Below are 57,671 nucleotides of genomic sequence, written 5' to 3'. Positions count from 1 at the left end.
CGCCAGGGGGCTCGTCGGCGGGGTCTCCGCGAGCTGGTTGGGCCCGTGCCGCGCCAGCCGGGCGCCGGCCGTGGAGCGCTGGAGCCCGAGCGCTCCAGTCCCGAGCTGGGACTCGGCTTCCTCCAAGGGGAGGGCATGCCAGGGCTGTGCTTGCTTGGGCTCCATGTCCGCTCTCCATGGCGGTGTGGCCCGCCCGGCTGTCGCAAGGATGGGGCTGCTCGTGGCCCGGGGCTACGGACGCAGGCGCTTGCGCAAGCGATGGAGGGCCCATGCACCGAAGAGGATGCCGGACACTCCCAGGCCCAGCAGGACGAGGGGGCGTTGCTCGAGGACGCTGGAGCCCAGATAGACGGCGCCCACCGCGTACGGGAGCTCCGCGAGCGCGAGGACGAGCAGGTAGCGGCGCAACCCATAGCGCGCCAGGCCGAGCACGTAGCCGGGAATCTCGGAGGGGACCGCGAGCTGGAAGAGGAGCACCAAGCCGAAGGAGCTGTGCCGGGAGATGCGCTCCTCGTAGTGGGCGAGCACGCGGGCGGAGGTGAGCCGGCGGATGAAGGGTCTGCCCCAGGCGCGGGCGATGCCATAGGCGCAGGCGCCTCCCAGCATCCACCCCGTCCAGAGCAGGAGCGCGCAGACGGTCTTCCCCCAGGCATCGAGGGCCACGGGGAGCAGCAGCGCGCTGGAGAAGAACGCCAGCATGGCCGACAGCGCGGACAGGAGGACGAAGAGCACCGCGCCCCAGAAGGGGTGCTCGGCGATGACGGGCGCGGCCGCGTCGAGGAACCTTTGGAGGACGGACTGGAAGGCCTCCGAGGCGGCGAGGAGGGCGAGGCCGGCGAGGAGCAGCCCCAGCAGGAGCGCACGACCCCACGCCGCCGGAAGGCCGCGAGGCGGGTCCACTCCGAACAAGGCAGCCACGTCACGTTCCCGTCCTGAAGCCGCCAAGCTGGGCACGCCGCTCCGAAGGGCAAGCCGCGCCCTGGAGCGGGGGAGGTTTGGCTGCCCGACAGGCCCTCACCTCGACGTTTCAGGGCGTCTTGCGGATGCGACCATTCTGCGTGCCGCCAGCGGCCATGGCCATGGCCACGCGGGAGTAGGCAGACACGTAGGGCTGAAGCACGGCGCGGGACCAGCGCCCCGGAATCCACAGGTAGCTGTACAGCCCGTGCCTGCGCGCGCCCCGGCGCCGCTTCGTCTCGTACCCGCTGGCGCCCAGCCAGAGCTTCTTGACGCCGAGCTCGTAGGCCCGGCGCAGCGGTTCGTAGAAGGCGAGGTTGAAATACAGCGGCGTCTCGGAGGCGCCGGCCTCGGCGCGGCCGACCCGGTAGAACCACATCTCGTCGTGCTTGTGGAGCAGCAGGGAGAAGCCGATGGGCTCGCCGTTCTGGTAGGCGACCACGGCCTCGGCCTCGGGCGCGACGTGCTTGTCGAGCGCCGCCCAGAACGTGGAAGGGTGGCGGAGGTGCTCGTTGCCGTACTTGGAGTAGGTCACCTCGTAGAACCGCTCCAGTTGCTCCGCCAGCTCGCCCATCCGGGAGACACGCTCGAAGCGAACGCCCGCGTTCTGCGCGTGAGCGATCTCCTTCTTGAGCACCCTCCTGACGTCGCTCTTGAACTGGCCCAGGTAGGCGTCGAAAGTGTCCCCCGGGACATCCATGACGTTGTCGTCGTAGATGAAGATCTCCTGGAACGACGCGGACGTCAGCGCGTCTCTCAGCGTCGTGTCGTCCCGCTCCACGCCGTAGAAGTAGAGCGGCAGCCGCTCGCTGGTGGCGAGCTCCCGGAGCCCCTGGAGGATGAGCTCCCGTGCCTGCTTCGCGACCTCCGCGGACCGCGCGGCGCAGTGGATGCTGCTCCGCATGCTGAGCGGACTGGTGACGAAGACCCCGCCATCGAAGCCCGCGCCCGTGCGCCAGGCCACGTTGCGGTAGAGGTCCGCCGCCGCGACGGCCACCCGGCTCCAGGCGGGCCCGTTGGCGAAGCCCTTCTTCCAACTGGTGAAGAGGAAATGCTCCAGCGAGTAGGGCGTGTAGATGGTCTTGCTACGGGTGATGAAACACGGGCACAGCGCGATGGGAGTGCCCTGCTGATAGGCAATGGCATATCGCAGGGACAGCTCCCCCCGGGCCATGGCGGACAGGTCGACCGCGTCCAGCATGCGGAGCCAGCGTCGGCCGAAGAAGACGCTCGACTCAGAGGTGAGGGTATCCAGCTCCGCGTCGCTCAGGTGGCTGACGGAGTCGTGGAATTTCAAGGTAAGCGTCATGGCCGGGGGGCTTCGTGAGTCGCGGCTTCGCTCAGCCGTTGAGGAGCTGGACGGCGGGGGGCCGCTTGGGGCTGGCCAGGTGCCGCGCGAGGTTGGGGCGCTGCTTCATGCGCTCGAAGAACCCGAACAGCCCAGGGTAGGTGCTCTCCAGGAGGTCCTGGAGGCCGTTGTCCACCAGCAGCTCCAGGAAGCCGAAGACGCTGGTGTCCGCCACCGTCACGGAGGCCCCGACGAAGAAGCCGTCGCCGCTGCCGTTGCCCTTCAGCAGCCGCTCGAAGTGCGCGAGCCACTGCGGCAGCTCCTCGCCCAGGATGATGGGGAGCTGCTCGGAGAGCTGGTCCGGCGTGAGCGAGGTCAGGCTGCGCGCGCGGGCCGTCACTTCCTCGACGCCGTCGATGACCATGTCGCAGGCGGCGGTCTCCCGCGCATCCTTCCCATAGAGGCCGCGGGTGCGCGCGACGTGCCGCAGGATGGCCAGGCTCTGCACCACGCGGAAGCCGTCCGGCTCCTCCCACAGCGGGACCTTGTCGAAGGCCAGCTTGCCAGCGGCCTTGAGGGCCTCGAAGGCCGGCGTCTTCACCTTGGCCTGCACGTCATAGGGGCCCAGGTCGATGTCCTCGTACTCCGTTCCGGACTCGGCGAGCAGCAGGCGGATCTTCTCGGCGACGCCTCGACCCGTGAAATACGACAAGCGCGGCAATGATGATTGAGCGTTCATACAGGGTTCGTGGTTGAAAGGGAGAGGCTCTATACTAGCGTAAACGTATTATTCGGAAGGGGCAGACTTCCTTGATTGGTGTACCCGAGCCTCTGGATTTCGCGAAGCCCGAAGCACCCGCGCTCGTCTCCCTTGCTCCAGGAATGGCCCTGTGGCCATGGGCCGCGCTGCGTGGCGCCGGCTTTCCCGCCCAGGATGCGCTCCGGCTCGCGGCCCCGACAGCGGCCTCCGCCGCCGATACATGGCTCGCATCAGGGGTTGAGACACCCGGTGACGCCTTGCGCACCGCGTTTGACTCGGACCTGCTCTCCATCAGCGCGGCGTTGCGCTCACTGGCGGGAGCATCCCACCTGAGCGAGGCGCTGCTCTGGCAGAACCGCCATGCCTTCAAGACGGGCGTGGAGCCGCTGGCGGCCCTTCCCGCCACCGCGCGCAACAGCAAGGCCCGGCAGCGCGAGCGACTGGTGGCCTCCTATGTCCAGCGCTACAGCACCAAGAACGACACCATCGGCTTCTTTGGCCCCGTGGGTTGGGCTCGGCTCACCCCTTCGAATGACGGGCTGCGCTGGACGCCCGGGGAGCGGCTCGTCTCCCGGCGCGCGGTCTACTTCGAGACGTGGTGCCTGGACGCGCTCAGCGCCGCGCTGGCGCGTGACGCGTCCCTGCGTCACTGGGCACCGCCCCGGCTGTTGCCTTACTTCCGGCTGGAGGGCCCCGTGCTTCACGGCCCCATGCCCACGCCGGTGGAGCTGAGCCCGGAGCAGGCGCTGCTGCTGTCGCGGTGTGATGGCTCGGTCAGCGCGGTGAGCCTCGCGCGGGAGCTCACGGCCGGTGCTTCGCCTGCCTTCGCCACGCAGGATGAAGTCTTCACGGCGCTCGAACAGGCCGTGGGGTTCGGCGTCCTGGTCTGGGGCTGGGAGGTGCCGCTCGTCCTCCGGCCCGAGGGGGTGCTGCGCGGCGCGCTGATGGCCATCGAGGATGCGGACGCACGAGCCCGTGCGCTGGCGCCGCTGGAGCGTCTGGAGCGCGCGCGGGCCGCGGTCGAAGCCGCGGCTGGGGCGCCCGCGGCCTTGGATGCCGCGGTCGCGGAGCTGGAGGCCGTGTTCCAGGAAGTGACGGGAGCGCCGCCGACGCGCGCGGCGGGCCAGACGTATGCCTCGCGGACGCTCATCTACGAGGACTGTGAGCGCGACGGCGCGTTGGCGCTGGGCGCTCCGGTGGTTGACCGGCTCGGGGCCGTGCTGGAGCTGGTGCTGACCGGGGCGCGGTGGCTGGTGGGGGAGGTGACCCGGGGCACGCGCGCGGGGCTGGATGCGCTGTTCGACCGGTTGTCCGAAGGCGGCGCGCCCGTGTCGCTCACCGCGCTCCAACTCGCCTTCGTCCAGGGGCTCAAGGACCCGGCCACCGAAGCGGAGCTGATGCCCGTGGCCCAGGCCGTCGCCGAGCATCGCCGGCGCTGGCGTGAGCTCTTCGCGCTGGAGCCGGAGGTCAGACGACAGACGCGCACCGTTGCTTCGCTCCGGCCCCGGGTGCTCGAGGCCTTCGGCGAGGCGGGCCCGGCGTGGCGGAGCCGCTGGCATGCCTCGCCGGACGTGATGATTGACGCGGCCAGCGAGGAGGCAGTCCGCACCGGGGACTACCAGCTGGTGCTGGGGGAGCTGCACCTGTGCAACAGCATCTCCTCGCTCTTCGTGGAGCAGCACCCCGCGCCCGAGGAGCTCTTCGCGCTCGCGGAGCGGTGCGCCACCGGGGCGGACGTGGTGCCCGTGTTCCCCAAGTCCGAGTGGAGCCAGCGGACGCTGCCGTGTCTCTTCCCGCGTGACAGCCTCTACTACCTCTCCGGGCAGGAGCCGCCGCCCCAGCCGGGGGCTCGCGCGCTTCGCGTGGGGGACATGGTGGTGGAGCGGCGTGACGGCACGCTGGAGGTCCTCGACCGCGTGAGCGGGCGCCGCTTCGGCCTGATGGCGTTCATGGCCGTGTTCCTGGAGCAGCGCTGCGCCAGCATCTTCGACCTGGCGCTGGCGGATGACTACTCGCCTCGGGTGACGGTGGACGGCGTGGTCATCGCCCGGGAGCGCTGGAGCGCGCCCGCGTCCGAGCTGGGCTTCGCCGGAATCACGGACCCACTGGCGCAGTGGCTGGCTGCCCGGCGTTGGCAGCAGGGGCTGGGCATTCCGCGCTTCGCGTTCTTCAAGGTGGCGACGGAGCGCAAGCCCTGCTTCGTGGACTTCGACAGCCCCTTGCTGGTGGAGATGATGGCGAAGCTGGTGCGGAGCACGGCGGAGAAGTCGCCGGCTTCGCGGGTCCAGTTCTCGGAGATGCTGCCGGACCCGGAGCACCTCTGGCTCACGGACGCGGCGCAGCGCCGCTACACGAGCGAGCTGCGGCTGGTCTGCGAGCTGTCTTGAGCGGCCCGCCGCGTCCCAACGGTTTCAACCCTTGTGCATGAAGGAGCCGTACGCCCATGAGCGTGCCCGAGCCGATTCCCGGCGGACATTTCCCCCCAGAAGTCAAAGCGCAGCATGGCCAGCTCTCCCCCGCCGCCGCTGCGTTCCTGGAGTTCACCGAGCGCGTCCCCGAGGCCTTTTCGCGCCACACGTTCAAGCCGTACGAGGCGTCGCCGCTCATCCCGTATGAGCTGCACGCCTGGCCCACCTTCGTGGAAGGCCCGGTCGCGCGGCAGATGCGGGAGGTCGCCCCGGCGCTCTGCCGGCTCATCAAGCAGGCCCCTCGGCGTTTGCTGGGGGCCACGGACCGCGCGGCGGCGTTCTATGGGATTCCGCATGAGCGGGCGCACGCGGCGCTCGACGCCCTGGCGCGGACGGATGACGCCCGGGGGGCCATTGGCCGCGGTGACTTCATCCATGACGGCACGGCCCTCAAGTGCCTGGAGTTCAACATGACGGCGGGCGTGGGGGGCTGGGAGACGGCCCTCCACGTCCAGCAGGTGCTGGCGCAGCCCGCGATGCAGCGCTTCGCCGTGGAGCAGCGGCTGCGCGTCCGTCAGCCGCGGACGCTGCGCGACTTCTTCGCGAACCTCGTCGACACCGTGCGGCGCGACCTCGACTGGGAAGGGGAGTGCAACATCGGCATCCTCTTCTCCCCCAGCACCTTGCCGGACGCGGGCCCGGCGGAGCAGGTGAGCCGGTTCTTCACCGCCCAGCTCCAAGAACTCCTCCAGCCCGAAGGCGCGCGCGGCGAGGTCCTCATGGCCACCTATGGCTCGGTGGAGTCCGGGCCCGGCGCGCGCCTCACGCTCCGGGGCAAGCGACTGCACGCCGTCGTGGAGTACGACGCGCGAGACAGGGTGGCGCTGGCGGGAGCGGCCTACGTCGCGCGGGCGCAGGCCGCGTTCGATGCCCGGACGGTCAGTCTGCTCAACGGCCCAGCGCAGGATGTGCTCGACGACAAGCGCAACCTCACGCTGCTCTGGGAGCACGTGACGACGTCCGCGCTGTCCGAGCCGGAACGGGAGCTGGTGCGCCGGAACGTCCCCTGGACATGCCGGGTCGAACGGACGCACGTCGAGCGCGACGGGACGCGGTACTTCATCCCAGAGCTGCTGGCCTCGCAGCGCGAGTCCCTGGTCCTCAAGCCGGGCCGGGACTACGGCGGCGAGTCCGTGCGGGTGGGCTGGGCGACCTCCGCCGCCGACTGGGACACGGCCGTGCGCGAGGCGCTCGACGCGGGCGGCTGGGTGGTGCAGGAGCGCGTGCGTCCGACGCCCATCCACGCCCTGGGGCCAGAGGGCACGGTGGTGCCCTACAGCGTGGTCTGGGGGCTCTTCGTGCTGGGAGAGACCTACGGCGGGCATTTCTTCCGCATGTGCCCCATGCAGCGGGGCACCGGCGTGGTGAATGTCGCGCAGGGCGCCGTGGTGGGCGCCCTCATCGAACTGGAGTGAGACGGCGGGGCCGCGTTACTGCTCGCGGTACTCGCGGCCCAGCTTCTGTTGCTTGCGGATGCGGCCCGCCGCGCTCAAGGCGATGGAGGGGATGAGCTTCGGGCCCAGCTTGGCCAGCATCGACCAGGTCCACCACCAGTAGTTGGTGGCGATGGCGTCCTCCACCGTGTACACGCGGTGCCACCAGCCGTAGGGCAGGTAGAGGATCTCCCCGGCCTCCAGGACGAAGTCATAGTCCGGGGCGAGGCCACCGGGGAGCTGGTCCGCCTTGCCGCCGTGTGGCGTCAGGTCATGTGTGCTCACGACGGACCACGGGTGGCTGAGCTTCGCCGGGCGCAGCTCCGCGTCCCGCCTGGGCGAGTACAACTGCCACTGCTTGCGGCCCACCATGACGGCGTGCAGGTTGTGCGCGCGGTCCAGGTGGAGCTGGGTGAAGGTGCCGCGCGGACCCATGAAGAAGAGCTGCTCGGTGAGCTTGCGCTGGACGGCGTACTCGTCAAAGCGGACGTCCTTGTGCAGCTCCGGCAGGGTGCGGAACAAGTCGTTGCCGATGAGGTAGCCCGGCGTCTCGTCGCCCTTCGCCTTCAGCGTGTCGACGTACTCCTGCATGCTCATCTTCCGCACGCGGCCCACGCGCTCCACGCCGCCCGTGTCCTTGGCGTTGTACTGCAGCCACTCCACGGGGACGCTCACGTCGCGGTACTTCGTGGCGAAGTAGTCGAAGGTCCACCGCTCGGCCGCGGGCCAGCCCTTCATGGCGTCGGTGAGGATGACGGGTTTGTTGTTGGCTTCGATGCGCTCGTAGAAGGCCCGGCGGTTGTCGAGCGGCATGCGCTCGGGGACCAGGGGCTCTGCGCCCTTCTGGGCGGTGGCGGTGCTCATGGCAGCTCTCCCGGGTGGTGCGTCAGGCCGCGCTCTCGGTCTGGCCTGGGGCGCTTGCTTTCTGCAGGCGCTCGAAGTTGTTGTCGATGCCGTGACGCACGTCCGCCAGCATGTGGATTTCGAACTCCTGGAACGCGAAGGATGGCCAGGCGCGCAGCAGCGACAGCAGCGACTCGTGCGAGTCGGCGTTGAGGATGCAGAGGCCCATCTTCGGGAGGACGTAGTAGGCACAGTCGAAGGTGCCGTCCTGGAGGCGGGCGCCCACCCAGTCACGGACAGCGCGGTTGAGGGCGATGGGGTCCTGGGGCTGCGGGCCCGAGGTGCGGTCCTTGACGTAGACGAGGTACTTCATCGGGAAGGCTCCTTGGAAGAAGGGGGCATGGTGAGGCTCCGGCGGATGTTCTGCAGCAGGCCGCGCGGCGTCTGTCGCAGGAAGAAGTGGTCCCCCAGGAACGTCTGGGTGGCGAATGGACCGGCGGTGAGCTGGCGCCACGCCTCCGTTGCGTCATCGAGCACGTAGTCGTCGAAGCCGCGGAAGGCGGAGAGCGGGCACGACAGGACGGGGCCTGGCTTCCACGCGTAGCCCTCGCACACGGCGGTGTCCGCCAGCATGGTGGCGCGCATCAGCGTCAGCAGCTCTTCGGCCATCTCGCCGGATACGGCGCGTGACTCACCCAGGCGCCGGGCCTCGGACGCGTCGATGTCATGGGTGGCCGTGGCCGGCGTGTGGGCCTGGAGCGTGTGCGGCGCCCGGTAGCTGGCGACGAAGAGGTGCAGGGGCGCTGGCAGCCCGCGCTCGCGCAGGGCCCGCGTCAGCTCGTATGCGAGCAGCGCGCCCATGCTGTGTCCGAAGAGGGCGTAGGGCTTGTCCGTGTGCTTCGCCAGCACGTCCACCAGGGGCGCGATGACGTCCGGCAGCGCGCGCAAGGGCGGCTCGCGCAGGCGGCTCTCCCGGCCGGGGAGCTGCACCGGACACACCTCGATGTCCTGCCCCAGCTCCGCCTGCCAGGTGCGGAACAGCGAGGCGCTGCCGCCCGCGTGCGGCAGACAGAACAGCCGCACCCAGGACGCCGGTGAGGGGACGTGGAAGGCCAGCCACTCCGTCATGACCGCACCTCGCGTCCCTGTCCGCCGACGAGCTGCTGGTACACGGCGAGGTTGGCGGCCACCATGCGCGGCAGGCTGAACAGCTCCACCACGCGTTGCTGGCCGGCCAGCCCCATGCGCCGCGCCCGCTCACGGTCTTCCAGCAGGTTGAGCTGCGCGGCGGCGAGCGCCTCGACGTCCACCTCGCGCGGACCTCCCGGCGCCCCGGGGAGGACGGGGACCAGCAGGCCCGTCTTCTCGTGGTCGACGATCTCCGACGGGCCTCCAGAGCGCGTCGCCACCAGCGGCAGGCCGGAGGCCATGGCCTCGATGGCCGTGTAGCCAAAGGGCTCGTACAGCGAAGGCACCAGCGCCAGGTCCGCGATTCGATGGAGGAGGCCGAGCTGCTGGCGCGGCAGCTTGCCCAGCAGCTTGATGCGGTGGCGCAGGTGCGCGTAGCGCTGGGTCAGCGTCTGCACCATCTGCGTGGACTCGCGCGAGTCGGTGCCACCGGCCAGGAGGAAGCGCACGTTGGGGCGCCGCTCGAGCACGCGCTCGGCGGCGGCGAAGATGGCGCTGATGCCCTTCATGGGGTGCAGCCGGCCCGTGTAGAGGACGACCGGGTCATCCGGCGTGGCCACCGTGGCGCGCAGGCGCGCGTAGTCCTCCGGCGAGTGTGAGGGCTGGAGGTAGGGGCCCGCGTCCATGCCGCAGTGGATGGTGTGCAGCAGCGAGGCCGGCATCCCGTAGGTCTCCCGGATGAGCTGGCTCATGGAGTCACTCACCGAGATGACGTTCGTCGTCCCATCATAGAAGCTGCGCTCCTCCTCGAGAATCTCCGGGTCGGGCGTCTGTCCCCACCATCGCTCGGCGGGCTCGGAGATGTAGTGGCTGGTCCCCAGCACGGGCACACCGGCCTCGTTGGCCAGCGCTCGCGCGGCGCGGTGGGTGTGCCACTGGTGGAAGTGGATGAGGTCTGGCTGCTCCTCGCGGATGAGCTCGCGGCCTCGGTGAAGCAGGTCGTCGTTGAAGACACGGATGCCGCCCACCAGGGAGAGCTTTCCCGCCTGGGAGAGGCTGCCGCGGCTGGGCGGCATCATGTGCACGGTGAGGTTGGGCTCGCGGAGCACCGCGGGCTCGCCGGGCGTGTATGCCAGGACGGTGACCTTGCACCCGCCACGCGCCAGCCCGCGGGCCAGCTCGTAGACGTAGGTGCCCACACCGCCGGCCACGTTCGGGGTGTACTCCATGGCCAGGAGGAGGGCCTTCAGGGGTGGGGAGATGGGAGGTGCCATGGGCTGTCTCTCGAAAGGGGTGTGGACGCGCGGCTAACGGCTGGCCGCGCCCTCCTTGGCGGTGAGCTCCGTCAGCATCCGCAGCAGGGCCTCCACCTCCGGGTCGTCATGGCCGGGGCTCTTGCGCTGCTCGGCCACCAGGGCCGCCAGTCGCGCCACCGTCGGCGCCTCGAACAGCGATTGCAGCGGCACCGTGAAGCCAAAGGTGTCGCGCAGCCGTCCCACCACCGTGGTGGCCAGCAGGGAGTGCCCACCGAGCGCGAAGAAGTCGTCGTGGATGCCCACCGGCCGCACGCCCAGCACGTCCTCCCAGATGCGCGCCACCACCTGCTGGTCCTCGGTGTCGGGCGCCACGTAGGCCACGGCCAGCGCGGGGCGGGAGTAGCCCGCGGCCGGAGCCTCGTCGGGCTCCTGCGTCTCGGGGGCGCGCTCCGCGGACGGGGCGGCCGCCAGGGCGCGGTGCCCGTCGGGGGAGACCCAGTAGCGCTTGCGCTCGAAGGGGTAGGTGGGCAGCCCGACGCGTTGGCGCCGTGCCTCGCCATTGAAGGCCTCCCAGTCCACGTCCACGCCCGACAGCCAGAGCTGTCCCAGCGCGCCGAGCAGCACGGCCGTATCCGCCTGCCGCGTGTCCGGATGACGGAGCGACGTCACCGTGGTGGGCGCCTGCCGGAGCGCGCCGGGCTGGGACGCGAAGGTGGTCAGCGTGCGGCCGGGACCGACCTCCAGGAGCACCTGCGCGGATTGCAGCTGCGCGAGCCCCGCGGCGAAGCGGACCGGCTGACGCAGGTGGCGGGCCCAGTAGGCCGGGTCCTTCGCCTCGGCGGCCGTCACCCAGGTGCCGGTGACGTTGGAGAGGAAGGGGATTTGTGGCGCGGACAGCTTCATCCGCCGCAGGCGCTCGGTGAAGGGCGCGACGATGGGCTCCATCATCGCCGAGTGGAACGCGTGCGAGGTGTGCAGGCGGCGCGACTGGACGCCCCGCGCGTCGAGCCGGGCCTTCAGCGCGTCCACGGCGTCTTCGGGGCCGGCGACCACCGTCATCGACGGCGCGTTCACCGCGGCCACGGACAGCCGGGCGTCCAGCGAGGACACCAGCTCCGCCTCCGACAGCGCGACGGAGAGCATGGCGCCCGGCGGCAGGTCCTGCATGAGCTGGCCCCGCGCGGCCACCAAGGCCAACGCGTCCGGCAGGCTGAAGACGCCGGCGAGGCACGCGGCCACGTACTCACCGATGCTGTGGCCAATCAGGGCCTCGGGCTGCACGCCCCAGGACATCCACAGCCGCGCCAACGCGTATTCAATGGTGAAGAGGGCAGGCTGGGCCAGCCGCGTCTGCTGCAACTGTCGCTGCGCTTCCTCGGCGCGGTTCGCGGCGGGGAAGAGGACCTCGCGCAGGTCCAGCTTGAGGTGCGGAGTGAGCCGGGTGGCGCAGTCGTCCACGTCCGCGCGGAAGCCGCGCTCGCGCTCGTACAGGCCCTGCGCCATGCCCGCGTACTGCGAGCCCTGACCGGGGAACATGAACACGGTGGGGCGGCTGGTGCGCTCCTCGGTGGCGGAGAGCTGCCGGCTGATGTCGCCCAGCGCGGTGAGCGCGTCCTCACGCCCCTGACAGACGACGGCGCGGCGGTGCGGGTGGCGGCGCCTGCCCACCTGGAGCGTGTACGCCACGTCCGCGGGCTCCAGGCCCTTGTTCGCGCGGAGGTGCTCCTCCAGCCGGGACGCCTGCGCGGCGAGCGCCGTGGGCGTGCGCGCCGACAGGACCAGGAGCTGGTGCGGGCGCGTGGACGGAGCGGGGGCGCGGGCGGGCGGCTCCTCCAGGATGACGTGGGCGTTGGTGCCGCCCATGCCGAAGCTGCTCACGCCCGCGCGGCGGGGCTCCCTGGCGGGGGCCTTCCACTCGCGCAGCTTCGTGTTGACGTAGAAGGGGCTCGCATCCCAGGGGATGTTGGGGTTCGGCGTCTCGAAGTTGAGGCTGGGCGGCAGCTTGCGGTGCTTGAGCGCCAGCGCCGTCTTGATGAGGCCCGCCACGCCCGCCGCCGCGTCCAGGTGGCCCAGGTTGGGCTTGATGGAGCCCAGGGCGCAGGTGCGCGGCCCGGCCGCCTCGTCGCCAAAGGCGCGGATGAGGGCCTGCACTTCGATAGGGTCGCCCAGCGCGGTGCCGGTGCCGTGCGCCTCCACGTAGCCGATGCTACCGGCCGATACGCCCGCGCTGCCCAGGGCCTCGGAGATGACGGCCGCCTGGCCCTCGACGCCCGGCGCGGTGTAGCCCACGCGCGCGGCGCCGTCGTTGTTCACCGCGGAGCCCTTGATGACCGCGTAGATGGGGCTGCCATCCGCCAGCGCGTCCTCCAGGCGCCGCAGCGCCACCACGCCCGCGCCGCTGCCGAAGACGATGCCCTTGGCCTGCGCGTCAAAGGGGCGGCAGTGCCCGTCCGGCGACAGGATGCCGCCCTCCACGTAGCGGTAGCCGCCCTGAATCTGGAGATTGATGGACACGCCGCCCGCCAGCGCGACGTCACACTCCTGGTTGAGCAGGCTCTGACAGGCGACGTGGACCGCGACCAGCGACGTGGAGCACGCGCTCTCGATGTTGAAGCTGGGCCCGCGCAGGTCCAGCTTGTAGGCGGCCCGCGTGGTGAGGAAGCTGCCCGCGTTGCCCAGGTTGAGCTGGAGTGGGTCCACGGTGCGCATCAGCTCCGCGTTCCCCAGCAGGTTGAGCAGCAGGTACGTGCTCAGGGCCTGTCCGCCAAAGACGCCCACCAGCAGCTCGGGAGGCGGCGCGCCGTAGCCCGCGTCTTCCAGCGCCTCCAGCGCGCACTCCAGGAAGAGGCGCTGCTGCGGGTCCATCACCTCCGCCTCGCGCGGCGTGTAGCCGAAGAAGGCCGCGTCGAAGCCCGCCACGTCCTCCAGCCGTGAGGCCACCTTCACGAAATGCGGATCCTTCAGCACCTCAGGGGGCAGGCCCGCCTTGAGGACCGCCTCGTCCGAAAGCGGCTCGATGGCCTCCACGCCGTCGCAGAGGTTGCGCCACAGCTCTTCCAGGCTGCGCGCGCCCGGGAAGCGCCCGGCCATGCCGGTGATTGCGATCTCCATGCCCGTGTTGTTGTCCGACACGCTGTCCCCCTCTTTCACTCAGTTCCCCGACTGGCGCCGCTGCTGGATGAGCTCCCGGCGCCTGGCTCCGCGGCTCCGCCGGTCACTGGTGGTGGCCGAGGCCTGCTCCTGCCCTCGGGTCAGCAGCCGGGCCATGGCGCTGAGCGTGGGGTTCTCGAAGAGCGCCACCACGGGCAGTTCCTTGCCGAAGCGGCGCTTCACCTCGTTGATGACCTTCAGGCCAATCAGCGAGTTCCCACCGAGCTCGAAGAAGTTCTCGTGCAGCGCCACGCTCTCCACGCCCAGGAAGCGCTGCCAGATGTCCGCCAGCTCGCGCTCCGCCTCGTCCATGCTGGCGGGCGCCGTGCGCTCCGTCGTCGGCGCGGCGTCCGTCTCCATGGGGCCCATCAAGTCCTGGAGCAGCGAGGCGCTGCGCGCCATGGCCGCTCGCAAATCCTCGGTGGACACGACGATGTGCGTGGGGGCCTGCGCCAACACGCGCTCGAAGACATCCACGCCCTCGGCCGGTGTCAGGGCATGAGCCAGCATCGCCTCCCGCATCGGGTTGGCGCCGTCCGGCATCTGCGTCGTCACGGCCTGGCCCACCTCGCGCCAGGTGTCCCAGCCCAGGGAGATGATGGGCAGGGTCCCCGTCGCCGCGGCCTGGTGGGCGAAGGCATCCTGGAAGGCGCACGCGGCGCAGTGGTCAATCTGCCCGGGCTCCGCCGTGAAGGCGGTGCGAGACGAGCAGAGCACGAAGAAGTCCAGGGGCATGTCGCGCAGCAGCGCGTGCAGGACCCACGTGCCCGACACCTTGGGGCGCAGGACGTCCTCCACGGCCTTCTGGGTACGGAGCTGGGCAAGGCCACCCGCGGGCACGCCCGCCGCGTGGATGACGCCGTGGAGCTCGCCAAACGCCTGCCGTGTCTGGCGCAGCGCCTCGGCCATCTGCTCGGCGTCGCCCACGTCCGCCTGGAGGACCAGGACCTCGGAGCCCAGCGCCTCCAGCGCCCGCACCTGACGAAGCCGCTGGCTCACCCGGTCCTGCTCCCCGTGCTCGGCGAGCCAGGTGTCCCAGGTGTCTCGCTCCGGCAGGGCATTGCGGCCCACCAGCACCAACCGGGCCTGGACCTGTCGCGCGAGCGACTCCGCCAGCACCAGCCCGATGCCACCCAGTCCGCCGGTGATGAGGTACGTGCCGCGCTGACGCAGGCGGGACGGGGCATCCGCCGCGGGTGCGGTGATGCGCACCTGCTCCAGCGACTGTTCCCAGCGGTTCGGGCCTCGGAGCGCCACGGCGCCGGTGGAGGAACCCGTGGCCAGCTCACACGTCAGCCGCGCCGCCAGGGCCTGGAGCGTCTTGCTACAGCTCGGGGCTTCCACGTCGATGGACCGACATGACAGGCCCGGCACCTCGTGCGGCAGCACGCGGCAGGCGCCCAGGAGCGTGGCCTTCTCCGGGGCCAGCACCTCATGCCCGGTGACGGCCTGCACGCCGCTGGAGACCACCGTGAGCTGCACGGGTCCGGAGGCGCCCTGGCCCGCCAGCGCCTGTGCCAGGAAGAGCAGGCTGAAGAAGCCGGTGCGCTGGGCGTGCTCCACGCCCGCCAGCCCTTCTCCCGCCGAGTCCACGCCCCACAGGTGGACGATGCGCTCGGGCCGGAAGGAGTCCTCGGCGAGCGCGTTCAGCAGCGCCGCGTAGGTCTCCGGGCGGGTGGGGTCCACTTCGAAGGCGCCGTCATCCACGCGGCGGAAGTCGGAGCCCTGCGACACCCGGGTGATTCGGCCGCCGCTCTCCGCGAGCCGTTTCGCCACGGCGTCTCCCAGCCCGCTGGTGTCGGTGAAGACGAGCCAGTTCTGGGGCGCGGCGGTGGCCCCGCGCAGCGCGAGCGTGCGCTTCCAGGACGGCAGATAGAACCAGTCCGCCGCGTCCTTGCGCCGGGCAAGGGAGACCTCGCTGGCGATGGCGAGGCCCGCCGCGTTCGGCTCCAGCCAGTGTCGCTTGCGCTCGAAGGGGTAGGTGGGCAGGACGACGCGCCGGCGCTGCTCTCCGGCCTGGAGGCTCCGCCAGTCCATGGGCACACCCGCCGCCCAGAGCCGGCCCAGCGTGGTGAGCACGAAACGCATGTCGGAGCCGGGCTCGCGAGGCGCCCGCATCGACGTGAGCACCACGGTGGGCTGGCCGCGCTCCACCTGCAGGCGCGCGAGCGAGCCCAGCGTCCGCCCGGGACCGACCTCCAGCAGCACGCGCGACGGGTCCTCCAGCAGGCAGCGCACGCCCGGACCGAAGCGCACCGTCTGCCGCAGGTGGCGCACCCAGTACCTCGGGTCGGTGGCCTCCTCCTCGGTCACCCACGTCCCCGTCACGCCGGAGACGAAGGGCTGCGTCGGCGTCTGGAGCTTCAGCCGCCCGACGAACGCCGCGAACGCCGGCAGGATGGAGTCGATGAGGTGCGAGTGCGCGGCCACGTCGATGTGGACGCGCCGGTGCTCGATGTCTCGCGTGGCCAGGTCGGCGGACAGCGCATCCACCGAGGCGGTGTCGCCGGCCACCACGCACTGCGACGGTCCATTGACGGCGGCCAGGGACAGGCGCTCGCCCAGCAGCGGCTGCAGCTCCTGTTCGGACAGGGCCACGCTCACCATGGCGCCGGACGGGAGCTGCTCGAAGAGGCGGCCACGCTCGGCCACCAGCGCCAGCGCGTCCTCCAGCGAGAAGACGCCCGCGAGGCACGCGGCGACGTACTCGCCCATGCTGTGGCCAATCATCGCCTCGGGCCGGATGCCCCAGGACTCCCACAGCTTCGCCAGCGCGTACTCCACCGTGAAGAGCGCGGGCAGGCCCACGGAGGGGCGGGGCAGGGGCGCGCCCGCGTCCGCGTCGCCCGCTGGGTACAGCACCGCGCGGAGCGACGGACCGCCGCGGCGCTGGAGGAGGGCGGCGCACGCGTCGAAGGCTTCGCGGAAGGCGGGCTCCTTCTCGTACAACTCCTGCCCCATGCGCAGGTGCTGCGCGCCGCCGCCGGGGAAGAGGAACACGACGGAGCGGCCCCCGTCCTTGGCCACGTCCGTGAACACGCGCTCGGGGTTCACCTCGGACAGCACCGTGGCCGCGTCCTCGCCACTCTCGCAGACCACCACGCGCCGGTGCGCGAACGCCTTGCGGCCAATCTGGAGGGTGTGCGCGACGTCCGCCAGGGACTGCTCGGGGTGTGCCTCCAGGTGCGCGCCCAGGTTCTGGGTCATCGCGTCGAGCGCGGCCGGCTTCTTCGCGGAGAGGACCAGCAGCTGCCACGGCCGCGACGGGCCAGAGGGGGCCGGGGCCGGGGGCGCCTCCAGCAGCGCGTGGGCGTTGGTGCCGCCAATGCCGAAGGAGCTCACGCCCGCGCGGCGCCGGTGGTCATGCGTCTGCCACTCCTTCAACGCGGCATTCACGAAGAAGGGGCTGCGCGCCCAGTCGATGTTCGGGTTGGGCGTGCGGCAGTGCAGGGTGGGGGGAATGCGCCCGTGCTCCACCACCAGGGCCGTCTTGATGAGCCCCGCCACGCCGGCCGCCGCGTCCAGGTGGCCGATGTTCGACTTGACCGAGCCGAGCGCGCAGAAGCTGGTGGCCTCGGTGCCGGCGCGGAAGGCGCTCGTCAGCGCGGAGACCTCGACCGGGTCGCCCAGCAGGGTGCCGGTGCCGTGCGTCTCCACGTAGCCCACGGTGTCTGGCGTCACGCCCGCCAACGCGTGGGTGCGGGCGATGACCTCCGCCTGCCCCTCGGCGCTGGGCGCGGTGTAGCCGAGCTTCGAGGCGCCGTCGTTGTTGATGGCGGAGGCCCGGATGACGGCGTGGATGTGGCTGCCGTCCGCCAGCGCGTCATCCAGCCGCTTGAGCACCACCACGCCCACGCCGCTGCCGAAGAGCGTCCCCTGCGCCTGCGCGTCGAAGGGACGGCAGTGACCATCCGGGGAGGCGATTCCTCCGGGCTGGTGCACGTAGCCGGTGCGCTGGGGCACGTCCACGGACACGCCGCCCGCGATGGCCACGTCACACTGGAAGCCCATCAGCGACTGGCAGGCCAGGTGGGTGGCGACCAGCGACGTGGAGCAGCCCGTCTGGACATCCAGGCTGGGGCCCTTGAGGTCCAGGTGGTACGCCAGCCGCGTGGCGAGGAAGTCCTTGTCGTTGCCAATCATCACCTGGAAGCTGTCGCTCGACTCGAGCAGCTCCGGGTGCGTGCGCAGGTTGAAGAGCAGGTACGTGCTCAGGCTCGTGCCCGCGAAGACGCCCACCGAGCGTGACTCCGTATCCAGCCCGTGGCCCGCGCGCTCGATGGCCTCCCACGCGCACTCCAGGAAGATGCGGTGCTGCGGGTCCATCAGCACGGCCTCGCGCGGCGAATAGCCGAAGAAGCTCGCGTCGAACGCGTCCACCTGCTCCAGCACGGCCCCGGCGCGCACGAAGCCCGGCTGTCGCAGGCGCTCCTCGGGGACGCCGCGGGCCTTCAGCTCGTCGTCCGTGAAGAAGCGGATGCCCTCCACGCCCTCGCAGAGGTTCCGCCAGAAGGTCTCCACGTCGGGGGAGCCCGGGAAGCGGCCCGCCATTCCGACGATGGCAATGGCCAGGTCGTCGCCGTCACTCAGGTTGTCATCGCTCATGGCTGTCGACGAACTCACGTTCAAGAAGCGAGGTGGGGTGGCGGCCCGGCGGCATCACGCACACGCCCCACGCGGCCCTCACGCGGCAGGGCCCAGGGAACGTCCGTGACGCCGGGCAGGGCTCCGCGGGGCGCGGAGACGTGGCTCAGCTGGCTGCCTGGGCGGCGGGCGGCGGGCGCGTGAGGGAGAACGCGTCGGCCAGCAGCTCGTAGGAGCGCAGCCGGGAGCGATGGTCGTGGACGATGGTGGTGATGAGCAGCTCGTCCGCCTGGAACTCGGCGGCCATGCGCGTCAACTGCTCCTTCACCTGGTCCGGTGCGCCACACACGACGCGCTTGCGGTCGAACTCGAGCGTGGCCAGGTCCTCGGGCGTGTAGGCGTAGGCCTCCGCTTCCTCGATGGATGGGATGGGCGCTTCGGGCCGGCCCCTGCGCGTGTTGATGGTCAGCAGGTCGCTGCTCCGGGCTATTCGCCGGGCCTCCTGCTCAGACGGCGCACAGATGACGTAGACGCTGACGGCGGAGTTGGGCGCCGCCTGCACGTGCGAAGGCTTGAAGTGCTCGCGATACCCCCGCGTCACCGGGCCGCCGTGGATGGGGTTGAAGAAGTGCGCGAAGCAGAATGACAGCCCCAGCCGGGCCGCGAGCGCGGCGCTCTGCTCACCCGAGCCGAGCGCCCAGACCTGCGGCATGCCCTGCGCCATGGTCTTCAAGCTCAGCTTTTCGAACTCCGGCGTCGCGGGCGTGGTGCCCGACAGGAAGGCGACGAGGTCCTCCAGCTTCGTGGGGAAGCTCTCGTTGCTCATCGGCGGGCCGTAGGCCAGGGCGCGAGCCACCATGTCCGTGCTGCCCGACGTCCGTCCGATGCCCAGGTCGATGCGGTCGGGGTGGAGCGCCTCCAGCAGCCGGAAGACCTCGGCGACCTTGAAGGGGCTGTAGTTCGACAACAGGACGCCGCCCGTTCCCACCCGGATACGCGACGTCGCCGCCGCGACATGCGCGACGAGGATCTCCGGCGCCACGCCCGCGAAGTGTCCCGAGCCGTGGTGCTCCGCGAGCCAGAAGCGGTGATACCCGAGCTGCTCGGCGGCTCGGGCCAGCTCTACCGTGTTTTGGAAGGCCTCACGTGTCTGCGTGCCGCTGGCGACGATGGAATGATCGAGAACACTGAGCTTCACGGCGAGCGTTCCTTCCCGGACACACGACGTCTACGGAGCCGCTTCGAGACGGGCCGAGTCGTCACGTGTCCGCGTTTCAAGAGGGTGACAAAGCCTATAGTAGCGCGGTCAGCTGCGACAAATGCGATTTGATTGATTTTACTTGAAAGTTGAGAATAAGAGGCAGGCGGGAGCGCGCGTGATTGCCAGGGGTTCTTTTATTCCCCGCGTCTCGCCGTGAGACACGCCGTTACTCGACGACGACGAGCGCGCACATCAACGCGCCTTGGGTCGCGTTGACGACGTCCTTGCCCTGCCCGGTGGGGTTCAGTCGCACCATGGTTCCGCCGTAGCGCTCACCGAAGACAAAGGCGCCCCAGATGAGGATGTGGGGGCCCACGGCGCCGTCGTCCCGCAGGAAGTGGTAGGGGCGCGGCTCGATGCGCTCCTGGACAATCCAGCCGCCGTGCGCCAGGGCTTCCTGGATGGCGGCGTCCCAGTCCCCGGCGGTCATCGCGCGGCCAATCAGCACCGACTTGCCGCCATAGGCGCGGCCCGCCTTGAGCACCAGCCCTTCGCGCTTCGAGGCGGCGAGCTCATCGGGCAGCCATACGGACGCGCCACCGCGGGTCGTCTGCGTGGACCGCACGCGGCGCGTCCAGGGGATGTGCCGGCGGATGAGCTCCCGCTCCTCGGAGGAGAGCGCGGGCGACGCCTCGTTCTCCGACAGCAGCGCGATGTTGCGCTTGTCGTCGAGCAGCTCCTGCGCGGGACCGTTGTAGAGACACAAGGTGCGCGCGGCGAGCGCGGCGCGGACGCGGGCGTCGAACGCCGGGCTCACCACCTCGAGCCGCTCTCTCGCGTCATGCTCCTGCACGGCGTGCAGCCGCCGTCCGCGCATCGTGAGGCAGTGGCCCTCCGCGTCCTCCACCTCGCTGTAGGTGCCGATGAGCACCTCGCCCTTCGCGCCGTCCGCCGCGAGCAGCTCGCTCAGCGTGCTGTTGAGCAGCAGGGTCGCCATCTCCCTGCCCGCGGCTTCAGGCAGCTCGTTGTCGGGGAAGAGCACGGCCAGGTTGCACTCACCCTCCCAGGCCACGGTCCGCCGCACGTCCTCGACGACATGCCCCAGGAAGGCGCGCAGCGTGTCCTGGAACTGGATGCGCAGGCCCTGCTCCTCGGTGAAGCGCTGGAGCACGGGCTGGTCCATCACCACCTGGGCCTTGAGCCCCGTCTCCCAGCCGCCCAGGCCCGCCATCATGTTGACCTCGAGGCACTTGAGGCCCTCCGCCGAGTCGATGAAGTCCCCGCGGCTGAGCGCGCCGCGCGCATCCTCCGTGATGGCCAGGACCTCCGCCGCCACGCGGGCCCGCTCCGGCGAGACACCGTAGTAGTCGGCGATGCGCCGAGCGTCTCCGTCCAGCAGGAGCCGGGGCCCGCGCTTGACGAGCCGGCAGAGCTTCACCGCGACGTCCTCCAGCTCACGGTCGCGCCGCGAGTCGATGAGGAGCGGCCACCGGTGCAGCTCGTAATACATCAGCGGTGACGCTTCGAACTTCTGGAAGCGGTGCCGCGCGAACAGCTCGGGCGTCCGCTCCGCGAACTTCAGGAACGCCACCGCCGCCGCGGACAGCTCGCCGTGCAACGCCTGGATTTCATCTGAGAACTTCAGCTCGCCTGGGTGCCCGTCGACATGTGACATTTTCCGCGTAATAGCACTTTGTCTCAGTGTGCGTGTAAAGCGGATGTTTTACGGGCCGGAAGCGATGGCGCCGGACTCCAGGCGGAGCAGGTGGTCCGCCACGTCGAAGTACCGGTCGTCGTGGCTGATGACCACCACGGCCTTGCCGGCGGACTTCAGGTCCGGGAGCAGCGCCCGGTAGAAGACCTCCTTGAAGAGCGGGTCCTGGTCCGCCGCCCACTCGTCGAAGAGGTACACGGGGCGGTCTTCCAGGAACGCTGTCAGCAGCGCCAGTCGCTTGCGCTGACCCGCGGACAGGTCCGTGGTGGAGAGCGCGCCGTTGGCGTCGATGCGCACCTTGCGCTCCAACTGGAGCCGCGCGAGGTACGCACGGGCCTTGTCCGCCTGTCCCCCCACGGCCAGACCCAGCAGGGAGTCGAAGAGGTGGAAGTCGGAGAACACCGTGGCGAAGTGCTGGCGGTAGCGCTCCCGCTCGTCGTCCGTCACCGGTTGCCCGTCGACGTGGACCGCCCCGGACTCCGGCGAATAGAGGCCGGTGATGAGCTTGGCCAGCGTCGTCTTGCCGCTGCCGTTGCCCCCGACGATGAAGAGGATTTCTCCGGGGCGCAGCGTCAGGTCGATGGGGCCCAGCGTGAAGGGCAGGTCCTCGCCCTCGCGGCGGTAGGCGTGCGTGACGCCCACGAGGTCGATGCGGGAAGGCGAAGCGGGAGGCGCGATGGCGACGGGCGTGCCCTCGGTGTCGGCGGGAGGCAGCTCCAGCGCTTCGATGTGGCGGAGCGCCACGGTTCCCGCGCCCAGCATGGGCAGCAGCGTCATGGACGCATCCAACGGCTGCTGGAGGTAGAGGACGGCGAGCGTGTAGCCCACCAGCGTTGACGCGGACACCGGGGCGATGCCGGGCAGGGCGAACAGCAGCAGCCCGATGAAGAAGAAGAACAGGCTCATGCCCCAGCTCGTCGACAGGGCGTGGAGCGTGGAGACCCGCTGCTGGAGTTGCTTCAGCGTCTCGGCGGTGGGGAACAGCTCCTGGTCGAGGAACGCCGTGCGCCGGCGCTGATGCAGCTTCAGCTCCTTCAGGCCCTGGGTCAGTGAGCGCAGGTCGCGGAAGAACCGGTCATTTGTTTGCCGCGAGTCCTTCAGCAACGCCATGATGTGGCGAAGCGGGAGCAGGTAGCTGACGGCGCCCAGCAGCGCGAAGACGAGCAGCGCCGCGAACACCAGCCGCGACATGACGGCCAGGTACGTCATGCAGCCCAGGATGATGCCGCCGTTGATGAGCAGCGGTGGGATGCACAGCAAGCCCTGGGTGACGGCCTGGATGTCGTCGACGAGGGTGGCCAGCAGCCGGTGGGAGCCCAGCTCTTCCAGCCTCCGCAGCGGTGTCGCGAGGATGCGCTGGCTGAGCTGATCCCGCAGCGCGAACGTGGTGTTCGTCTGGAGCCGCGTCAGCAGCAGCTGCGAGCCGATGCGCGAGCCCAGCATCAGGACGCCGAGCGTGGCGAAGCCGAGGACCGTTCCCCGGGCCGAAGTCGCGCCGCCCTGCGCGAGCACGCCGTTGATGTGCGCGATGAGCCCCGCGCTCGCGGCGCCCGTCAACAGCCCGAAACAGACGGCGAGTGCCACGGAGCCACGGGACCTGCGCAGCAGCAGGATGAGCAGGTTCACGCCGAGAGTTCCTTCCGCGAGGATGAGAACCGGAATGTGGGCGCTCATAGCTTATGCTGCGCCCCCCGCTCTAGCGAAGGTCTTCGGTTTTTCCACTGCTCCGTCCCTTGGAACCTCTCACCATGCGCTCCCACTCGGCCGCGACACTGCTGGAGCTCCTCGAAACGCAGACCCAGTCCCTGGGTGAACGGCCGCTGTACACGTTCCTGGAGGATGGCGGGGACGACGCGGTCCTGAGCTACGCGGGGTTGGACCTGCGAGCCCGGCGCATTGGCGCGGCGCTCCAGGCCCTGACGCGTGCGGGCGAGCGGGCGGTGCTCCTCTACCCACCGGGCCTGGAGTACGTCGCGGGCTTCTTCGGCTGCTTGTATGCCGGGCTGGTCGCCGTCCCGGCCTATCCGCCGGACCCGATGCGGCTGGAGCGGACGTTGCCGCGGCTGCGCGCCATCATTCGCGATGCGCGCGCGAGCGTCGTGCTCACCACCTCCTTCATCCAGGAGATGGGAGCGGGCCTCTTCGAAGGCGCACCTGAGCTCGCCGCGCTCCGCTGGGTGGCCACGGACGCGCTGCCCGAGGGGACCGAGGCGGGGTGGCGCCGCCCGGAGCCGTCCTGGGACACGCTGGCCTTCCTCCAATACACGTCCGGCTCCACGGGGGATCCGAAGGGCGTGCAGCTCAGCCACGGGAACCTGCTGCACAACCTGGGGTTGATCTCCCACGCGTTCCAGGTCCGCTCGGACAGCGTGGGCGTCATCTGGCTGCCGCCGTACCACGACATGGGCCTGATTGGCGGCATCCTCCAGCCGCTCTACGCGGGCTTCCCGGTGGCGCTGATGTCGCCGCTCGCGTTCCTCCGCCGCCCGCGGTTCTGGTTGGAGTCACTGTCCCGCTTCGGTGGCACCATCAGCGGCGGCCCGTGCTTCGCCTTCGACCTGTGCGTGAGGAAGGTGCCTGCCGCGGAGCGCGAGGGCTTGGACTTGCGCCGCTGGGAGCTGGCCTTCTGTGGCGCCGAGCCCATCCGCCCGGAAGTTGTTGCGCGCTTCTCGGAGGCCTTCGCGCCCGTGGGCTTCCAGCGTGAGGCGCTCTATCCCTGCTACGGGCTCGCGGAGGGCACGCTGATCGCCTCGGGTGGGCGCAAGGGCGAAGGGGTCCTCACGCGGACGTGGGATGCCCAGGCGTTGGAGCGGAACGAGGCCCTGGCGGCCGACGACGGTCCGGGGGCTCGCCCGCTGGTGGGGTGTGGCCAGACGCTGCCTGGGCAGACGCTGCTCGTGGTGGACCCGGAGACGCGTCGCGCGTGCCCGCCTGAGCGGGTGGGGGAGATCTGGGTCTCCGGTCCCAGCGTGGCCCAGGGCTACTGGGAGCGGCCCGAGGAGAGCGAAGCGGCGTTCGGAGCGCGACTGGCGGAGTCGGACAGCGGCCCCCGGTTCCTGCGGACGGGAGACCTGGGCCTGCTGAGGGACGGCGAGCTGTTCGTCGTGGGCCGGCGCAAGGACCTCATCATCCTTCGCGGACGCAACCTGCACCCGCAGGACCTGGAGCTGACGCTGGAGCGCAGCCATCCGGCGCTGCGGCCCGGGTGTGGCGCGGCGTTCTCCATCGACGTGGGCGGCGAGGAGCGGCTCGCGGTGATGTACGAGGTGGACTCGCGCAAGCCGTGGACCGCCGAGGACGTGGTGGGCGCCGTCCGCCGTGGCCTCGCGGAGACGCACGAGGTCCAGCTCCACACGCTCGTCCTCATCGAGCCGGGCGCGCTGCCGAAGACGTCCAGCGGGAAGATTCAACGGCGGGCCTGCCGGGCCGAGCTGCTCGCGGGGACGGCTCGGGCGCTGCTGACCTGGAGCGAGTCGGAGGCCGCCGCGCCCCAGGCTGAGGCGCCCGCGTCCGACGTCACCGCGTCCGAGCCGCTCACCGTGGAGGCCCTGGAGACGTGGTTGCTGGCGCGGATCGCCGCGCGGCTTCGCGTCCGTCCGGAGGAGCTGGCGACGGAGGCGCCCATCACGTCCTTCGGCCTGGACTCGCTGGGCGCCGTGGAGCTGGCGAACGACGTCGAGGCCCTGGGCGTGGTCCTCCGCATGGAGGTCCTGCTTCAAGGGCCAACCGTGGGGGAGCTCGCGCGGACCGTCTTCGCGGCCCGTGGGAAGTCCGCTGGCGCCGAGCTGACGAGGGGCGAGGAGGGGGCACCCGCGCCGCTCTCCTCCGCGCAGCAGCGACTGTGGTTGTTCGAGCAGCTGGCGCAGGGAAGCGCCGCGTATCACCTGCCGGCGGCGGTGCGGCTCACCGGGGCGCTGGATGATGGGGCGCTGGAGCGCGCCCTCGGCGCCATCGTTCAGCGTCACGCGGCGCTCCGGGCGACGTTCCACGACGAAGATGGCACGCCGTCTCAGGTGACCTCACCGGCGCCGGTGTCATCGCTTCGCCGGGTGGACCTCCGTGACATCCCGGTGGAGGACCGTGAGGAGGCCGCGCTTCGTCTGGCCCACGAGGCCGCGCGGGCACCGTTCGACCTCGCGCGAGGTCCGCTGCTCCGGGCCACGCTGTTTCAATTGGACGCGCAAGCGCACCTGCTCGTCGTGGTGATGCACCACATCGCCTCGGATGGTGCTTCGTTCGCCATCCTGGCCCGGGAGCTGAGCGCGCTGTACGCGGGTGCCGCTGCACCGCCGCCGTTGGCCTTCCAGTATCCCGACTTCGCGCGCTGGCGCCGCGAGGTCGAGGCGGACGGTGCCCTGGCCACGTCGCTCGACTGGTGGAAGGCGCGGCTGGCGGGTGTGCCTGCGGCACTGGAGTTGCCCGCGGACCGGTCTCGGCCCCCCATGCCGACCTATCGCGGTGGCCGCGTGGCGGTGCGGTTTCCGGAGGCGCTGACGGCTCGGCTGGAGGCGCTGGGCCGGAGCGAGCGCGCCACGTTGTTCATGACGTTGCTGGCGGCCTTCAATGCTCTGCTCGCGCGTCATTCGGGGCAGACGGACTTTTGCGTGGGCACCGCCGTCAACGGGCGTGAGCGGACGGGGCTCGAAGGGTTGATGGGGTGCTTCCTCGACCTGGTCGTCTTGCGCGCGTCCGTGTCCGGCTCATCCCGTTTCCGCGAGCTGCTGGGCCAGACGCGGGAAGGCGTGCTGGAGGCCTTTGCCCACCGGGGCGTTCCATTCGAGCGGCTGGTCGACGCCGTCCAGCCCACGAGGGACCCTTCGCGCGCGCCACTGTTCCAGGTGCTGTTCGTGCTCCAGCCGGAGCCCGGCGCGGGGCTGGCGCTGCCCGGCCTGGAGTCTCGCCGCGTGGAGGTGGACCCGGGGGCCACGCCTTACGATTTGACGCTGTCGCTGGCTCGCGGGCCGGAGGGACTGGGCGGGTGGCTCGAGTACGCCACGGACTTGTTCGACGCGGGCACCGCCACGCGACTGGTGGCGCGGCTGGGCGTGCTGCTGGAGTCCGTTGTCGCGGACCCCGACCAGCGCCTCTCCATGCTCCCGGTGTTGCCTGCGGCGGAGCAGCGGCAGGTGCTGGTCGACTGGAATGACACGCGGGTGGAGTTCCCGGAGACGTGCATCCATGCGCTCATCGAGTCGCAGGCGCAGCGCACGCCGGCCGCTGTTGCCGTGGTGTGTGGTGACGAGGTCCTCACGTACCGTGAGCTGGACCGGCGAGCCAACGCCGTGGCGTGGCGGCTGCGTGAGCAGGGCGTTGGACCCGAGTGCATCGTGGGGCTCTGCGCCGACCGCTCCGCGGACCTGGTCGTGGGGTTGCTTGGCATCTTCAAGGCGGGCGGAGCGTATCTGCCGCTGGACCCATCGTATCCCGAGGCTCGGCTCGCGCTGATGCTGGAGGACTCCGGCGCCTCGGTGGTGCTCGCGCACCGGCATCTGGCGGGCGCGCTTCCGTTCGGCGACAGGTCCGTGGTTCCGCTGGAGGTGCCCGGCGAGGCGGACGCCGCGCCACCGGGAGCCGTGGGGCCTGACAACCTGGCCTACGTCCTCTACACCTCGGGCTCCACTGGCAAGCCCAAGGGCGTGCTGATTCCACACCGCAACGTCGTCAGCTTCTTCACGGGCATGGACGCGCGCGTGGGGACCGAGCCGGGGACATGGCTCGCTGTGACGAGCGTCTCCTTCGACATCTCCGTGTTGGAGTTGCTCTGGACGCTGGCGCGCGGCTTCAAGGTCGCAGTGCAGGGCGAGCAGGGGGCCTTGGGTGCCGCGCCGCGCCGGGTGACCCGGGCGCGCCAGAAGCCCCTGGGCTTCAGCCTCTTCTACTTCGCCGCGGATGAGGGGGCTCCAGGCGCCGAGCGTTACCGGCTGTTGCTGGAGGGTGCGCGGTTCGCGGACCGCCATGGCTTCCAGGCGGTGTGGACGCCGGAGCGCCACCTTCATGCCTTCGGTGGGCTCTATCCCAATCCGTCCGTGACGAGCGCCGCCATCGCCGCCATCACCGAGCGCGTGGCCATCCGCGCCGGCAGCGTCGTGCTGCCACTGCACCACCCCGTGCGCGTGGCGGAGGAGTGGTCGCTCGTCGACAACCTGTCGAAGGGCCGGGTCGGCATCTCCGTGGCGGCGGGCTGGCACGCGGATGACTTCGTCCTCGCGCCGGAGCGGTACGCGGAGCGCCGTGAGCTGGCGCGGCGGGACCTGGACACGTTGCGGCGGCTCTGGCGCGGTGAGGCGCTGTCATTCCCCAATGGCGCGGGGACGCCCATCGACGTTCGCATCCGCCCGAGCCCCGTGCAGCGCGAGCTGCCGGTGTGGTTGACCGCCGCTGGCAATCCGGACACGTTTCGCGAGGCGGGCCGGCTGGGCGCGGGCGTCCTGACGCACCTCCTGGGGCAGCGTTGGGAGGAGCTGGAAGCACGCATCGCGCTCTACCGCGAGGCCTGGCGGGAGGCGGGCCACGAGGGCGAGGGCCACGTGACGCTGATGCTCCACACGTTCGTGGGGCACGACGTGGAGCGCGTGCGCGAGCTGGTCGAGGCGCCGCTGCGCCGCTACCTGAGCAACTCCGCGGACCTGATGCGCGGCCTGGGCCGGACGTTGGGCGTGGACCTGGACCCCGCATCGGTTCGTCCGGAGGACCTGGACGCGCTCGTGGGACGCGCCTTCGGGCGCTTCTTTGAAGGGGCGGGGCTCTTCGGGACGCCGCGCACCTGCCGGGAGCAGGTGGCTCGCATCGAGACGCTGGGCGTGGATGAGGTCGCGTGCCTCATCGACTTCGGCGTGGACGCGGATGCCGTGCTCGCCAGCCTGCCGGCGCTGGATGCCGTGCGGCAGCGCTGCGAGCGCGACTTCCGGCTTCAGGCACAGGAGGAAAGCACCGTCCCCGCGCAGCTCCGCCGGCACGGCGTCACGCACCTGCAATGCACGCCCTCCCTGGCGCAGGCGCTGCTCCTGGAGCCCGGCGCGGCCGGGGCGCTCGCGGGACTGGAGCGGTTGCTCGTCGGCGGTGAGGCGCTGTCCGCGGAGCTGGCTGCGCGGCTGCGAGACACCGTGGGCGGCGCGCTGCTCAACATGTACGGCCCCACGGAGACCACCATCTGGTCCTCGTCGCACGCCGTGGATGGTTCGCCAGGGCCGGTGCCCATTGGCGCGCCCATCGCGAACACGTCGCTGTACGTGCTGGACGCGGCGCTGCATCCCCTGCCCGTGGGCGTGCCCGGTGAGCTCTACATCGGTGGCACAGGTGTCGCGCGGGGCTACCACGCGCGGCCGGAGCTGACCGCCGAGCGTTTCCTCCCGGACCCGGTGTCCGCCGACGCCGGCGCGCGGATGTACCGAACGGGCGACCGGGCACGGTGGCGCGCGGATGGAACGGTGGAGTTCCTGGGCCGGATGGACCACCAGCTCAAGGTCCGTGGCTTCCGGGTGGAGCCTGGCGAAGTCGAGTCCGTGTTGGCGCGGCACTCCGACGTGGCGCAGGCGGTGGTCGTGGCGTGGGAGGAGGCTGCTGGAGGCGCGCGCCTGGTCGCGTACGTCGTCGCGCGGCCGGGCACGGCGCCTTCGGTGGAGGCGCTGCTGGCCTTCTCCAGGCGCTCCCTGCCGGAGCACATGGTGCCTTCGGCGTTCGTGTCACTCGATGCGCTCCCGCTGACGCCCAACGGGAAGGTGGACCGGAAGGCGTTGCCCGCGCCAGAGGGTGTCCGTGACGTCGCTCGGGAGTATGTGGCGCCTCGGACGGAGACCGAGCGCCGCCTGGCCGAGCTGTGGGCCTCGCTGCTGGGCGTGGAGCGGGTGGGCGCGGAGGACGACTTCTTCGCGCTGGGCGGGCACTCGTTGCTGGCCACGCGCGCAGCCTCTCGGATTCGTGAGGCGTTCGGGGTGGACCTGCCCCTGCGTGAGCTGTTCGAGTCGTCCTCACCGGCGGCCTTGGGTGCGCGCATCGATGCGCGTCTCGTGGGGGCGTCCGGTGTGCCTCCGTTGGTGGCTCGGTCTCATGAAGGGGCGCTGCCGCTGTCCTTCGCGCAGCAGCGGCTCTGGTTCCTGGAGCAGCTCGAGCCCGGCGGCGCCGCGTACAACGATGCGGTGGCCGTCCGTGTGGAGGGGGCGCTGGAGGTGGCGTTGCTGGAGCGCTCTCTGCGAGAGGTGGTCCGGCGGCACGAAGTCCTCCGCGCCACCTTCCACGATGAAGACGGGACGCCTTCCTGGCGCATCCACCCCGAGGCCCGGCTCGCGCTGGACCGGGTGGACCTGACCGCGCTGTCAGGGGCTGCGCAGGAGGAGGCCCTGTCGCTGCGGTTGGCGGAGGAGTCGCTGCGGGCGTTCGACCTCGGCTCGGGGCCGCCGCTTCGCGCCACGCTGCTTCAGCTCAGCGCGCGTGAGCACGTGCTCTTGTTGGTGCTGCACCACCTGGTGACGGATGGCGCGTCCATGGGCGTGCTCGTGCTCGAGGTGGCGGCGCTCTATCGGGCCAACTCTCAGGGCAAGGGGTCGCCGCTGTTGGAGCTGCCGCTCCAGTACGTGGACTACGCGGCGTGGCAACGCGACTGGCTGCGCGGCGAGGCGCTGGAGGCGCAGCTCGCGTACTGGCGGACCCGGCTGGAAGGGGCACCTCGGGCGCTGGACCTGCCCACGGACCGGCCTCGACCGGCCGTGCGGAGCAGCCGTGGCGTGAGTCGAAGCGTGCTCCTGGGCTCGGAGCTGTCGCGCGCGCTGAAGGCGCTGGCCCAGCGCGAGGGCGCCACGCCCTTCATGGTGTTGCTGGCGGGCTTCTCAGCGCTGCTGTCCCGTCATGGCGGACAGGAGGACCTGTGCGTCGGAACGCCGGTGGAGGGCCGTGACCGGACCGAGCTGGAAGGGCTCATCGGCTGCTTCGTCAACACGCTGGTCCTCCGCGTGTCGCTGGCGGGCGCGCCGTCCTTTCGGGAGTTGATTGGCCGGGCGCGGGAGACCGTGCTGGGAGCCTTCGCGCACCAGGATGCGCCCTTCGAGGAGCTGGTGAAGGCGCTCCAGCCCGAGCGAGACCTGGGCCGCAGCCCGCTCTTCCAGGCCATGCTCGTGATGCAGGAGGACCCGCTGCCGGAGTTGGTGATTCCCGGGCTCCGGCTGAACGTCCAACCCCAGCCGAGCCTCACGGCGAAGTTCGACCTGCGACTCATCATCACGGACACGGTGGAGGGCTTCTCCGCGAACCTGGAGCTGAGCGCCGACCTGTTCGAGCCGGACACCGCGGCCAGCCTGCTGGAGCACCTGCGCGTCCTGCTGGAGGCGGGCGTCCGTGAGCCGGAGCAGCGGGTGCACGCGCTCCCTATGATGACCTCGGCGGAGCGGCACCGGGTCCTGGTGGCGTGGAATGACACGGACCACCCGCGGCCGGGCGTGAGCGTCCTGCACCGGCTCATCGAAGCGCAGGTGGACCGCACACCGGATGCGGTGGCGCTGAGCTTCGAGGGCGACACCCTGACGTACCGTCAGTTGGACGGGCGCGCGAATCAGCTCGCGCGCTACCTGCGGACCCGAGGCGTGGGGCCGGACACGCGGGTGGCGCTGTGCGTGGAGCGTTCGCTGGAGCTGGTGGTGGGGCTGCTCGGCGTGCTCAAGGCGGGGGGCGCCTACGTGCCGCTCGACCCGGAGTATCCCCGCGAGCGGCTGGAGTACATGCTCGCGGACGCCGCGGCGCCGGTGCTGCTCACGCAGGCACGGTTGTCGGAGCGCCTGCCTCGGGGCGATGCCACCGTGGTGTGCCTGGACTCGGAGTGGGGCGCGGTGGCACGCGAGCGCGAGGAGCGTCTCGCCGTGGCCGTGGAGGGGAGCGGGCTGGCGTACGTCATCTACACCTCGGGCTCCACGGGGCGGCCCAAGGGGGCGATGAACACGCATGACGCCATCTGCAACCGGCTCCTGTGGATGCAGGAGGCCTACGGGCTCGATGCGAGTGACCGCGTCCTCCAGAAGACGCCGTTCAGCTTCGACGTCTCCGTGTGGGAGTTCTTCTGGCCGCTGCTGGCGGGCGCGCGGCTGGTGATGGCGCGGCCCGGTGGACACCGGGAGCCCGCGTACCTGACGGACACCATCGCGCACGAGCGCATCACCACGTTGCACTTCGTGCCGTCCATGCTCCGGCCGTTCCTGGAGGAGCCGGAGCTGGCGGTGTCCTGCGCCAGCCTGCGACGGGTGTTCTGCAGTGGCGAGGCCCTGCCCCCCGAGCTGCGAGACCGCTTCTTCTCGTGCCTGCCCGCCGAGCTTCACAACCTCTACGGCCCGACGGAGGCCGCGGTGGACGTGACGGCGTGGGCCTGCTCGCGCGAGGACCGTGGGCCCGTCGTTCCCATCGGGCGTCCCATCGCCAACGCGCGGATGTACGTGCTGGATGCGCGGCTGCGTCCCGTGCCGACGGGCGTTCCGGGTGAGCTGTACATCGGGGGGGCACCGCTGGCGCGTGGCTACTGGCAGCGGCCGGAGCTGACCGCGGAGCGCTTCCTCCCGGACGCCTTCGCGGCGCAGCCGGGGGCGCGGATGTACCGGACGGGCGATCAGGCCCGCTTCCTGGCGAATGGCGCCATCGAATACCTGGGCCGCCTCGATGACCAGGTGAAGGTGCGAGGCTTCCGCATCGAGCTGGGTGAGATTGAAGCCGTGCTGTCCCTGCACCCCGGCGTGCGTGCGGCGGCGGTGGCGATTCGAGAGGACGTCCCGGGAGACCGCCGGCTCGTGGCGTATGTGGTCGCGTCTTCTGAAGACGTGGCAACGGAGCTGCGGGCCTTCCTCGGTGAGCGACTGCCCGAGCACATGGTGCCGTCGGCCTTCGTCACGTTGGACGCGCTCCCGCTGTCGCCCAGCGGGAAGCTCGACCGCCGTAGCCTCCCCGCGCCGGCGCAGGCCATGCAGGGGAGCTGCGCGGCCTACGTCGAGCCCCGTAATGCGCTGGAGCTTCAGCTCGCGCGCCTCTGGGCGGGCGTCTTGGGCGTCGAGCGGGTGGGCGCCGAGGACCGCTTCTTCGAGCTGGGCGGCGACTCCATCCTCGCGCTTCAGGTGATTGCGCGGGCACGGCAGGTGGGCATCCACCTCACGGCGCGGCAGCTCTTCCAGCATCCGACGGTGGCGGGGCTGGCCCAGGTGGCGACGAGCCGTCGTCGCCTGGGGGACCAGGGCCCCGTCGTCGGGCCCGTGCCGCTGACGCCCATCCAGCGCTGGTTCGTCGAGCGCGATCTCCCCGAGGCGCATCACTTCAACCAGGCGCTGATGTTGGAGCCCCGTGAGCGCCTGGAGCCGGAGGTGCTGGCTCGTGCACTGCGGGCCCTCGTGGACCATCACGATGCGCTCCGGCTGCGGCTGTCGCGGAGCGAGACGGGGTGGGCGCAGTCGTGCGCGGAGCCAGGGCGCGATGTGCCACTGCGGCTCGTGGACCTGTCCGGAGTGGAGGTCTCCGCGCAGGCAGAGGCGATGGAGCGCACCGCCACGGAGGAGCAGGCGGGGGTGGACCTGCGCGCGGGGGGCCTCCTTCGCGCGGTGTTGTTCGACCGGGGGCCGGACCGGACAGGGCGGCTGCTGCTGGTCATCCACCACCTCGCGGTGGACGGCGTCTCCTGGCGCGTGCTGTTGGAGGACCTGGAGACCGCGCTTCGGCAGCTTGCCCGCGGTGAGCCCGTGGCGCTCCCCGCGAAGACGACGTCGTTCCAGGCCTGGGCACAACGGCTGGAGGCGCATGCGGCCTCGGACGTGCTCGCGGAGGAGAGGGCTTACTGGCGGGACGTGCTGAGCGCGAGTGTGGCTGCCCTTCCTCGGGACGTGCTGGGTGGGGTGAACTCGCAGGGCTCGGAGCGCGTCGTCACGGTGGCGCTGGATGCCGACGTGACGCACTCGCTGCTTCGTGCATCGGCGGTCGGGCCCCAGCCGGGCTTCGAGGACGTGCTCCTCTCCGGTGTTGCGAGCGCGCTGGCCCACTGGAGTGGCGAGCGCCGGCTGCGCATCGACCTGGAGGCCCACGGGCGCGACGAGCTGTTCGACGACGTGGACCTCTCACGCACGGTGGGGTGGTTCACCGCGTTGTTCCCCGTGCGTCTGGAGCTGCCAGAGGGGATGGCGCCCGCCTCCGTGCTCGCGTCGGTGCGTGCGGCACGGGAGCACCGGAAGGGCAGGGGCCTTGGATATGGCCTGCTGCGCGACCTCCATTCCGAGGCCGGTGCTTCGTCCGAGGTCCTCTTCAATTACCTGGGGCAGCTCGACTCGGGGGCGCGGGGCTCGGCGCTGTTCACGCTGGCGCCGGAACCCACGGGCGCATCGCAGGGGACGCAGGGGCTCCGGAGCCATGTGTTGGAGGTGGTGGCTCGCGTCGTTGGCGGGCGCCTGGAGTTCGCCTGGCACTACAGCGAGGCGCTGCACACGCGCGAGCGTATCGAAGCCCTGGCGCGTCGCTGCGTCGAGACGCTGGTGGAGCTCGCGGGCGCAACGGAGGAGCGTCATCCGATCTCACCCCTCCAGCATGGACTGTTGTTCCAGGTGCTGCTGGAGCCCGGCACCGACGCGTACTTCGATCAGCGAAGCTGGACGCTCGCCGGTCCGCTGAATTCCGGGGCGCTCCGGCGAGCATGGGAGGCGGTGTCCGAGCGGCATGGCTCACTGCGCACGTCGTTCCTCTGGGAAGGGTTGGAGGAGCCTGTCCAGGTGGTCCATGCGCGGGCGACCCCCGCGTGGAGCGAGTTCGATTGGCGCGGGAGCTCGTCGGACGAACAGCGCGAGTCCCTGGCCGCGTTCCTGCGTGAGGACAGGGCGCAGGGCTTTGTCCTGTCGAAGGCGCCGCTGCTGCGGTTGGCGCTGATTCGGCTGGAGGACCAGGCCTGGCGGTTCGTCTGGAGCTTCCACCACCTGCTGCTTGACGGGTGGAGCCTGGCGCGGGTCCTTGGCGAGGTGCTCGAGGCCTACGCGGCGATTTCAGCGGGGGACGTCTGGCAACCGCCCGCCGCGATGGATTTCCGCACCTACGTCGACTGGCTGGACCGCCGCCGGCCCGAGCAGGACGAGGCCTTCTGGCGGGAGCAGCTCACGGGCATCGAAGCGCCGACGCCATTGCCCGCGGAGGGAGGCTCCACTGCGCGTAGCGACCCAGGAGAGCACGCGCTGGAATTGGGCGAGCCCGACACCGCTGCGCTCCAGGAGTTCGCACGCCGCCACGGCCTGACAACGAGCACCCTGGTCCACGGCGCGTGGGCGTTGCTGTTGTCCCGCTACGGGGGCGGGCAGGACGTCATGTTCGGGACGACGCTCGCGGGCCGTCCGCCGGAGCTGCCGGGCATCGAGGAAGCCGTCGGGCTGTTCATCCACTCGCTCCCTGTTCGCGCCCGTATCCAGCACGGCGCCGGGGTGCTGCCCTGGCTGCGCGAGCTTCAGTCGTTGCTGGTGGAGCTGGGGCAACGGGAGCACGTCCCGCTCACCCGGCTTCAAGGGTGGAGCGACATCCCCCGAGGCACGCCGCTCTTCGAGAGCCTCCTCGTGTTCGAGAACTATCCGGTGGATGCGGCGCTCGCGCGCGGCGCGGCCGGGTTGGAGCTGCGGGACTTCACGGCCTTCGAGCGCACGCACTATCCGCTGACCGCGGTGGTGGTGCCGGGGCGCTCCTTGCGGCTGAAGCTGCTGTACCGGCAGGAGCGCATCGCGAAGGCCGCCGCCGAGCAGTTGCTGACGCACTGGCGCGGCCTGCTTCATGCGCTGTGGCGGCGTCCTGAGCAGCGGCTGGGCGACGTGTCCCTGCTGTCGGAGGCCGAGCGGCGCCGCGTGCTGGTGGAGTGGAACGCCACCGCGACCGCGTACCCCCGCGAAGCCACGGTGCATTCGCTGTTCGAGTCTCAGGCCGCGCGGACGCCAGCCGCCGTGGCGGTGCGGTATGGCGGCACGACGCTGACGTACGCCGAGCTGAACGCGCAGGCGAACCAGGTGGCGCACCGGCTGGGGGTGTTGGGAGTCCGGAGAGGGGCGCACGTGGGCCTCTGCGTGGAGCGCTCCGCCGAGCTCGTTGTCGGGATGCTGGGCATCCTCAAGTCAGGGGCGGCCTATGTGCCCCTGGACCCGGCTTACCCGCGCGAGCGGCTCGCAGGGATGCTCGCGGATGCGGGGGCGCTGGTCCTGCTGACGCAGGAGCGGCTGCGGGGCGCGGTGCCTTCAGGGGGCGTGCGGGTCCTCACGGTGGAGGAGGTCTCGGCGCAAGGGGACGTCGTTGAAACGGCGGCGCCTGGCTCCGACGTCAGCGCGGCGGATGCCGCCTACGTCATCTACACCTCGGGCTCCACGGGAACTCCCAAGGGCGTCTGCGTCTCGCATCAGTCCGTGGTCCGGCTGGTGGTGGAGACGGACTTCATCCGCGTGGTGCCCGAGGACCGCGTGGCGCAGGCGTCCAACGCCTCGTTCGACGCGGCGACGTTCGAAGTCTGGGGTGCGCTCCTCAACGGTGCCCGAGTGGTTGGCGTGGACCGGGAGACGGCGCTCTCTCCGCGTGCCTTCGCGGCCTGGCTGAGGGAGGAGGGCATTCGTGTCCTCTTCCTCACCACGGCCTGGTTCAACCAGGTGGCCGCGGAGGTGCCGGACGCCTTCCGAGGGTTGCGACAACTGCACTTCGGAGGCGAGGCCGTGGACCCGAGGCCCGTCCGCCGGGTCCTTCGTGAGGGTGCGCCCGAGCGGCTGCTGCACGTCTATGGCCCCACGGAGAACACCACCTTCTCCACGTGGCACCTCGTCACGGACGTGCCCGAGGGCGCCGTGTCGATTCCCATCGGAAAGCCGCTGGCGAACACGGTTCAGTACGTGCTCGACGAGGCCATGGCGCCGGTGCCGCCAGGGGGCGTGGGGGAGCTGTGGCTCGGTGGCGACGGACTCGCGTGGGGCTATCTGGGACGGCCCGCGCTGACGGCGGAGCGCTTCGTCCCAAACCCGTTCAGCGAGCGTCCCGGGACGCGGCTCTACCGGACGGGGGACCGGGTCCGCTTGTTGGCGGATGGCGCGGTGACGTTCGAGGGCCGCGTGGACACGCAGGTGAAGGTGCGTGGCTTCCGCGTGGAGCCGGGCGAGGTCGAGGCCGCGCTGCTGCGCCACCCGGACGTCCGGCAAGCCGTAGTGCTGGCGCGAGAGGATGAAGCAGGGGGATCGCGGCGCCTGGTGGCCTACGTCGTTCCGGCCGCCGCGACGCCCACGCCTCCGCTCCTGCGGACCTTCCTCTCCGAGCACTTGCCGGCGTACATGGTGCCTGCCGTCTTCATGGTGCTGGATCGCCTGCCGCTGACGCCCAACGGCAAGGTGGACCGGCGCGCGCTGCCCGCGCCCACCGTCGACTCGGAGGCCATCGCGCCGAGAGGCCCCGAGGAGGAGTTGCTCGCGCGGCTCTTTGGCGAGCTGCTCGGCGTCTCCCGTGTGGGATCCTCCGACAGCTTCTTTGATTTGGGAGGCCACTCCCTGCTGGCCACGCGGGTCGTCACGCGGATTCACGCGACCTTTGGCGTCGCCTTGTCGCTGCGGGACCTCTTCGACGGCCCGACCGTGGCGAGGCTGGCCGAGCGCATCCGCGAAGCCCGTCAGTCACCCGGCTCTGCGCGCCCACCGCCCATCGTCCCCGTGTCCCGGGACAACCCCCTGCCGCTGTCGGCGATGCAGGAGCGACTGTGGCTGCTGGAGCAGCTCCAGCCGGGCACGGCCCTCTACAACGTCCCCTGGGCCGCACGGCTCACTGGGCCGCTGGACGTGCCTGCCCTGGAGCGGGCACTGGCGGGGCTGTTCCTGCGTCACGAAGCCCTGAGGACCACCTTCTCCAGCGACGCGGGAGCGCCCTTCCAGGTCATCCATCCGAGCGCCAACGTGGCGCTCCCCGTGGTCGACCTTGGGGGGCTTCCGGAGGCGGAACGGGAAGCGCAGGCCGTGAACGTCGCGTCGGAAGAGGCTCGCCGCCCGTTCGACCTGGTGAATGGGCCGCTGTGCCGGGCCTTGCTGATCCGCACGGCCGCTGATGAGCACCTGCTGGTCCTCACGCTGCACCACATCGTCTCGGACGGGTGGTCTCTGGGCGTGGCCGTGCGGGAGCTGTCGGCGCTCTACGACGCGGAGCTGCGGGGCCGACCTTGTTCGCTGCCAGCGACCACGATTCAGCCAGCGGACCATGCGGTGTGGCAGCGCCAGTGGCTCCAGGGGGAGGCGCTCTCCGCGCAGGTCGGCTACTGGAGGAGGCAGCTCGCCGGAGCGCCGCCCGTCCTGGAGCTTCCCAAGGACTTCCCCCGGCCGAGCTTGCAGCGCTTCCGGGGTGACACGCTGGCGGTGCGCTTCCCCGCCGAGCTGTCGGAGGCGTTCCGCGGGCTCTGCATCCGCGAAGGCGTCACGCCCTTCATGGGCCTGCTGGCGGCGTTCCAGCTCCTGCTGTCGCGGGTGTCGGGCCAGGAGGACGTGTGCGTGGGCTCGCCCATCGCGGGTCGGCAGCAGCCCGGGCTGGAGAACCTGATTGGCTTCTTCGTCAACACGCTGGTGCTCCGCGCGCACCTGCCGCGCTCGCGCTCCTTCCGTGAGCTCCTGCGCCAGGTGTGGGAGACGACGCTGGACGCTTACGCCCACCAGGACGTGCCGTTCGAGAAGCTGGTGGAGGCGCTGCAACCGCCTCGGAGCCTGAGCCACGCGCCCCTGGTGCAGGTGGTGCTCGCGCTCCATGAAGCCACGCGCCAGGACGCGGCGCCGGAGGGGCTGGCCCTGCGCCCCGTGGAGCTGGGCTCGGGGACGGCGAAGTTCGACCTCACGTTGTCCCTGACGGACGCACCGGAGGGGTTCACCGGAGCCCTGGAGTACGACGCGGACCTCTTCACGCGGGAGACGGCTACGCGGCTGATGAAGGGGCTCCGGGTGTTGCTGGAGAGCGCGGTGGCGGACGTCGGCCAGCGCCTGGGCGAGCTGCCGATGATGGACCCGGCGGAGCGTCAGCGCCTGCTCGTGGCGTGGAACGACACCGCGGTGGAGTACCCACGAGAGGCGTGCCTCGCGGAGCTCTTCGAGGCCCAGGCGGCCCGCTCGCCGGACGCGGTCGCGGTGGTGTGCGAGGAGGCTCGGCTCACCTACGCGGAGCTGGACCGGCGGGCGAACCAGCTCGCGTCGTACCTGCGCAAGCGTGGCGTGGGGCCAGGGACTCCGGTGGGCCTGTGCGTCCCACGTTCGCTCGACCTGGTGGTGGGGATGCTCGGAATCCTCAAGGCCGGTGGCGCCTACGTGCCGTTGGACCCCACGTACCCCCGCGAGCGCCTGGCCTTCATGGTGGAGGACACGCGCCTTGCCGTGGTGCTGGCGCAGCAGTCGGTGGCGGCCTTGCTGCCTTCGGGGTGCGCGGACGTGGTGCTCCTGGACTCCGCCTGGGATGAGGTGGCGCGTGAGCCCGAGTCCTCGCCTCGCGTGACGGTGCCGGCGGAGTCGCTGGCGTATGTCATGTACACGTCGGGCTCCACGGGGCGGCCCAAGGGCGTCTGCGTGCCGCAGCGCGCGGTGGCCCGGCTGGTGCTGGGCTCCCGCTTCGCGCGTTGGGGCGCGGATGAAGTCTTCCTCCAACTGGCGCCCATCTGCTTCGACGCCGCCACCTTCGAGCTGTGGGGCGCGCTGCTGCACGGCGCGAAGCTGGTCCTCTTCCCACCGCGGCCGCCCACGGTGGACACGCTGAAGGACGTCCTGGCGCGGCACGGTGTCACCACGTTGTGGCTCACGGCCGCGCTCTTCGAGGCGCTCTCCGCCGCGAGGCCGGATGCGCTGGATGGCGTGCGGCAGCTCCTGGTGGGTGGTGACGTGCTCCCGCCGGCCGCGGTGCGGGAGCGGATCGGACGTGGAGGCCTCCTGGTCAACGGGTATGGGCCCACAGAGGGCACCACCTTCACCTGCTGCCATGTGATGGAGGGGGCCGTCGCGCCGGGGGCCATTCCCATTGGCCGTCCCATCGCCAACACGCGGGTGTACGTGGTGGACGCGGAGCTGCGCCCCGTTCCCGTGGGCGTGCCGGGTGAGCTGCTCATCGGCGGTGATGGCCTGGCCTGGGGCTACCAGGGCCGGCCGGAGCTGACGGCGGAGCGCTTCGTGCCGGACCCCTTCGGCTCGGCGGCGGGCGGGCGGCTGTACCGCACGGGCGACAGCGTGCGCCACCGCGAGGACGGCGCGCTGGAGTTCCTCGAGCGGCTGGACGGACAGGTGAAGGTGCGTGGCTACCGGGTGGAGCCGGGCGAGGTGGAGGAGGCGCTGCGCCTGCACCCGTCGGTGGCCGAGGCGGTGGTGGTGGCGCGGCCCGACCCCGCTGGAGGCAAGCGACTGGTGGCCTACGCGGTGCCTCGGGCAGGGGAGACGCTGGAGCCCCGCGGCCTTCGCGACTTCCTGGCGGAGTCGCTGCCCGAGTTCATGGTGCCCTCCGCGCTGGTCCCGCTGACAGCGCTGCCGCTCACGCCCGTGGGCAAGCTGGACCGGCGCGCGCTGCCGGAGCCGGAGGTGTCGCGCCCGGCCGGGAGCGCCTTCGTGGAGCCCACCACCGCGCTGGAGCGGCAGGTGGCGGCGCTCTGGGCGAAGGTGCTCGGCGTGGAGCGGGTCGGCGTGGAGGACCACTTCTTCGCGGACCTGGGCGGCAGCTCCATGTCCGTGGTCAAGGCGTGCGCGTTGCTGCGCGACGAGCTGAAGCGCGACGTCCCGGCGACGCGCTTCTTTGAGCATCCCACGGTCCGCGCGTTCGTCATGTCCCTGGAGCGGGACGGCGAGCCGGCGGCAGACACCCAGGACAACGAGGCCCACGAGGATCGCGCCCAGCAGCGGCGTCAGGCGATCCGTCGACAGGGCCGGCGAGGGAATCACGGCAATGGCTGAGCTTGATGACATGCAGGGCGAGGACTCCAGCAGCGACATCGCGGTCATCGGCATGGCGGGGCGCTTCCCGGGCGCTCGCAGCCTGGGTGACTTCTGGAACAACGTCCGCGGTGGCGTGGAGTCCATCTCGTTCTTCTCCGAGGCCGAGCTGGAGCGCTCACCGCTCATCCCCGAGGACCTGTGGAAGCACCCGCGCTTCATCCGCGCGGGAGGCATCCTCGAAGGCGCGGACGGCTTCGACCACGGCTTCTTCGACATCCCGCTGCGCGAGGCGCAGTGGATGGACCCGCAGCAGCGCGTGTTCCTCCAGTGCGCCTGGGCGGCGCTCGAGGACGCGGCGTATGACCCCTCGCGCTACAAGGGCCGCATCTCGCTCTACGCGGGCGCCGGTTCGTCCGGCCACCTGCTGAACCTGCTGAGCGAGGCCCGGAAGGACGCGGGCGCGGGCCTGGAGCTGGCCACCGCGGGCCCGGAGAGCCTGGCGATGAAGGCGTCGTTCAAGCTCCAGATCCGGGGCGAGAGCGTCGCCGTCTACACCGCGTGCTCCACCGGCCTGGTCGCCATCCACATGGCCTGCCAGAGCCTGCTGACGCGGCAGTCGGACCTCGCGCTCGCGGGCGCGGTGCGCATCGCCAGTCCGCAGCGCACGGGCTACCTGCACCAGGACGGGCTCATCTTCTCGCCGGACGGCCACTGCCGCGCCTTTGACCACCGCGCGGGTGGCACCGTGGCGGGCAACGGCGCGGGTGTAGTGGTGCTCAAGCTGCTGTCGGATGCGCTGCGGGACGGTGACCACATCCACGGGGTCATCAAGGGCTCGGCCGTCAACAACGACGGGCAGCAGAAGGTCGGCTACACGGCACCGAGCATCGAGGGCCAGACGGAGGTCGTCGCGGACGCGCTGGCCTATGCGGGCCTGGGCGGTGACGACATCAGCTACGTGGAGGCCCACGGCACGGGCACATCGCTGGGTGACCCCATCGAAATCGCCGCGCTGACGCGAGCGTTCCGGAAGACGACGGAGCGCTCGGGGTTCTGCGCCATCGGCTCGCTCAAGACGAACCTGGGGCACCTGGACGCGGCGGCCGGCGTGGCGGGGTTCATCAAGGTGGTGCTGTCGCTTCAGCACGGCGAGCTGCCGCCGAGCCTGCACTTCGAGCGCGCCAACCCGGAGATTGACTTCGAGCGCAGCCCGTTCTTCGTCAACACCGCGCTCAAGCCGTGGCCGCGGGAGAAGGGGCCGCGCCGTGCGGGTGTGAGCTCCTTTGGCATCGGAGGGACGAACGCGCACGTCGTGCTGGAAGAGGCGCCTCCAGCGGAGGAGAAGGCGCGCGGCCACCGTCCGTTGCACGTCGTGACGTTGTCTGCTCGGACGCCCTCCGCCTTGGAGGTGATGTCGCGCGAGCTGGCGGCGCACGTGGCGTCCGCGCCGGGGCTGGCGCTGGAAGACGTGGCCTTTACCCGGAACGTGGGCCGCCGCTCCTTCGAGCATCGCCGCGCGGTGGTGGCGGCGGATGGCGCCGAGCTGGCGGAGCGGCTGCGCAAGCCCGCGGCGGTGGAGGCGGGGCGGAACCGCCGCGTGGCCTTCCTGTTCCCGGGGCAGGGGGCGCAGGCGGTGGGCATGGGCCGCGAGCTGCACGCGGTGGAGCCGGGCTTCCGGAAGGACGTGGACGCGGCGCTGGCGCGGCTGGAGCCCTCGCTGGCCGCCGAGGTGCGCGCGCTCCTGTTGCCCGCGCAGGGACACGAGGCCGTCGCGGCCCAGAAGCTGGCGGACCCGCGCGTTGCGCTGCCCGCGCTCTTCATCGTCGAGCACGCGCTGGCCAGGCTCTGGAGGTCTTGGGGCGTCCGGCCGCACGCGGTGCTGGGCCACAGCTTTGGTGAGTACGCCGCGGCCTGCGTGGCGGGTGTGTTGTCGCCGGAGGACGGCCTGAGGCTCGCGGTGGTGCGTGGCGCGCTCATGGCGCGGATGCCCGCTGGCGCGATGCTCGCGGTGGGGTTGGAGGAGGCGGAAGTCCTGCCGTTGCTCGGCGAGGGGCTCGCGTTGGCGGCCGTCAACGGCGAGGGCCGGTGCGTCGTCTCCGGTCCGGTGGAGGCCATTGACGCGTTGCAGGCCACGCTGTCGAGCCGTGGCGTGGGCGTGGTGCGGCTGCCGTCGGCCCACGCCTTCCACTCCAGCGCCGTGGAGCCGCTGATGGTGGACCTTGCGCGGGCGGTGTCCTCGCTGCGCCTCAAGGCGCCGGAGCTGCCGTATGTGTCCAGCCTCACGGGCACGTGGATTCGCCCGGAAGAGGCCACCGACCCCACGTACTGGGCCCGGCAGATGCGGCAGCCGGTGCGCTTCGCCGCGGGCCTGGAGGCGCTCCTCGGGGATGGGTGCAGTGTCCTGCTGGAGGTGGGGCCGGGGACGGACCTGACGTCGTTGAGCCGGGCGCGGGCGCGCAAGGAGCGGCAATGGGTCGTGGCGCCTTCGCTGCGCCGCCGTCCGACGGAGAGCGATGCCCGTGGGCTGTTGCAGACCCTGGGCGACCTCTGGGCGGCTGGTGTGGACGTCGCCTGGGAGAAGTTCCATGGCGCGGAGCCGCGCCGCCGCGTGTCGTTGCCCACGTATCCGTTCGAGGAGAAGTCCTGCCGGCTGGAGTCGTCGGGTGCGCCGCTCGTGTTGCCCACGGCCTCCGCGCCGGTGGCGGGGGCCTCGCTGGCCGGCACGGGCCCCGTGCTTCCCTCCGCCACGACGGCTCCCGCCTCGGTGGGGGAGATCCAGCAGCGCGTCATGGACATCTGGCGCGAGCGGCTGGGCGCGGTGGAGGTCGGCCCGGATGACGACTTCCTGGAGCTGGGTGGCAACTCGCTGATGGCGGCGCAGATGCTCACCCGGCTGCGCGAGACGTTCTCCGTACAGCTCCCGCTGAGCGCGCTGTTCGAGGCCCCCACCGTGGCGGGCATCTCCGCGCGCATCGAGGCGATGCTCCAGGCGGCGGGCCCGCTGGAGGGCAGGGCGGCCTCCGAGGTGATGTTCCGCATCGATCGCGCGGGTGAGCTGCCGCTCTCCGTGGTGCAGGAGCGCGTCTGGCGGATGGAGCAGCTCGACCCGGGCAACCCGTCCCTCAACATGCCCCTGGCGGTGCGCATCTCAGGCGCGCTGGACGCTCCGGTCCTGGAGCGGAGCGTCAACGAGGTCATCCGCCGACATGAGATGCTCCGCGCGACGTACCGCGTGGAGGACGGGCGTGTGCGCCAGCGGTTCTCCGCCGAGGTCCGCATCCAGGTGCCCGTGGTGGACCTGCGCTCTCACGGGGGTGACCGGGAGGCGGAGGCGCTGCGGTTGGCACTGGATGAGGCGGTGCGGCCGTTCTCCCTGGAGCAGGGGCCCATCGTCCGCGCCAGCCTGCTGCGGCTGGCCGAGGCCGAGCACCTGATGCTGCTCACGGTGCATCACATCGCCTCGGACACGCTGTCCATGGTGGCCTTCTTCCGTGAGGCCGCGGCGAACTATCAGGCGTTCCTCGCGGGGCAGCCCGCTCCGCTGCCGGAGCTGGCGGTGCAGTACGTGGACGCGGCGGCCTGGGAGCGCCGCTCGCTGGCGGGTGGCGCGCTGGCGACGCAGGAGGCGTACTGGCGCGACGTGCTGGCGGACCTGCCCCCGTCATTGGAGCTGGCCTCGGACCGGCCACGTGGGCCTGACCTGCGGCTGCGCGGTGCCCGCTTCCCCGTCGCCTTCTCGCGTGAGCTCAGCGCGGCGCTGATGGGCTTCAGCCAGCGCGAGGGTGTGACGCCCTTCATGACGCTGCTGGCGGCCCTGGCGTCGGTGCTCGCCCGGTACTCGGGGCGCGAGGACATCGTGGTGGGGACGCCGGTGGGCAACCGCGCCCGTGGCGAGCTGGAGCCCCTCATCGGCTTCGTGGCCCACGCGATGGCCCTGCGCACGGACCTGTCGGGCGACCCGTCGTTCCGCGAGCTGGTGGCGCGTGCCCGTGAGACGACGGTCGGCGCGTCCAGCCATCAGGACGTTCCCTTCGAGCACCTGCTGCCGCTGGTGGCCGCTGGAAGAGACCCGGCGCGCTCGCGGCTGTGCGACGCGGCGCTGGTGCTGCACGCACACGTCACCACCGCGCCGCCGTCCGTGGCGGGCCTGGGCATGCAGTTGGTGGAGGTGCCGGGAACGCCCGCGCAGTTCGGTGCCACGCTCGGTGAGCTGACGCTGCTGCTGAATGAGAGCGAGAGCGGCGGCTTCCACGGCTTCATCGAGTACGCCACCGACCTCTACGACGAGCCGCGCATCGCGCGCCTGTCGGCCCACCTCCAGACGTTGCTGGGGGCGGCGCTCGCGAACCCAGCGCTTCGCGTGTCACGGATGCCGCTGGCGGCCCCGGAGGAACGGAGCGCTGTCGCGCGGGTGTCTGCCTCCTCGGAGCAGCAGCTCCAGGCCGAGGGAGCCGCGGCTCCCAGCATGCCGCCCTCCGGTCCGTCGTCGAGCCTTGGGCCTCGGGACCTCGAGGATGCGGCTGTGCTGGCCCGGTTCGCCTCGTGGGTGGAGCGGACACCGGACGCGGTGGCCCTCGGCATGGGCGACCGTCGCCTGTCGTGGCGGGAGTTGTCGGCGAGGGCCCGGGGGCTTGCATCCCGGTTGAAGCAGGAGGGCGTGGGCAGTGACGTGCCGGTGGCGGTGCGCATCACGCCGTCGGTGGAGTCGGTCATCGCGCTCTGGGGCGTGCTGGAGGCGGGGGGCGCGTGCCTTCCCGTGACGGCGGGTGAGGTCGCGGAGCTGGCGTCCCTGCTGCCCGCGCGAGGACCTCGGTTGTTGCTGGTGTCCCGGACGGAGGACGCGCCGGCGTTGCCGAAGGGATTCCGCGCCCTCGCGGTGGAATCGGTCGGTTCGAGCGCGGAGGCGATGGCGCCCGTGCCCGCGGAGCGGCTGGCCTTCATCGTTCCCGCGCCCGCGGCCCTGGGCGGCCACGGCCGGGTCATGCTGAGTCACCGCAACGTGGCGCACGTGCTGGCCTCACTGGATGCCCGGACGGGCGCGGGTGAAGGGGACGTGTGGTTGGCGGCAGGTGGTCCTTCGGCCGACCCGTCGGGGCTGGACCTGCTGTGGGCGCTGGCGCGCGGGATGCGCGTCGTCCTTCCGCCCGAGCGGCTCGCCGCGCGCTTCGCTGTCCTGGGCCGCGAGCCGGACACTCGGCGGCCCCTCGACTTCAGCCTGTCGTACTTCGCCAATGATGAGGACTCGCTGGGCGAGGAGAAGTACGAGCTGCTCCTCGAAGGCGCGAAGTTCGCGGACGCGCACGGGTTCTCAGCCGTCTGGACGCCGGAGCGGCGCTTCCACTCCTTCGGTGGCTTGTATCCGCAGCCTTCGGTGGTGGGCGGCGCGCTGGCGATGCTCACGCGGCGCGTGCAGATCCGCGCGGGCAGCGTGGTGTTGCCGCTCCATGACCCCATCGAAGTCGCCGAGCAGTGGTCCGTGGTGGACAACCTGTCCCGTGGACGTGTGGGGCTCTCCTTCGCCACGGGGTGGCACGCGAACGACTTCTCGCTCTCGCCGGGGACCTTCGACCGGCGGCGCGAGGTGCTCATCGAGCGGCTGGAGGAAGTACGGCGGCTGTGGCGCGGCGGCACGGTGCTGCGGCGCAACGGCGCGGGCAATGAGGTTGAGCTGGCGCTGCGGCCCAAGCCGAAGCAGGCGGAGCTGCCGGTCTGGCTGACGTCCACCGGCAACCCGGAGACGTTCCGGAAGGCCGGTGAGGTTGGGGCGGGCATCCTCACCAACGTGCTCGGACTGGGCTCCAGCCTGGACGAGCTGGCGACGAAGGTGGCGCTGTACCGTGAGACGTACCGCAAGGCGGGACATGGCCCGGGGAAGGGGCACGTCACGCTGATGCTCCACACCTTCCTTGGTCAGGACCTGGACGAGGTGCGCGAGGCCGTGCGCGAGCCGCTGCTGCGGTACTTCCGCAGCTCGGTGGACGTGTTCGCCAACCTGGTGGCCAGCCAGGGCCTTCAGGTGGACGTGCGCGGCCTCACGCCGGAGGACGTGGAGGTGATGCTCGCCCAGGGGGTGGAGCACTACATCAAGGAAGGTGGCCTCTTCGGCTCGGTGGAGGACTGCGTGCGCGTCGTGGAGCGCGTGCGCTCCCTGGACGTGGACGAGATTGCCTGCCTCGTCGACTTCGGCGTGGAGCTGGAGCCGATGATGTCCAGCCTCCGCCTGCTGGACGTGGTGCGTCAGCGCAGCCAGGTGCAGCCCCTGCCCGCGGAGGCGGCGCTGGCCGAAGGCGATGCTGGCTTCGGCGCGCTGCTGACGCTGGTGCGAGACGAGGGCGTCACCACGCTGCGCTGCGCGCCGTCGCAGGCGCGTGCCCTGGCGGAGCTGCCCGGTGCCGAGGCCGCGCTGGGGAGCGTTCGCCTCTGGGTGCTTGGGGGCGAATCGCAGGACGTCACCACGTCCGCGCGGCGAGTGGCGGTGGAGTCCTCCCTGGTGGGCGCGGCGTGGCCGTCTCCCGCTTCGGCGCCTGTGTCCGTGCGGGATGCCTCCGGCGAGCCGGCGCCGGTCGGCGTGGTGGGCGAGCTGGCCCTGGGCGGCGCGGCGGTTCCGCTGGGCTTCTGGAATGATCCAGAGGCCACGCGGGCGCGCTTCATCTCCGTTCCGGGCGCGGATGGGCGCTTCTTCGTGACGGGCCAGCGCGCCCGTTTCCGCGACGCTGGAGACGTGGAGTGCGTGGCCCCCGCGCGTGCGACGAAGGCGCGGCGTCCCGGCGCGCAGCCAGCGCGCGGCGCCGTGGGCACCCGGACCGCCACGCAGCAGACGGTGGGCACGGAGGTCGCCTCGGCGACGGCCACGCCCGTGGTGCGCGCGGGGCGGGACAAGCCGCTGCCGCTGTCCTTCCCGCAGCAGCGCATCTGGTACCTCCACCAGTTGGACCCGGCGGGCATCGCGTACAACAACACCGTCACGTTGCGTCTGGATGGCGCGGTGGACGAAGGGCTCCTGGAGGCCGCGCTGAACGCGCTGGTCCGCCGGCATGAAGTCCTGCGCACGACCTTCGCGCTCGAAGACGGCGGTGCGTACCAGGTGATTGCCGACGCCATGCCCCTGGTGCTGGAGCGCCTGGAGGCCCGAGGCGGCACGTTGGAGGCGCGGGAGGCGGACGCGCTGAAGCAGGCCCTGGCCGAGGCGCGCAAGCCCTTCGACCTGATGCATGGGCCGGTGATGAGAGCCGTGCTGATTCGCATCAGCGAGTCCGTGTCCGTGCTGCACCTCACGCTGCACCACATCGCCTCGGACGGATGGTCTGGGGGCGTGCTCTTCCGCGAGCTGGTGGCGGGCTACGAAGCGCTCGCGGCGGGCCGCCCGTCGCCGCTGCCGGAGCTCCCGATTCAGTACGCGGACTACGCCGTGTGGCAGCGCGGCTGGCTGGAGGGGCCGGGCATGGAGGCCCAGCTCGCGTACTGGAAGAAGCATCTCGCGGGCGCGCAGGTGCTGGAGCTGCCGACGGACCGTCCGCGGCCCGCGCGCTGGACGGGCCGGGGTGGCCGTCTCCAGGTCTCCGTGGACAAGCCGGTGATGGACGCGGTGTGGGCCGTGGGTCGTCGCGAGGGGGCTACTCCCTTCATGGTGCTGACGGCGGCGCTCCAGACGCTGCTGCACCGGTACTCCGGGCAGGACGACATCATCGTCGGCACGTCCGCGGCGGGCCGCAACCGTCCGGAGCTGGAAGGGCTCATCGGCTGCTTCCTGAACACGCTCGCCATCCGCGCCGACCTGTCGGGAGCCCCCACCTTCGTGGAGCTGCTGCGCCGGGTGAAGGTGGCGTCGATTGGCGCCTACGCCCACCAGGAGATTCCGTTCGAGCGGTTGGTGGACGAGCTGCGCGTGCCGAGAGACCCGAGCCGCATGCCGCTGGTCCAGGCGATGCTCACGTTCCACAACACGCCGCCCGTCGAGGTCCGCACGCCGGGGCTGGGCGTGAAGATGGTGGAGCTGGACATCGGCGCCACCAAGGTGGACCTGTCGCTGGAGCTGCGTGAGACGCCGCGGGGCCTCACCGGCGCCTTGGAGTACCCGGCGGACCTGTTCGACCAGTCCACGGTGGAGTTGCTGTGGGAGCGCTTCGTCCGGCTGCTCCAGGGCATCGCCGCGAATCCATCGCAGCGCGTGTCGGAGTTGCCGTTGCTGTCCGGCGCGGAGCGCCAGCGGATGCTGGTGGAGTGGAACGACACCCGCGAGCCCTTCGCGGCGGACGCGACGCTGCATGGCTTGTTCGAGGCGCAGGCCGCCCGGACGCCGGACGCGGTGGCGGTGGTGGCCGAGGGCCAGCAGCTCACCTATGCGCGGCTGGACGAACAGGCCAACCAGCTCGCGCACCACCTGCGCACGCTGGGCGTGGGGCCCGAGGTCCGCGTGGGGCTGTGCGCGGAGCGCTCCGTGGAGCTGGTGGTGGGGCTCCTGGGCGTGCTGAAGGCGGGCGGAGCGTTCGTCCCCTTGGACCCCGCGTATCCCACGGCTCGGTTGACGCACATGATGCGGGACGCCGGGCTGTCCGTGGTGGTGACGGTGGATGCCATCGCGGACGTGCTCCCCGCGGGCAGCGAGCTGCTCGTCGCGGTGGACGGCGACGAACGCCACATCGCGCGCAATCCGACGGCGCCACCTCGCGTGAATTCGTTGCCGGAGCAGCTGGCGTACGTCATCTACACGTCCGGGTCCACGGGCACTCCGAAGGGCGTGCTGGTGCCGCATCAGGGCCTCTGCAACACCCTGGGCACCATCATCCGGGCGCATGACGTGCGGCCAGGGCGGCGCGTGCTCCAGGCCGCGGCGCTCGGGTTCGATGCGTCCGTCCTGGAGGTGGTGTCCACGCTGGTGGCCGGGGCGGAGCTGCACCTGGCTCCGCGCGAGTCACTGCTGCCGGGGGCACCGCTGCGCGCGCTGCTGGAGGCGCGGGGCATCACCACGGTGACGCTCACGCCTTCGTCCCTGTCGCAGTTGGAGCCGGAGGGCCTTCCCTTGCTGGAGACGGTCATCTCCGCGGGGGAGGCCTGCTCGCCGGAGCTGGCGCGGCGCTGGAGGCCGGGACGGAGACTGCTCAACGGCTACGGGCCCACGGAGGCGTCCGTCTGCGCGACGCTCTCCACGGAGCTGGACGTGGAGCGACCGGACATCGGTCGGCCCATCGCGAACATGCGCGCGTACGTGCTGGATGGAGGGGGGCAGCCCGTGCCTCCGGGCGTGCCGGGCGAGCTGTACCTGGGCGGACCCGGCGTGGCGCGTGGCTACCTGGGACGGCCAGAGCTGACGGCGGAGCGCTTCGTCCCGGATGCCTTCTCGGGAGTGGCGGGGGCGCGGCTGTACCGCACGGGCGACCGGGTCCGCTTCTTCGCGGACGGGCGCCTGGAGTACCTGGGCCGCACTGACTTCCAGGTGAAGCTGCGCGGCTTCCGCATCGAGCTGGGAGAAGTGGAGGCGGTGCTGCGCCAGCACCCCGACGTGCGTGACGCGGTGGCCCTGGTGCGTGAGGACACGCCGGGTGCTCGGAGGCTGGTGGGGTACGTCGTGCAAGGCGCCGAGCTCGACTCGTCGGCGCTGCGCTCCTTCATGAAGGAGCGGCTGCCCGACCACCTGGTGCCCGCCGCCTTCGTCGCGCTGGACACGCTTCCGCTGTCACCCAGCGGAAAGGTGGACCGTGGGGCGTTGCCGGCTCCGGATGCCGCGCGGGGAGGCACCGGGAAGGTGTTCACCGAGCCGCGCACCGAGGCGGAGAAGGCGTTGGCCGCGCTCTGGGCGCAGGTCCTGGGCGTGGAGCGCGTGAGCCTGCACGACAACTTCTTCGAGCTGGGCGGCGACTCCATCCTGGGCATCCAGATTGTCTCCCGGGCCAAGGCCCTGGGGCTGGAGCTGGAGCCGGCCATGCTCTTCGAGCGGCAGACGCTGGTGGAGCTGGCCGCCGCCGCGGGGACGGCGAAGACAGGCACGGCGGAGCAGGGGCTGGTGGAGGGGCCCGTGCCGCTGACGCCCATGCAGCACATCTTCTTCGATGAGTGGGCGTTGCCGCAGCCGCACCACTACAACCTGGCCGCGGTGCTGGAGGTGCGCCGCCCGGTGGATGCCGCGCTGCTGGAGGAAGCGCTGCGGACGCTGGTGTCACACCATGACGCGCTCCGGCTGCGCTTCACGCGGGCGCCGGAGGGCTGGCGTCAGTCCATCGCCGGAGTTCCCGAGCGAGTGCCCGTGAGGCGCGTGGACCTGTCCTCCGTGCCGGAGGCGGAGCAGGGCGCCGCGTTGGAGTCCGTGGGCGGGGATGTCCAGCAGAGTCTGGACCTGGGCGAGGGCCTGCTGCTGCGCGCGGCCTTGTTCGAGCGGGGCGCGGGCCGGACGTCCCGGCTGCTGCTGGTGGTGCACCACCTCGCGGTGGATGGTGTATCGCTTCGTCCGCTGCTGGAGGACCTGGAGACGGCGTACTCGCAGTTGGAGCGCGGGGCGCCGGTGTCGCTGCCGCCGAAGACGACGTCCTTCAAGGCGTGGGCGGAGCGGCTGGTGGCGCATGCCCGGACGGACGAGGCTGCGCGCGAGCTGCCGCTCTGGACGGCCTCGCGGGACGTCCCCTCGCTCCCGGTGGACCTGCCAGGCGGCGATGACACGGTGGGCTCGGAAGCGCTGGTGACGGTGACGCTGGGCGCGGATGAAACGAAGGCGCTGGTGGGCGAAGTGCCCCTGGCGTACCGGGCGCGCGTGGACGAGGTGCTGCTCACAGCGGTGGCACGCGCGGTGTCCCGCTGGACGGGAAGTCGCGACGTGCGGCTGGAGCTGGAGGGGCATGGGCGCGAGGCCCTCTTCGGTGACGTGGACCTGTCTCGCACCGTGGGTTGGTTCACCAGCACCTCCCCGCTGGAGGTCGAGTTGCCGGAGACGGGCAGTCCAGGCGACGCGCTCCGGGCGCTGCGGGATGCGCGGCGGCGGTTGCCGGTGAATGGCATGGGCTACGGCTTGCTGCGCTACCTGCGCGAAGACACGGCCCAGGCGCTGCGCGCCACGCCGCGCGCGGAGGTGGGGTTCAACTACCTGGGACAGCTCGACGCGGCGGCCCGCGGTTCGGAGCGCTTCGCCCTCACGGAGGAGCCGAGCGGCGCGTGGCATGGCGCGGGAGGTCGCCGGCCGCACCGTCTTGAGGTGAATGCCGTGGTGAGCGAGGGCCGGCTGAAGGTGGCCTGGGCCTACAGCACGCGCGTCCATCGGCGGGCGACCATCGAAGCCGTCGCAGACGACTTCCTGGCGTCGCTGCGTGAGCTGATGGAGGGCCAAAGCACACCGGACGCGGCGCGGCGTTCGCCTGGGGACTTCCCGCTCGCGCGCCTGTCGCCCGCGTCCCTGGACCGCCTGCTGCGGCAGTTCCCGGACGTGGAGGACCTGTACCCGCTCACGTCGCTTCAGCAGGGCATGCTGTTCCATGTCGCGCTCGCACCCCAGGGCTCGGGGGTCTTCCACGAGCAGTTGGCGTGGACGTCACGCGGGAAGGTGGACGTCGCCGCGCTGCGCCGCGCGTGGGCGGTGGTCATCGCTCGCAATGCCGTCCTGCGAACGTCCTTCATCCATGAAGGACTCCCGGAGCCGCTCCAGGTCGTTCATGCCCAGGCGGACCTGCCCTGGACCGAGCACGATTTGCGAGGTGTTCCCACTGAAGAGCGGCGTGCCCGGCTGGAGGCGCTGGTCCGTGAGGACCGTGCTCGTGGCTTCAACCTGGCGCCCGCGCCGCTGGCCCGGATGGAGGTGGTCCGTCTGGCGGAGGAGGAGTACCGCTTCCTCTGGAGTCACCACCACCTGGTGATGGACGGGTGGGGCGTGGGCGTGATGCTGCAAGAGGTCTTCGCCTGCTACGCGGCGCTGACGCAGGGGCGCGACGTCTCCTTGCCTCGCCCCGCGGCCTGGCGCGACTACATGGTCTGGTTGCAGCGGCAGGACCTGTCCCGTGCCGAGGCGTTCTGGCGTGAGGAGCTCGCGGGCTTCACCACGCCAACGCCGCTGCCTGGCGGTCGGGCCGCCGCGCCCGGGGTGGAAGCCGCCGTCACAGGTGAGGAGATCCTGTGGCTGTCGCAAGAAGCCACGGCCGCGCTTCAGGCTTTCGCGCGGCGCAACGCGGTGACGCTCAACACGCTGACGCAGGGCGCGTGGGCGCTGCTCCTGGGACGCCATGCGGGCCAGGAGGACGTCGTCTTCGGGGCCACCGTCTCCGGGCGTCCCGTGGACCTGCCGGACGCCGAGTCCATGGTGGGCTTGTTCATCAACTCGCTGCCCATCCGCGTGGACCTGTCTTCCAGCGCGCGGGTGGTGCCGTGGCTGCAGAAGCTCCAGGCACGGCAACTGGAGATGCGGAAGTACGAGCACAGTCCGCTGGTCCAGGTGAAGGGCTGGAGCGACATGTCACGGGGCCTGCCGCTCTTCGAGAGCCTGCTCATCTTCGAGAACTACCCGCTCGACACCTCGCTGGGGCAGGGCGTGCCGGGGCTGGAGGTGGTGGACGTGGAGAGCCACGAGCAGGGCAACCACCCGCTCATTGCCTACGTGGTTCCCGGTGAGAAGCTGCGCTTGAGCCTGGCCTATGCGCCCGAGCTGCATGGCTCGGACGTGGTGGCCGAGCTGCTGGAGCACTGGCGCATGCTGCTGGAGGCACTGGCCTCTGGCGTGGAGCGGCTCGCCGACGTGACGTTGCCGGGGGACGCCGAGCGGCGTCAGGCCATGGCCAAGGCGCGGGTGGCCTCCGCGGAGTACGTCGCCCCCGCGACGCCGGAGGAGCTGGCGCTGGCGGGGATCTGGACGGAGCTGCTCGGCCAGCCGCGCATCGGCGCTCGGGACGACTTCTTCGCCCTGGGCGGACACCCCGAGATGGCCGCGCGGTTCGTGGCGCGCGTGCGTGAGGCGTTGGGCGTGGAGCTGCCGCTGACGGCGGTGTTCGAGTCACCCACGCTCGCCGGCATGGCGGAAATGGTGTCCCGGATGGCGGGCTCGATGAAGCGGCTCGCGGATGACGCCATCGCACCGGCGTCGAGGCCGCTGGACCCGGCCGCGTTGGACCAACTGTCGGACGAGGAACTGGACGCGCTGCTGGACGCGACCGAGGCGGAGAACTGAGCCATGGGAAATGAGATGGACAAGAAGCCCACGCTCACGCGCGAGGAGAAGCTCGCGCTGCTCGCGAAGCGGTTGGAGAAGAAGCCCCGGCCCGCGTTGCCGCTGACGTTCTCCCAGCAGCGGCTGTGGTTGCTGGAGCAGCGCTCACCCGGGCTGCCTGCCTACCACCTGCCGCGGGTCCTGGAGCTGTCCGGCCGCCTGGACGTGGCCGTGCTGGAGCGGAGCCTCCAGGATGTGGCGCGCCGCCACGAGTCGCTGCGCACGCACTTCGGCGAGGTCTCTGGCACACCGGTGCAGTTCGTTGACCCCCAGGCACGCCTGCCGTTCACGGTGGAGGGACTGGAAGACGTTCCGGAGGCGGCGCGTGACGCCGCCGTGCGGCAGCGCATCCAGCTTGAGCTGGAGACACCGTTCGACCTGTCCCGCGGCCCGCTGGCTCGCGGGGTGTTGCTGCGCGTGGCGCCGGAGCGCCACGTGCTCCTGGTGGTGGCGCACCACCTCAGCGCCGACCGTGTGTCCCTGGGCGTGCTCACCCAAGAGGTGGTGGCGCTCTATGTCGCCTTCGCCCAGGGGCTGCCGTCGCCGCTGCCCGCGGTGCCGCTCCAGTATGGAGATTACGCATCGTGGCAGCGGGGCATGCTGCGCGGTGCCGCGCTCGACGCGCACCTGGAGTTCTGGCGCAAGCGACTGGAGGGCGCGCCGCATGAACTGGAGCTTCCCACGGACCGGCCGCGGCGCTCCGCGACGGGAAGGGCGGCGCAGCGTGGGGCCCTGTTGCCCGTGTCCTGGGTGGAGCGGCTCGAGTCCCTGGCACAGGCCGAAGGCGCCACGTTGTTCATGGCCGTGCTCGCCGGGCTCCAGGTCCTGCTCTCACGCTACACCGGGCAGAAGGACCTGCTCATCGGCGCCTCGTACACGAACCGGGGCCGGCAGGAGACGGAAGGGCTGGTGGGCCTCTTCGTCGAGCCGCTGGTCCTGCGAGCGGACCTCTGCGGCCGGCCGGGCTTCCGTGCGCTGCTGCGCCGCGCGAAGGCGGACACGACGGAGGCCTTCGCGAACGCGCATGTCCCTTTCGAGCCGCTGCTGAAGGCCCTGGGCGTGGAGCAGGACCCGACGCGCGCACCGATGTTTCAGGTGCTCTTCGGAGAAGTCGACGCGCCGCCACCGCTCCGCGCGGTGCCAGGACTCGGCGTGCGCGTGCTCGACGCGGAGGTGTCGAGCACCGACCTGGACCTGACCCTGTTGATGTCCCGAGGCCCTGAGGGCCTTGCGCTGACTGCCACGTACAACGCGGACTTGTACGACGCGGCCACCGTTGACGGACTGTTGGGCCATCTGGAGACGCTGCTCGACGCGGCGGTGACGTCACCGGACCGGCCGGTGGAGACGCTGGCGATGCTCCGGGCCGAGGAGCGGCACCGGTTGCTGGTGACGTGGAACGGCGCGGACGAGCCCCTGCCTCCGGGCGCCTGCGCCCATGCGCTGTTCGAAGCGCAGGTCGCGCGGACACCGGACGCCACCGCAGTGGTGTCCGGCGGTGAGGCCGTGGCGTATCGCGAGCTGAACGCGCGGGCGAACCTCGTGGCGGCGCGTCTGCGCACGCTCGGCGTGGGCCTGGAGTCCCGAGTGGCCGTGTGCGTGGAGCGCTCGGTCGACTTGCTGGCGGCGTTGCTGGGGGTGCTCAAGGCGGGCGGCGCCTACGTGCCGCTGGACCCGGAGTATCCAGCGGAGCGGCTGGGCTACATGCTGGAGGACAGCGGTGCTCGCGTGGTCGTGGCGCGGCAGCCGTACCGCGAGAAGCTGGGCGAGGCACCGGGGCGGTTGTGGCTGGACGTGGCTTCACTCACGCCGGACGCGGAGGGGATGACGCCCGAGCCGGCCGTCATCGTGCCACCGGAAGCCGCGGCGTACGTGCTCTACACGTCAGGCTCCACGGGGCGGCCGAAGGGCGTGGTGGTGCAGCACCGCTCGCTGGTGAGCTTCATCCGCGCGGAGTGGCAGGTCTGCCCGGTGGCGCCGGGCGACAGGGTGCTCCAGTTCGCGTCCATCAGTTGGGACACGAGCGCGGAGGAGATCTATCCGTGCCTCACGCGCGGCGGCACGCTGGTGCTGCGCACGCCTGAGATGCTGGACGTCCCGGACGTCTTCCTGGCCCGGTGTGAAGCGGCCGGCATCACCCAGCTCAACCTGCCCACGGCCTTCTGGCACGAGGTGACGGCGAGCCTGGATGAAGGCAAGGCGCGTCTGCCCTCCGGCTTGAAGTGGGTCGTCATTGGCGGTGAGCGCGCCATCCCCACGCGGGTATCGCAGTGGCGGCGGCGCGTGGGCCGCGCCGTTCCCCTGCTGAACACCTACGGTCTCACCGAAGTGACGGCGGTGGCCACGGCCGTGGACCTGACCAGCGACGCGGAGGACTCCGGGCGCGAGGTGGCCATTGGCCGGCCGCTGACGAATGTCCGCGTCTACGTCCTCGACGGTGAGCTGGAGCCGGTCCCCGCGGGCGTGGTGGGCGAGTTGTACGTCGGTGGCGAAGGCGTGGCGCGAGGGTATCTCAGCCGGCCGGAGCTGACCGCGGAGCGGTTCGTCCCCGCGCCCCATGGGAACGGGGCGCGGCTGTACCGCACCGGCGACAAGGCGCGTTGGCGGCGGGACGGCGTCCTGGAGTACCTGGGCCGGGGTGACTCGCAGGTGAAGGTGCGCGGTCATCGCATCGAGCCCGGTGAGGTGGAGTCGGCGCTGCTCGGGCAGTCGGGCGTGCGCGAGGCGCTGGTCGTGGTGCGCGAGGATGCACCGGGCGACAAGCGACTGGTGGCCTACGTGGTGCCCCGTGATGGGCGCATGCTGGAAGGCGGCGAGGTGCGCGCGGGCTTGGAGTCGCGCCTGCCGCGATTCATGGTGCCGCAGGCGGTGGTGGCGCTGGAGCGGCTCCCGCTGCTTCCGAACGGGAAGGTGGACCGCAAGGCGCTCCCCGCGCCGGAGGCGGTGAGGGAGCCCCGAAGGGAGGCGCACGTCGCGCCGCGCACGCCCGTGGAGCAGATGCTCGCGGGCTTCTGGGCGGAGGTGCTGCGCCTGGAGTCGGTGGGGCTGCACGACAATTTCTTCGAGGTGGGCGGACACTCGCTGCTGGCCATGCAACTGGTCGCGCGGGTCCGTGAGGCCTTCCGGGTGGACCTGCCGCTGCGCGACGTCTTCGAGTCGGCCACGGTGGCGGCGCTCGCGGAGCGGATCTCCAGAGCGGTGGCGACCGCGGGCATTCCGGCGCCTCCGCTGAAGCGGATGGAGCGCGGCGGAACGGCGCCGCTGTCATTCGCGCAACAGCGCCTGTGGTTCCTGGCGCAGCTCGACCCGGCGAATACGTCCTACAACCTCTGGGCGCCCGTGCGCGTGACGGGGGCGCTGGACGTCGGTGCGCTGGCACGGAGCTTCGAGGCGTTGGTCCGCAGGCATGAATCGCTGCGCACCACGTTCCGCGCCGAAGGTGGAACGCCGGTGCAGGTCATCTCCGCGGAGACGCAGGTGCCGCTGGAGGTGGTGGACCTGTCCGGGTTGCCGGAGGGCGAACGCGAGGCCGCGGCGAAGGCTCGGACGGAGGCGGAGGTGGGCCGTCCGTTCCAACTGGAGCAGGGGCCCTTGCTGCGCACGGCGCTGCTCAAGGTGTCCGAGCAGGAGCACGTGCTGGTGCTGGTGATGCACCACATCGTGTCGGACTACTGGTCCATGGGCGTCCTCGTGCGGGAGGTTGCCGCGCTCTACGAGGCCTTGTCCCAGGGGCGGACGGCGCGGTTGCCCGAGCTGTCCGTGCAGTACGCGGACTTCGCGCTGTGGCAGCGCGACTGGCTCAAGGGGCAGGTGCTGGAGGCGCAGCTCGCGTACTGGCGAAAGCAGCTCACTGGCGCGTCGCGAGCGTTGGAGCTGCCCACGGACAAACCGCGACCCGCCGCGCAGACGTTCCGGGGCGCGAACCTGCATGTCCTGTGGCCGAAGGCGCTGTGGCGTGAGGTGGAGTCGCTCGGCCGACGCGAGGGCGCGACGCCCTTCATGGTGTTGCTGGCCGCGTTCCAGACGGTGCTTTCGCGCTACTCGGGCCAGGACGACGTGAGCGTGGGGGCTCCCATCGCGGGGCGTTCGCACTCGGAGACGGAGGGGCTGATTGGCTTCTTCGTCAACACGCTGGTCCTGCGCTCGAAGCTGTCGCCCTCGCTGAGCTTCCGCGCGCTGTTGGGGCAGGTCCGCGAGGTGACGCTGGGCGCATATGCGCACCAGGACGTGTCATTCGAGAAGCTGGTGGAAGAGCTCCAGCCCGAGCGTGACTTGAGTCGCAGTCCGCTGTTCCAGGTGACGCTGACGCTTCAGAACACCCCCGCCGCCGAAGTCCAACTGAAGGGCATCACCCTCAAGGGACTGGCGGCGGAGGAGAAGACGTCGAAGTTCGACCTGTCCCTGGTGGTGGAGGAGGTGCCGGACGGAGTCGTGGCGATGGTGAACTACAACAGCGACTTGTTCGAGGCCGGGACGATGGACCGGATGCTCGGACACTTGAAGGTGCTGTTGGAGGCCGCCATCGCTGAGCCGGAGAAGCGGCTGGCCGAGCTGCCGCTGATGGGCAGTGAGGAGCAGCAGCGGTTGGTGAAGGAGTGGAGCGGGACGGCTTCTACGTATCCTCGCGATGCGAGCCTGAGCGCGCTCTTCGAGGAGCAGGTGCAGCGGACGCCGGACGCGGTGGCGGTGGAGTACGAGGACGAGCGGCTGACGTACGCGGAGTTGAACCGTCGCGCCAACCAACTGGCGCACCACCTGAAGGGCATGGGAGTGGGGCCCGAGGTGCGGGTGGGCTTGTGCGTGGAGCGCTCACTGGAGTTGGTGGTGAGCGTGCTGGGCA

The 57,671-nt window shown here is 71.2% G+C and carries 18 protein-coding genes (1 of these 18 running past the window's edge); 5 read left to right on the top strand and 13 right to left on the bottom strand.

The annotated features are described in order from the left end of the window. From HV824_RS06970 to HV824_RS06955, 4 genes are all read right to left on the bottom strand, one after another. Nucleotides 1-165, bottom strand: partial view of an HAD-IC family P-type ATPase gene (locus HV824_RS06970; RefSeq protein ID WP_176417674.1) — the start only. Its footprint begins 2,556 nt before the window's first position; 165 of the gene's 2,721 nt are visible here — the first part of the coding sequence; it begins with the start codon at nucleotides 163-165; its stop codon lies off the left edge, out of view. Nucleotides 166-231: 66 nt separating this feature from the next. Then, nucleotides 232-918, bottom strand: coding sequence for a TVP38/TMEM64 family protein (locus HV824_RS06965; protein ID WP_368670925.1), 687 nt, complete (start codon nucleotides 916-918; stop codon nucleotides 232-234). A 109-nt stretch (nucleotides 919-1,027) separates the two neighbouring features. Beyond that, the gene (locus HV824_RS06960; protein WP_176417673.1) at nucleotides 1,028-2,266 is read right to left on the bottom strand and encodes a GNAT family N-acetyltransferase; all 1,239 of its coding nucleotides are present in this window, start codon (nucleotides 2,264-2,266) and stop codon (nucleotides 1,028-1,030) included. Nucleotides 2,267-2,297: 31 nt separating this feature from the next. Further along, on the bottom strand, nucleotides 2,298-2,984 hold the full coding sequence (locus HV824_RS06955; RefSeq protein WP_176417672.1) for a glutathione S-transferase: 687 nt from the start codon (nucleotides 2,982-2,984) through the stop codon (nucleotides 2,298-2,300). Nucleotides 2,985-3,262: 278 nt separating this feature from the next. Between HV824_RS06955 and HV824_RS06950 the strand changes: the two genes are divergently transcribed. Both HV824_RS06950 and HV824_RS06945 read left to right on the top strand, forming a co-directional pair. Beyond that, complete coding sequence (locus HV824_RS06950) at nucleotides 3,263-5,392, top strand: lantibiotic dehydratase (protein WP_255207822.1); 2,130 nt, start codon at nucleotides 3,263-3,265, stop codon at nucleotides 5,390-5,392. Between the two features lie 56 nt (nucleotides 5,393-5,448). Further along, a complete protein-coding gene (locus tag HV824_RS06945) occupies nucleotides 5,449-6,888 on the top strand; it encodes a hypothetical protein (RefSeq protein WP_176422933.1) in 1,440 nt (479 codons plus the stop codon). A 15-nt stretch (nucleotides 6,889-6,903) separates the two neighbouring features. Here the strand turns inward: HV824_RS06945 and HV824_RS06940 are convergent, their stop codons facing one another. The 9 genes from HV824_RS06940 to HV824_RS06900 form a co-directional block, all read right to left on the bottom strand. Continuing rightward, entirely contained in the window at nucleotides 6,904-7,770 is an 867-nt protein-coding gene (locus tag HV824_RS06940; protein ID WP_176417670.1) for a cupin-like domain-containing protein, read from the bottom strand. Nucleotides 7,771-7,792: 22 nt separating this feature from the next. Beyond that, a complete protein-coding gene (locus HV824_RS06935; RefSeq protein WP_176417669.1) occupies nucleotides 7,793-8,122 on the bottom strand; it encodes a hypothetical protein in 330 nt (109 codons plus the stop codon). Continuing rightward, nucleotides 8,119-8,877: a thioesterase II family protein gene (locus HV824_RS06930; protein ID WP_176422932.1), complete on the bottom strand. Its 759-nt coding sequence runs from the start codon at nucleotides 8,875-8,877 to the stop codon at nucleotides 8,119-8,121. The genes HV824_RS06935 and HV824_RS06930 overlap by 4 nt, the downstream gene beginning before the upstream one ends. Then, nucleotides 8,874-10,151, bottom strand: a complete 1,278-nt coding sequence (locus HV824_RS06925) for a glycosyltransferase family 4 protein (RefSeq protein WP_176422931.1) — start codon at nucleotides 10,149-10,151, stop codon at nucleotides 8,874-8,876. The genes HV824_RS06930 and HV824_RS06925 overlap by 4 nt, the downstream gene beginning before the upstream one ends. A 33-nt stretch (nucleotides 10,152-10,184) precedes the next feature. Next, on the bottom strand, nucleotides 10,185-13,265 hold the full coding sequence (locus HV824_RS06920) for a type I polyketide synthase (protein WP_368738029.1): 3,081 nt from the start codon (nucleotides 13,263-13,265) through the stop codon (nucleotides 10,185-10,187). An 18-nt stretch (nucleotides 13,266-13,283) separates the two neighbouring features. Next, complete coding sequence (locus HV824_RS06915) at nucleotides 13,284-17,888, bottom strand: type I polyketide synthase (RefSeq protein WP_176422930.1); 4,605 nt, start codon at nucleotides 17,886-17,888, stop codon at nucleotides 13,284-13,286. A 145-nt stretch (nucleotides 17,889-18,033) separates the two neighbouring features. After that, on the bottom strand, nucleotides 18,034-19,065 hold the full coding sequence (locus HV824_RS06910) for an LLM class flavin-dependent oxidoreductase (protein ID WP_176422929.1): 1,032 nt from the start codon (nucleotides 19,063-19,065) through the stop codon (nucleotides 18,034-18,036). A gap of 229 nt (nucleotides 19,066-19,294) precedes the next feature. Continuing rightward, nucleotides 19,295-20,743: a hypothetical protein gene (locus HV824_RS06905; RefSeq protein WP_176422928.1), complete on the bottom strand. Its 1,449-nt coding sequence runs from the start codon at nucleotides 20,741-20,743 to the stop codon at nucleotides 19,295-19,297. Between the two features lie 48 nt (nucleotides 20,744-20,791). Further along, entirely contained in the window at nucleotides 20,792-22,408 is a 1,617-nt protein-coding gene (locus HV824_RS06900) for a cyclic peptide export ABC transporter (RefSeq protein WP_176417664.1), read from the bottom strand. Between the two features lie 122 nt (nucleotides 22,409-22,530). Here HV824_RS06900 and HV824_RS06895 point away from each other — a divergent pair, with 122 nt between their 5' ends. The 3 genes from HV824_RS06895 to HV824_RS06885 form a co-directional block, all read left to right on the top strand. Then, the gene (locus HV824_RS06895; protein ID WP_176422927.1) at nucleotides 22,531-39,675 is read left to right on the top strand and encodes a non-ribosomal peptide synthase/polyketide synthase; all 17,145 of its coding nucleotides are present in this window, start codon (nucleotides 22,531-22,533) and stop codon (nucleotides 39,673-39,675) included. Continuing rightward, a complete protein-coding gene (locus tag HV824_RS06890; RefSeq protein ID WP_176422926.1) occupies nucleotides 39,668-52,792 on the top strand; it encodes a non-ribosomal peptide synthetase/type I polyketide synthase in 13,125 nt (4,374 codons plus the stop codon). Before HV824_RS06895 ends, HV824_RS06890 begins: the two co-directional genes overlap by 8 nt. Nucleotides 52,793-52,795: 3 nt before the next feature. Continuing rightward, the coding region (locus HV824_RS06885; RefSeq protein WP_176422925.1) for a non-ribosomal peptide synthetase at nucleotides 52,796-57,671 on the top strand (4,876 nt) is incomplete at its 3' end.

Source organism: Myxococcus sp. AM009, assembly GCF_013372605.1.
GTDB lineage: Bacteria > Myxococcota > Myxococcia > Myxococcales > Myxococcaceae > Myxococcus > Myxococcus vastator.
Note: the sequence above shows the minus strand (reverse complement) of the source record. Positions and strands in the feature narration are given on the sequence as shown.

Excerpts from the sequence above, each read along its gene's own strand:
- HV824_RS06960 (WP_176417673.1), bottom strand. The coding sequence starts at position 2,266 with ATGACGCTTACCTTGAAATTCCACGACTCCGTCAGCCACCTGAGCGAC.
- HV824_RS06955 (WP_176417672.1), bottom strand. The coding sequence starts at position 2,984 with ATGAACGCTCAATCATCATTGCCGCGCTTGTCGTATTTCACGGGTCGA.
- HV824_RS06945 (WP_176422933.1), top strand. The coding sequence starts at position 5,449 with ATGAGCGTGCCCGAGCCGATTCCCGGCGGACATTTCCCCCCAGAAGTC.
- HV824_RS06940 (WP_176417670.1), bottom strand. The coding sequence starts at position 7,770 with ATGAGCACCGCCACCGCCCAGAAGGGCGCAGAGCCCCTGGTCCCCGAG.
- HV824_RS06935 (WP_176417669.1), bottom strand. The coding sequence starts at position 8,122 with ATGAAGTACCTCGTCTACGTCAAGGACCGCACCTCGGGCCCGCAGCCC.
- HV824_RS06930 (WP_176422932.1), bottom strand. The coding sequence starts at position 8,877 with ATGACGGAGTGGCTGGCCTTCCACGTCCCCTCACCGGCGTCCTGGGTG.
- HV824_RS06925 (WP_176422931.1), bottom strand. The coding sequence starts at position 10,151 with ATGGCACCTCCCATCTCCCCACCCCTGAAGGCCCTCCTCCTGGCCATG.
- HV824_RS06915 (WP_176422930.1), bottom strand. The coding sequence starts at position 17,888 with ATGAGCGATGACAACCTGAGTGACGGCGACGACCTGGCCATTGCCATC.
- HV824_RS06905 (WP_176422928.1), bottom strand. The coding sequence starts at position 20,743 with ATGTCACATGTCGACGGGCACCCAGGCGAGCTGAAGTTCTCAGATGAA.
- HV824_RS06895 (WP_176422927.1), top strand. The coding sequence starts at position 22,531 with ATGCGCTCCCACTCGGCCGCGACACTGCTGGAGCTCCTCGAAACGCAG.
- HV824_RS06890 (WP_176422926.1), top strand. The coding sequence starts at position 39,668 with ATGGCTGAGCTTGATGACATGCAGGGCGAGGACTCCAGCAGCGACATC.